The sequence below is a fragment of the Saliniramus fredricksonii genome (genome assembly GCF_900094735.1).
Taxonomy (GTDB): domain Bacteria; phylum Pseudomonadota; class Alphaproteobacteria; order Rhizobiales; family Beijerinckiaceae; genus Saliniramus; species Saliniramus fredricksonii.
In genome coordinates, this window is record NZ_FMBM01000001.1 from 1 (window position 1) to 57,671 (window position 57,671).

The window sequence follows — 57,671 nt, forward strand, 5'->3', positions numbered from 1 at the left end:
GCAGTGCCCAGAGCAGCATCGGCACGGTTTCGGCGCAGGGCAGCACGGTCTGCGTCTTGATCCGGCGGCGGAATTCCTCGTTGAGCCGCTCGATCGCGTTTGTCGTTCGTGCCGACTTCCACTGGGACGGATCGAGGCAGGTGAAGGCAAAGAGCCTATCCCCGGCTTCCTCGAGGCTGTCGGTGATCGCACGGCATTTCAGGCGCCATTTGCGCAGGAACGCCTTGCGCCGGATTTCGATCTCGGCAGCGGTGTCGGCGTAGATCATGTCGCGGTAGTCCTCGGTCAGCTCGTCGTGCATGCGCTTCGGGGCATGGCCGAGAAGGTTGCGGTGCTTGTGCACCGTGCACCGCTGGATCGGCAGCTCTTCGCCCCAGAGCGCAATGAGGGCGGCTTCCAGCCCGGGAGCGCCATCGACAATGACGAAGTCCGGTCGCTTCAGGCCACGCGCATCGAGATCGGCGAGGAACCCGCCCGAGGAACCCGCCTATGCCGCCTTGCTTTCGCCGCCCGTGTTCTTGATGGCGAGCAACACCTTCTGCCCGTCGCGGCGCACGCCGATTGCCGCAGCACCGAGATGTTCGTGGCCTTGCGGTCCAGACGGGTCTTGATGACGGTGCCGTCCAGGATCAGACGGACGATGTCCTCATCGGCGAGGCTGCGTGCGCACCACGCGTCCCAGTCGACCTTCACCTTGCGCCAGGCCCGGCTGACGACATCCTTGCCGACCGCCCCCTGAAACAGGCCGAACAGCGCGCGCTTGACCCGCCGCGTGTTCGTGCCGGCCAGATAGACCGAGGCGATCAGGGCCTCGGCCTTCTTCGTCAGACGCTGATAACGCGGCAGCGCCCGTGATCGCCATTCCGTGATCTTGCCCTCTTCGTTCTCGATCCGCGCGCGCGGCACGCTGACCGTTTCGGTTCCGAAGGTGCCGACGAGCTGGCGGTCGCGATGGCCGTGCCGATAGCCCTTCTTCAAGCCGCCGCCGCGGTCATAGCGGCAGCGCCCGATGACGGCCGCGAGCTCTTCCTCGAACAGCGCCTCGATCGTAGCGCGGATGTTCTGCCGAAGCCGATCCTCGATGGGATCGTAGCCGACGTCGCTGCACAGTAGCGCTGGCGTGGTCGTGTCTGTAGTCTGGTCCATGGCGTGATCTCCCTGGCGGTTGCCGCCGGTTGGGTGGGTTGAATCACCCGGAGATTACGCCGCCTTCAAATTTCCACCACCTTCGCGACACGACCAAACTCCTCGCGTTGATCCACAATCGAACACTCCTGAAACGGTGAGCGCGGAGCTATACGCGAATCTGGGTGACGCAGTTTGAGGAGGTGGCGTATCGTGGCGGGTGCTGAAGCCTGCCAGAACTTCCAAAAGGAACGATACGCCTATGAAAGATGATATCACGATTACCCCGCTGTACCAGCCCGGATCTGTTGCGGATCCTCTGACAGAAATTGCCCGTGACGGCGCCCGCAGGATGCTTGCGGCGGCACTTCGGGCCGAAGCCGATACCTTTGTGGAGCAATATGCCGAGGAGGCTTTGCCGGATGGCCGGCAACGGATCGTCCGGCATGGTTATGGGCCACAGCGCAGCATTCAGACCGGCATCGGTCCGCTCGACGTGCGCCGCCCGAAAGTCCGCGACCGGGCCACCGATATGCCCGCGGAGAAGAAGGTCCGCTTCACCTCAAGCATCCTGCCGAAATGGGCCCGGCGGTCGAAAAGCCTCGATGCCCTGCTGCCGGTGCTCTATCTGCGCGGGATCTCCACCGGCGATTTCCAGGAAGCGCTGTCAGCGTTGCTCGGGGTAGATGCACCGAACCTGTCGCCTGGTGTCATCTCCCGTCTGACGGGCGATTGGCAGCAGGAATACGATCGCTGGCAGGGCCGTGATCTCTCGGCCCGGCGGTATGTCTATATCTGGGCCGACGGTGTCTATCTGCAGGCCCGCATGGAACCGCAGGCCGAGTGCATACTGGTCATTCTCGGCGCCACGCCGGAGGGGAAGAAGGAGCTCGTCGGCTTCCAGGTCGGCATGCGCGAGAGCGCGCAGAGCTGGCGCGAACTGTTGGTCGACATCAAGGCCCGCGGCCTCAAGGTGCCGCCCGAGATCGCCGTGGGCGATGGCGGCATGGGGTTCTGGAAGGCCCTCGACGAGGTCTTCCCGGGAACGCATCATCAGCGCTGTTGATGGATTGGATGCCCCCTCCCAACGGCATCGCAATGTGCCAACGTGGTGATCTGCAGGTCATTCACGAGAGGAGGAAGCATCCATGGACAACATTAGCATCATCGGCCTTGACCTCGCAAAGCGGGTCTTCCAGGCGCACGGCGCGCGAGCGGACGGTAGCGTCGGCTTCCGCAAGAAGCTGGGTCGCTCGCAGGTTCTCGGCTTCTTTGCCAAGCAGCCGCGCTGCATCGTTGCTATGGAAGCGTGTGCGACGGCCCACGAGTGGGGCCGCGCGATCGCGAGCTCGGTCACGAGGTCCGCCTGATCCGCCGATCTAACGTCAAGCCGTTTCGTCAAGCGGCAGAAGAACGAACGCGGCCGACGCAGAGGCGATAGCCGAGGCGGCGGGTCGCCCGACCATGCGCTTCGTCGCGGTCAAATCCGAGGCGCAGCAGGCGAAGGCGATGGCTTTCCGGACGCGGGACCTCCTCGTCAAGCAGCGCACGCAGCTCATCAACGCACTGCGGGGCCACCTCGCCGAGCACGGCCTCAATAGCGCCGCAGGGGCCGGCTCATGTCAAGGTGCTGGCGGACGCGCTGGAGGCAGCCGGCTCGCGTCTCGAGACGCTCGTGATCGAGCTGGGGCGCCTCTATCTCGAGCAGATCGAACTGCTCTCCGGCAGGATCGCGGATCTCGACAAGGTGCTGAAGCGCGAAGCGGCGCGGGAAGAAGACACCGCACGACTGATGACCATGCCTGGCGTGGGCCCGCTGACTGCGATGGCGGTCCAGACCTTCGCCCGCCGATGGAGACGTTCAGGCGTGGACGCGACTTCGCAGCCTGGACGGGGCTCGTCCCTGTCCAGCGATCGACCGGTGGGAAGCAGATCCTCGGACGAACGTCCAAGATGGGGCAGCGCGACATACGGCGTCTCCTGATCATCGGCGCGATGTCGGTGGTCCGCTGGGCCGTCAGGAAGGGCGCGCCGGAAGGCAGTTGGCTCGCACGCATGCTGGCCCGCAAGCCACGCATGGTCGTCGCCATCGCGCTGGCCAATAAGATGGCGCGCGGGATCTGGGCGATGTCGACGCGGGGAGAGAACTTCAGGGGTCCGGTCGCCGCGGTCTGATGACGACATCAGCCGAGGCAGCCGGGCCGTTGGGCGTGTGAGGAAGTCGACAGCAAGGTAAGGGCAAACGATCGGTCAGATCGGGATCGAGAAAAGCATTTGAACCCAAAGAGCCTCGAGCTCGCGCTGTTGATGTGCACTCGATCCGCGTATCTCCATACTGGCCCGCGGTCCGTTCAGAGCCGCATCTCAAGGCCTGATACATGACCGCACCCGATCACGCGCTTGAGCCGAGCAGAAACCTCTTGCACGAACGGGGGCATCCATACATGGGTTCACAAGACGGCTAACGTCCTGAACAAGTTCCCGAAATCCATGCAGCCGGCGGTGAAGGCCGATCTGCGCGAGATCTGGCAGGCCGAAACCCGCGCCGCGGCGGAAACCGCCATCGACACCTTCGCCGAGAAATACGGCGCCAAATACGAGAAGGCCGTGACCTGTCTCACCAAAGACCGCGAAGCCTTGCTGGCATTCTACGGTTTCCCCGCCGATCACTGGGATCACCTGCGCACCGGCAATCCGATCGAGAGCGTGTTCGCCACCGTCAGGCATCGAACCGTGCGGACCAAGGGAGCATTGTCGCAGAAGACCGCGAAGCTCATGGTCTTCAAGCTCGTTCAGGCCGCCGCAAAGACATGGCGCCGCCTGAAGGGCGCGAAGCAGTTGCCAATGGTCATCGAAGGTGTCAGATTCACCAACGGTGTCGCCGTAAACGGTACCGAAAACCGCGCCGCCTGATCAGGCCGTATCACCCAAAATCCCGCATAGCTCTGGAAGACATGCAGGGGCGCGGTTGAGTGCGTGGAGAAATTGTTGACCGATGTTCAGCGCGAGAAGACATGCCGGGCCTCTATTGTGGACAGCCGGACCATGCGTGCCGCGCCCTGTCGAAGGCGCGGCAAGGGAATACGCGGGATGAAGTGAGTATCGTCAGGCAGCTACGGCGCCAGGCTCGCTGCCATGCGCAAAATCGAAGCCTTCATCCGTCCATCCGGTAACGCCACCGATCATTTCCTTGACCGGACGACCGAGTTGCGCCAGACGCACCGCTGCCTTGTTCGCGCCGTTGCAATGCGGCCCGGCACAATAGACGACGAAGAGAGTTTCGGGTGGCCAGATCGACAAACGCTCTTCCGTGATCTCTGCATGCGGCAGCGATACCGACCCCGGGACATGAGCCGTTTCGTAAGCGTTCCGGCCACGTACATCAAGCACGACGAAATCCGTCGCGCCGCGCGACAGCGCATCATGCACGTCCCAGCAATCCGTCTCCAGCGACAGGCGCTTCGAAAAATGAGCCTCGGCATCATGAGACGATGCGGCTGGAATCCGGGTAACATTGTTTGACATGTGACACCTCCTGTTCTGGAGCCACAGTGTCGCCGAGCCTTTAGGCAATAAAAAGTGGCGATATCGTCAATATACGTCAAGATGCTGCCACGCAGGAAACGAGGGATACGGGTCATGAATTTCCACGACAGGCCTGGGATTACGGGGGCGAACGCAGATACGTGCACGCACCTGTCCGACGCGGCGGAAAGCAGGGGCCATCCTGCCGCCGGGGGGCGGCGCCGTCCGTCTGCATTCTTGCTTATGACGGCCTGTGCACCTTCGAATTCGGCATCGCCGTCGAGGTCTTCGGCCTGCCGCGTCCCGAATTCGACAAATGGTACCGTTTCGCCGTCGTCGCCGGCGAACCGGGGCCTTTACAGGCAATGGGTGGCATCAGGGTCGATGCGCCCTACGACCCCGACAAAATCAAGACAGCAGACCTGATCGTCATTCCCGGCTGGCGAAGCGCTGATGCACCCGTGCCGCATGCCCTGTGCAGCGCCTTGCGGCATGCGCATTCCGCCGGCGCCCGGATCGCCACCATCTGCTCCGGTGTGTTTGTCGCCGCTGCCTGCGGGTTGCTCGACAACCGCTGCGTCACAACCCATTGGCGTTATTTGGATACATTGAGAACACTCTACCCGGGCATCAACGTTGATGGTGACGTGCTGTATATCGACGAAGGTGACGTTCTCACGTCGGCGGGTTCGGCGGCGGGGCTTGACCTGTGCCTGCACATCGTCCGCCGGGATTTCGGCGTCGAAGCCGCAAACAGTGTCGCTCGTCGTCTCGTTCTGCCGGCGCATCGGGAGGGTGGGCAGAAGCAATTCGTCCCCCGCCCCGTAGCACGCAATCGCGGCCACCGCCTCAACGCGGTGCTCGATCGTATTCGCACCCAGCTCGACGAAGCGTGGCCGGTTGCGCGGATGGCCGACGAGGCAGGCATGAGCACGCGCACATTAATGCGACGGATGAGGGAAGCAACCGGCCGGACGCCGCAGAACTGGCTCGCCGCAGAGCGCGTCGCCCACGCTGTCTCCCTGCTGGAAGGCGGAAATGCCGATCTGCAGGATGTCGCTGGCGCATGTGGCTTCAACAGCGTCGAAAGCCTGCGACACCATTTCCGCATCATCAAGGGGCGTCCGCCCACATGGTACAGAGCGCATTTCTCGTGCATGGAGAACAGGGGACCCTTCGAAACAAACCCGGTGTCGCGCGCCACTAGGCGTTGAAAGCCACGCGGCGTTTCCTTCGTTAACCCGGATCGTGACGCCCGAGATGCCGGGCGATCACGTCGACGGCGCGCCGGGCTGCGGGAACAGCCCCAAAATAGAGACAGAAGTCGTGTGGCAATCCCTTGTGCAAGAGCACGCTCTGCAAGATGTCGGCTGACTCACAACACGAAACCAGAGCGCGGCCCTCGTCATGAAGGATGTCGCACTCAGCTAGATGGATTGTACATGGCGGCAGGTTGCGGAGGCTGGCCGGGGCCAGTTTGCATGGAGAGCCACCTAGCGGAACAAATAGCGGCTCGATGAATCCGCCGAACCAGTTCATCGTGTCCTTGTCGAGGAAATGACCGGATGCGAATTGCTCGGGATAGGTCCTGCCCGCGTCTGCGACGGGGTAAATCAGGTGCATGGCGTCGAAACGACCACGCAACGGCCCGTGTGCCAGAATCATGGCGAGAAGCGCACCGACGCTGTCCCCGGCAATCATCATTGCACCATGTGACCCGGCCCACCCCAACTCCCGCAGAGCTACTTCGGCGGATGATGTCACGGAGGCCAGTATATCGTTCGCTGAATGCTCCGGCGCCTTGGGATAATCGAGGGCGAGGATCTCCATTCGCGACACGAGGGCCAGATCGGCGAGGAACGGGAGAAAAGTGCTGCTATCATAATAGACAAGCCCGCCCCCATGAATGTAGAGCAGACGCCCCCGGCTCTCACCGGGCGGAAGAATCCGGTGACCGCGAAATGTAGCGTTTATCTGCTCTACCCGAATACCCGCTGGAACGGGCGCGGCATTACGGGCGACCCATGCAGCGGCAGCGCGGCGTCCATAATCAGGGAGTTCTCGCGGGTTGCGACCAGCGAAGAGCCTGCGCATTGCCGCCAGCCGGGCAAAGCCCTTGTCGAGACCACCCGCGACCCGCACTTCACTCATCATCCACCTCCCCGCCGACCCGAAGAAGGCAAAAGCTGTGTGGCCGACACTCTCCGTCAACGTCCGGCTTGAGCGGCCCAAGCGCGGTTTCGATGGATTGACCTGTATCGAGCGGCATTGCCACAGCCATCTCGATCGCCGCCACGGTTTCCCAGAAATACGTTCCCGGGTCAGCACCGTGCCTTTGGCGATAGGCCCGAAGTATCTGCTCCGCGCGCGACCCTCTTGGCCGCGGGCGCAGCGCCGCAAGGTAAACCGGGGTGATTTCAATAGAAAGCCCGGCGAGAGCAAGATCATCTTCGAGAGATGGCGCATCCGCGTCATCGGTAAGCACGAGGGCCATGGCGCCCGCGCATGCACCGGCCAATGCCTTGGCAAATTCGATCGTCTCGGCATAACGCCCTGCGAAAACAATCGCCGGCTTGCCCGAGCATCCGGGCATCGCGTCGACCGCCCGCAACGCTCCGATGACACTATCACCATGCGCCGACCCATCCGAAGCATATCGGACGGGCACCAGTCCGCGCTCGGCCATCGTCCGTGCCAACCAGCGCGCATAGTCATCATCGTTGTCACAGATGCGGTATGTGCAGCGATACCGCGTCAATGCAGACATCGTCGCGGCAGGAAGCAACATGGGGATACCGGCCGCTTCGTAAACGGGTGCCGCCGCCGCAGCTGCAGCCGATGCGAAATGCCCGACGACGCAGTCCGTCCCTGATGCGACAATAACGTCCGCAATGGCACGGCCAGCGACGGGGTCCGCACCATCATCGTACAAGACAATTTTTACGCCGGTATTGGAAAGGAGGTCGCCGACAATGTCCACTGCGGCGATGAATGTCAATGTATGCACGCTCCGACCGGGATCAAGGCAGGCGACGCAGGCAATCGTCCGCGTCATCCGACACCCCCCGAAAGGCTTGCGGCGAAGCGGCGGGCCATGGCCGGGATGTACTTTGCTCCCCGCCCGGAAAAGCCAGTAAACAATCCTGCTCCGCCCTCTTCAGGAGGCAATCGGATGAGCGGCAGGAAATCGGACGTATAGGCGTCGTATCCGGGATGCGAAGCGATCGCGCTATTGGACCGCGTCCGAAGAATACGTCGGGAAAGAGCAAGATTTTGAGCATCTGCTGCCGCGTTGTCTACCTTGAGCTCCTCCGGAACAGTCGCATCCTTCTGAATGGCTCCACCGACGAAATAACTGCGCCTGCAGCCAGGGCGGATATACCCCTTCGATACCTCGTCGATGAGGCAGATTTCCGGCGCGCCCGCAATATCGTCGATGAAGGACGTCAAATTGATGGAACGCGCGAAGAGTCCCTCCGGCTGTTGCAGCCGCAGCGTGTCAGCCCCCGATGCGAGGATCACCCGGCGTGCAGTGATGCGCCCGGCACCGGTCGTCAGCACAACGTGATCACAAGCGGGATACAGGTCGACGACTGTACAACCTTCGACAAGCGATGCCCCGAGCCGGACCGCCTCATCAGCGAAGAACCGAGCGCCGGCACGCGGATCTACATAACCGGCAAGCGGCTCCCACAAGACGCTGCGGGCAGATCGCCGAAAATGATCGCCCAGCAGGCCACAGAGGCCGGATATCGTCGGGCCGTCAATGGTCTCGGCGGGGTAGGCCGCCCGACTTTCCATCCGGGCAAACTCTTCGATCCTAGAACGGTTGGACGGAGCGGGCGCATAGATCATTCCCGGCCTGCGGAATATGCCCGGGCGTGAGACTTCGACGTCAGCCCATAGGCCGATGCCATCGCGATTCAGCGCGACGAGGCGTGGCTCGTCATCGTAGAGGCGCACCATTCCGCGCGAATGCGCCGTGGCCCCGCCGCCGCCGATTGTCGTGCTTTCGAGGATGAGTGGCCTATGACCACGTTCTGCCAATGACCAGCCCAGAGAAGAGCCGGCCAGCCCGCCGCCTATGATGACGATGTCTTCCATCGACGCCCCGCCCCCCCGACATTCAACCTGCCGCAGTTTGCTCTTCCTGTCTCCGGTAGGCGTCAACATCCACGTGACTCCACCAGATCGTGTATAAATGGAAAGCATTCGGGCCGTCATTACGCACAAAATGGCTGAGACCTCGCGGAATCATGACGATATCGCCCTGAGCCACTGGATGGTCGATGCCGTCGATGACGACCACGGCGTCCCCCTGCACGGCAATGAACATCTCGTCTTCATCGTCGGGAATATTGACATGATTGAGCGTCGAAGTCCCCGGCCGGACGATACAGTATCCGCCCCCAAATGGTGGGACGATACCTTCCCAGGGAAACGTCCGGATTCCATCGAGGCCGTATTCATACTTCAGCTTCGATGTCTCAAATTTTTTCACGTATTCCATGACGTCAAACTCCCTTTTCTAATGACCTGGCAATGGCGGCGAGATCGCCGAGCGTGCGTGGCGGATCAAGACCCTCCAGTGCGGTTTCGAGATCCGCATCGTATCGTGCTGCGAGTTCGAACAGCAGATCGACGACGGCAAGAGAGTCCAGGCCGATGTCGTCAAGGCCGACTTCGCGCGCCAGACTCGTCACTTTATCCGCCAGATCGGGGCGGCGCTCGGCGATCAATCCACGAATCGTGTCGAGACTCGCAGCGTCAGACATGTTGAACCTCCGCAATCGGCACGACCTCGCCATCGCCTGTGATCGTGAAGCTGTATTCGCTGCTTTCGGCGGCAGCGGCGGCGACTTTGGAGAGGAGCAGCTTTTCGTCCGTCTTGCCCGTCGCGCTCAGGGCAACCTTGTCTGCGTGGACCCAAATCGCTGGGCGCATGTAGCCGGGAAGCTCACGGCTGAGATGGCATCGCGCGTGGTCGATGATGGTAGCGCTTTCGGATACGATGATAATCGCGATTTCGGGTCGATCGCCACGTTCAACCAGACCGATCGCAACGCGATCAACGCTCGGCAGAGACATCACGGTCTGCCGGACCTCGCCGAGATGCACCCGCTTGCCGGCAATCTTTACTTCGTCATCGCGTCGACCGACAAAGACCAACGCTCCGTCGCGCTCACGAAAACAGATATCGCCGGTCCGGTAGAAGCGTAAACCATTGCGTTCGAAGAGAACCTTGTCGTTTTCGACGGGCTGATCGAAATAGCCACGCATCACCTGAATGCCGCCGATGCACAATTCGCCCTGTACGCCATCAGCAACTTCACTTCCGTCCTCGGCAAGGATGGTCGCCTCGACCCCCTCAAGCGGTTTTCCGATCGGATAGGAACTGCTTCGGTCCTCATCGGGCTCATTGATCGTGTGGCAGAGGCAGACAATGGTCGTCTCCGTTGGTCCGTAGGCATTGATGACCCGGCACCCCGGCAATCGGCTCTTCCAGAGGTTGATGATTTTCGGATCACAGACTTCTGCGCCGGTCATGACCATGCCGAGCTCGGGAAGAGCATCCCGGTTTATCGACGAAGCGGGGTTGGAGATGAGCGTGAGCACGGTTGAAACCGCGATCATGTGGGTAATGCGTTCGCGCGTCAGGACGTTCCGAATGAGTGGACCGACCACGATCCCGCGATACTGGTAGACGAAAGCACCGAGCGAGAGAGGAAGCAGCGTGTCCTCTATCGAGACGTCGAAATGGAACGGCGTGAAGCTAATGACACGCGATTGGGGGCCGAAGCGCAACACTTCATTGTGAGCCTTAAAATAGGCGAGGAGGCTGCCGACTGTGATCTCGACTCCCTTGGGCTCTCCGGTGGAGCCCGAGGTGAAGACGATGTATGCGCTTGCATCCGTCGTCATGCCGACAGGCTCTGTACGCCGGACCGCGTGCGGGTCCGAAGCTATCTCCTTGAGCATCGCCCAGCTCAGGCCAGCATGACCCTCCGGCGGCGCAACATCACGGCATGAGAGGACAAGGCGCGGCCTGAGTCGGCTAAGCATGCGCTCGATACGTGCCGGAGGAGCTTCCGAATCGAGGGGAACATATACCGCACCGCAGATCCAGATGGCCACGGCAATCGCCGGCATGAGCGCGACCTTGTCAGCGAGAATGGCAACTCGGTCTCCGCAGACGACTCCCCGGGCCTCCAGCGCTGCAGCAAGGCGTTGCGAGATCTGCTCGAGTTCCCGGAATGTGTAGCGTGTCCGCCCGTCATCGACTGCGATCCGCTCGGGATGCAGCGCGGCACCGCAGGCAAAAAGCTGTCCTAGTTCAGCCGCATCCGCACGCCGCCCGGCCTCGCGCCCGATTGACCATGCCGGCGCTGCCTCCCGGCGCATTCGCTCTGAACCGGACATCAGTTACCTCCCCCGACTTCGTCGCCGGGAACATCGAGAAAAAAGCGCACTTTGGGGAGCTGTGACGCGCCGATCCGGCGATAGAAGCCAATACCAAGCGCGTTGTCGGGCGGCGTATGCCACTGGATCTGCGCGCAGCCGCGCCCTCGCGCGAACGCAGCGAGTTCCTGGACCAGAATCCGCCCCAGGCCGAGCCCACGATATCGCTCGCGCAGATACAGGCAATCCATGTAGATGAATGGCGATGCATTCCAGGTCGAGCAGTCAATCGTCGCGGTCATGTAGCCCGAAATCTTGTGGTCTACGACCGCGACCCAGCCGAAGATACGCGCCGGCTCCTCGAACATCATCGCCGCGAGTGAATCCCGGCGCCCATGCCCACTGAAGGGTAGCCCCTCATAAGCCGCGTGCTCTTCGAAAAGGTCGTATAAAGTATCCAGGTCACCCGGATCGGCCCTGCGTATAAGGCACTGTGCATCCATCATCTTATCCCGGCATCTGTTTCCGACCGGCGCTGCGACTCCCTGGTCGTCAGGCCGTTCCGCGCATTCCGGCTTCAAAATATCCGGCGAGGACATCGTTGGTCAGGGCAGGCGGGCACTGTTCCAGGACCTCGCGCACCCAAGCATCGCGCTCGAATTTGTAGATTTCAAGCTCCCATACACAGGCAATCACGTGAAGATGGGCGAGCGACTCAAGCTGCGGCTCGGGCACGCTCAGATCATCAACGCGAAAAGCGCTGAGGCGCAGCATATTCGCATCATACCATGTATTCACAAGCACATAGAGACCATCGCCGGCCCAGTGAAGGATCGCAAAACCCACCTTGTGATCGGCCTCCAGCGCCAGCTCCAGAATTCCCGCCTCCAGCATACGTTCAATGTTTTGCGCAGGCGGCAAGGGATCGTCTGCGAATTGTGGTGCTCGAAGTGAGTAGATTTTCAAACGGTGGTCGGATACTTCCATCACGCCATGGAAATCTACAGTACGTGCTTCGTAGTAGAGAGGATTCATGCACTCGGTTCTCCATTTAATGTCATGGCGAGGTTCGGGCAAATGGCAGCGGAGATACGGGTGAACTCGCGCCATCCTGCGAGGCGCTCGGCCCTCGGTGCAGCAGCGATCTCGTCAGCCAGGCCGATGATCGCTGCGGCCATGCCCGCGATCGAGAAATTGTCAAGGTCGGCATGGCGGTCCCAGGCCGCGATACTCGAACTGTTCCTCCAGTAATCGCCGGTATCGCTCCCGCGCGGCTTACTGGGAATTCCAGTCCGCGCGACATCCCGCACGCTCTGGGCAAGAGGGCGGTATACGCCTTCTACCCATTTCCTGAATTCCGACATTTCGAAGTTCCGGACCCCGGTTTCGGGAGCAAACCACGCCGCATACAGGCGGATCGCGTCGCTTGGATAGAGACCGGCGATATCCCGGATCCAGATAGCGTTGCCGCGGCTGGTCGAGAAATCATCGCCATCCAGCTTCAGGAACCGGTTGGTGAGGAACAGTCCTACCGGTGGTCCGGAGGGGTCGCAGACCTGCTGCACGCAATAGGCGACGGCATGACTGAAGGAGCAGTCATAACCAAGAAAATGCACCATGCGTGTGTCCGGCGCCCACCATTCCTTGAAAGTGCCGCGCTCCGGGTTTTCTTCCAGAAATGCGTCTACCGTTGCGCGGTACCCTGACAAGCCCATGAACCAGGTATGCAAGGGCTGTTCGTCGAGACTGTCGAGCTGCAAGCCAGCGTCGCCGGGTCGCGTGATGCTCCAGGTATCGGCCTCATCAGCAAGCACATCCGCGAGGAATTCGCGCAGGCATGAACGAATCGGTTGGTGGGCATGCGCCTGAGCAACCTTGTTATAATGCCGACCCAGATGCCAGACATACGTCTCGACCTCCGCCAATTCCATCGGTTTACCCGTGAATATCGAACGCATGTCCGACATTTTCTCCGGAACAGGCTTCCGGGCACATGCCTCGCATTGGCTCGCATCCGATGACGCCCCGCACCAATTGCAGCATCCGCGCCCGAAAGCCTCGTATCCGTAGAATCCTGTCGTCGAGCAGATATGGACGGGTGTCTTCCGGCGTTCGATATCCGGGGATACGATATCGAGATAGTGGCGGGCAGCGCGCTGGAATGCCGGGCTGTCGAATGCTCTCAGGAAATGGTCGAAGCGAATGTCGACCGATTCGAGGGATAGCATCATCGTACGCCGGACGAGTTCGCTGAACGGCACAGGGTCGCGCTCCAGCTCTGTTGCCTTGCGAAGGACGTAACTCTGGTAGTCATCTGCATAAGAGACGAAGAGCACGTCATGCCCGGCCTGACGCAGCACGCGCTGGCAGATCTCGGCGGCAAGGAACGGGCCCGAGAGATGCCCAAGATGAAGATCGCCATTCGGGGTCGGCGGTGTGCATGTGACAATGTATCGGGTCATGGTTGGGCAATATCCTCACTGGCATCTACGGGCCGAACGGCGCCGAGAGCGCCGAGGACGGCAGCCCGTACGCCGGAGTCCCGGTAGAACGAAAAGTGGTCGCCGGCCTCGGCAACCAGCATGCGTGCGCCGGGTATTTGCTCGGCAACGTCGTAGCTGCCTTTCGGATGCGCGGTTTGATCATTCGGGCTGGTTAGGACAAGGGTTGGACAGGTTATGGACGACATCCAGACTAGCGGGTTTTCTGATATGAATGCGCGTATCAGGCGCGCATAACGAAACACCGCCTCGGGATCATGCGTCAGCATCTGCACGAGGTGCTGCTGTGCCGGCTTCGTGACGCTCATCGCCTCCTCTGACTTGCGCACGATGTCGCGGGTGACCAGCTTCAGAAGGCTCCCCTTGTTTTCACTGAAAACCGACTTGTGGAGCAGTCCCGCGACCGATCGGCTGAGCGCGACTTTCGGCATGACGGATTTGAGGTTCTTCTGGAATGCGGTCAGTTCCGCCCCCTTGTGCATGAAGCTGCCATGCATGAGTACGAGGTTGCGTACCGCTTCGGGTTCGCTCGCGGCTATGCGGCTCGCCACGACCGCACCGGTTGACCAGCCTATGAGGTCCACGGGCCCTTGTGTCAGGCATGCGCGAATGAGTACCCAGTCGGCAAGATGACCCTCGATGGACAGATCGCCAGAGCTGACGTCGAAGCCGGTATCCGGCAAGCCCCGGCAATCCCACGATACGACACGGCGCCCATCGGCGAGCAGGCTATTTATCAGGGGATGCATCACATCGAGCGGCATCCCGTAGGCATTCACGATCACCGTGGTCGCACGCCCGATTTCACCGGGATGGCTGTCATAGGCGACGAGCGGCGATGCCGCCTTACGCGGCAGGTGTTGCAGCTGCATCAGGTCGGTCAGGCAGCCATGACGCACTTCGCGCAGTCCCGCCTCCACAAAGTTCAGCAGATCGATATCGTATAAGCGGGTCGCGTCATCGAGTTCCAGGCGCTCGAAAGACTTTCCGGTTGCGCGCTCGGCATAGGGCCGGAAGAATCCTAACCGGCGATTGATCAGCCGGTCCTCAGGCAGAACAGCTTCCGCATGGTCGACCCGCTTGATCGTTATGTCCAGACGATCAGCGATGGCAAGAAGGATCTTTCCCACCGCGATATCGGTGCCGGTCAAGGCCCGGACCGTCAGAGGCGCAGCCGGCTTGCCCGCCCCGGTCAACGCCATCATGGCCCTCACCACTTCGTCAATCGTTACGAGGTTCAACTGCCCGTCGCCACAATGCAGATATAGGACTGAGTCCGGACCGAGTTCGCGACGGCGAACCTCTTCGTTGAGCGCCCTCACCAAACCATAGAGGCCGCTCGCCGATCCTCCCGATGATTTGGTCACCGAATTGCCGACGACCACGGTGGGGCGTAGCAAGGTAAGACGAATATCGTCGCGCGACGCCGCCTTGCAAGCGGCATATTCGGCCTTCAACTTGCTGTCTTCGTAAAGATTATTTGGTTCGATCCCGACCGGAGGTGGCGCATCGGCGTCGATTATTCCGCTGCAGCGCCCGAAGACGTAAGCAGTCGAAACCATGACGACGTCCCGACATCCGATACGGTTCGCGAGCTGCATGACCTCCTCAGCAGCACGCGGATTCTGATCGCGCACCGCGTCGGACGCGTCGACCCTCAGATCAGCTGCAATATGCCAGATCTGCTCCACGCCGTATCTTTCGAGGCGCGCGATATCGACCGGCGAAAGGCCACAACACGGTGCAGACACATCACCGATCATGATGTCCACCCGATCCGCGAGCGCCTGCGGCAACACGGATTTATCGCGCCCGGCATGCAGGGCGCGCGCGAGGCCACGCGTGAGCCTGAAACGGGTATCGGGCCCGCGAGGCTGTTCGCGCATCAGCACAAAAACGCCGACATCAGGATTCGTACACATGAACCGTGCCAGAAAGGCAGAGCCGATGAATCCCGAGGCGCCCGTGACAAGAATTCCGCTCATGCCGGGATCTCGCCTGTATCAACCCTGGAGGCCGGATCTCCGGCTTCGGGCGCATGTGCTGCGTCACATCCCGGGCGTCGCTCCATGGTTGCACCGTCGACCGCTTCGCTCATCCAGTCGGCAATAGTCGCCGCCAGCAGATCGGGGTCAGCCTCTTCCGGTACATTGTGCCCGGTTTCCGGGAAGGTCACCAGATGGGCGGCGGAAATCTCACCAGCGAACCATTCACCGATTTCGACCGGGAGCCAGATGTCGCCCGCGCCCCACAGCACGAGAGCTGGCTGCCGGATGCAGCGGATGTATTCGTGTGAGTCGAAGCTGACTGCGCGCATGCGAGCAAGCAGGGCATCACGTGCACCCGCCCGCCGGATCATGGCGTAGTAGCGATCAACCAGCTCATCGGTGACGCGGTCATCGTCATAAAAGGTGTCACGCAGATTCATGCGCACCAGGAAACGGGGTGTGATGTGCCGCATAATCTCGCCCAGCAAGGGAACCCGAGCCAGTGTCCATGTCATGGGACTCGGATGAGGGTAGCCCGTTGATGCGACCAGTATCAGGCGCTCGACCGGGCTTTCGGGCGCGAGTGCCGCACGCCAGGCAATCTGGCCACCCGTGGAATGCCCGAGGACGGTAGCCCGCTCAATGCCCAGTTCGCGGAGAAAGGCTAATACAAACGCCATTCCGGAATCGGCGTCATATCGCCCCCGGGGATCGAAACCCGACAGACCGCTTCCAGGAAGATCGGTGGAGATCACACGATAGCCGTTCATCGAAAGCACCGCTGAAAGCGGCTGCCACACGCCGATTTCTGCACCCGATCCATGGATCAGGAGGATGACGGGGCCATCACCCTCATCAGTGAAGTGCACGCGTGTGCCTTCGACATCGGTAAATAGCGAATGTGGCATCGAGAATTGCCGCTCGATATCTTGAGGATCCAGATCCGCCCTGTACCCGGCAGCATAAGCCGCCACGAGCAAACCAACACAGACGAGAAAAACCTTCATTGGCTCAGATCGGCTCATGGGCGCGCAACTCATCCTTGCGGCGTGCATAGGTCACGTTCGATGTCAGGATGCGCAAGAGCATTGGAGGGGTTAGGAATGCCTTCCAGGAAATGACGCGACCGATGAACAGGTGCAGGCGGTGCGCAACCTTTGCATCGGCAACCGCAGCGCGGGAGATCAGCTTCTCGAGAAAACTCATCGGGCGACCGGTCGCATTATCCTTGATAAAGAACTCGTGGCCGGCCAACATCTTGCGATGCTTGCGCCGATAGGCCGAGAGGCTGGGCCGCAGATCGTCGCGACGTACGAGCGCATCACCGACGCATTCAGTCAGCCATTGCGCGGATTGAAGAGCGAAACCGCAGCCCACCCCCGACATCGGATCGCATGACATGCAGGCGTCGCCAATCAAGGCAAGATTTTGGTGAACAGCCGGGCGCTTGTAATCATCAAGCCGGCGCATACCGAGCATACGGGATGCACGCAAGGCCTGCGACTTGTCGGGGGCGCACGGCAGATCATCGAAAAATGATTCCAGCGCAGCAAACTTGTCCCCCCGCCAATTTTCGTACTGATCATGCGTTACGAAGCAGCACAGCATTGTCAGGTCGTCATCAAACGGGTAGGCGAAACCCATATCGCGATCACGCTGCCAGAATTGCGCTGTCTTTCCCGTCTTCAGCGGCATGTTCTTATAATAGGCAAAATAGACGAAGCGGTTGTTTTCCCGACGAACCGTCGGAACGCTCGCGAGGTCAGCGCCCCGGGAATTTCGCCCATCTGCAAGTATCACAAGTTGGGCATGGGATTCCCTGCGAATCCCGTCAGCGCCGAGATAACCGATGCCGACGATGTTCCCGTCTTCGCTCTCTACAAGAGAATCCAGCGTAGCTCCGAGCCTGATCGTCACATTCCCGACCTCTACAGCCTTTCGCCGCAGTAACGGGTCCAGTTTTTTCCGCTGCACCGAATAGCCATGGCCATAAGCCTTGTCCCGCTGCAATCGGTCGACGATCCAGCCAAACTCCGTCCAGAACAAGGCGCTATTGCGAACTGCGCCCTCCTTCTCAAGCTCCTCCTGAATTCCGAGTCCGCGAATAACAGGAAGGGCACTTGCCTGAATAAAGGTCGTACAATTGGCCTTGTACTCGTCAGAAGACAATTTTTTCTCGAGGACAAGAATTTTCAGCCCCAGGCGCCCCAGCAATATCGCTGCAGCACTGCCCGAAATGCCAGCGCCGACGATGACGACGTCATGCGTGTCATCCTCTTCGGACCGTCCATACTCTTCTTGAATATTCATGGCCATCAAACAACCACTCCAAGCATTATCGATATTAATCAGGCGAGGCTCCGTGACATGTTTCCGGAAGCGCAGTTTCCCGACATGCCCGCTGGATGGCTTCAGCAATATGCGCTGAGCGCGTTGAAAGCAGGCTGAAGGAGCCGGCGTCACCAAAGCCATGAGTTGCTTCACAAACGCCATTCAGAAAGATCTGCGGCATTGGGCCAGCATCAGAGGCATAACCGAGGCTGAAATCACGCTTTACGACAACGCCGCCATCGGCGCGAAACCGCATCACGGGCACGAGCGCTTTCAGCAGCGGGTGGTACGCTTCCCGCTTCTCACCGGAGCCGAAATTTTGGAATCCAGTCGCGAGAATTACCGCGTCGGCATATATGTCACACGTTGATCTGTCGCACCGATCAGTAAGACGAAGAAACAAATCACCAAATGGAAGCGAACTTACTGAATTTGTCGTCTGATTGGAGAGTATTTTTATCCGCTCATGACCAGATACCTTCTGCTCGTATAGGTGCATCTGGAGCGCTACAATTACATCATGATCTGCCGCTCCATAATTGCTGCGCCATAATTCCTGTGTCATTGCATGCTGTATATCTTCAGGCGCTTCAAAGAAGTAATCTACAAATTCTGGCATGTATATACGTTCCGTAAAAGGACTTACGTCCTTAAGTTTAAAGCCAAAATTCCTCGATATACTTGTAATTTCATAGTCAGGCGCCCGACCTGCAAGGTCCAGAACGATCTCCGCAGCACTCTGGCTTCCGCCGATGACAACGAAACGCTTTAGCCCCTCATCCTTCCAGCGCTCGATACTCCAGAGATAATCAGTCAGATGCACGACGCGCGGCCCAAGGTGAGGCGCAAAGACTTCTGGGATATGGGCCGAGCGCCCTGGCCCGAAACTTACCGTTCGGGCGAGGTAGCTTCCGGAGCGAGTGGATACCATCAGCAGGCGCCCGCGCTGTGGGTCTTCCACGACGTCGATGCCATCGACACGCGCGTTCAGGCGGACTGCATGCGCAAACTGTTCGGCTACCCATGCCACGTAACCGGCATATTCTATCCGCGGCGGAAACGGTGCATCGAGATTCAGAAATTCAAAGAGCCGATCCTTCGCTGCGAGGTACGAAAGAAAGCCGTAGGCGCTTCGGGGGTTGCGTGGGGTCACGAAGTCACGCAGCGGATTATGCTGAATATCGCTGCCTTCGAGCAACATGCCCGGTTGCCACGCGATGCAGTCTCGCGCCTCAAGAAACAGGCAGTTATCCAGGGCGCCGATTTCCTCAAGCGCGATCGCAAGTGCAATGTTCGAGGGGCCAAAACCTATCCCGATGCAGTCATAAACATGCATCAAAGAGGAGGCCGCTTCGGCAGTATCCGAGAAAGACAATTCGCGTCTCCAGATATCGGGATGGGGCTGATCCAGGCTCACTGAACGAACATTGAACCGTCCGTCGTAGCAGCCCGGGCGGCGACGGTTCCGGTCATATCTTCGTGAAAATATTCCTCGACGATGTCGAGGGCGGTCGTCAGTTCGACGGTATCGATCGTCAGCGGCGGCATGAACTTGAGCACCTCATCATGTGGCCCACAGGCTTCAAGCAACAGCCCGGCCTCGAAACAGCGTCGGCGAAGCAACCGGCAGGCCTCGGCGCTACCCATATCGATGCCCTGCATCAGCCCCTTGCCCTTGACCCGCAATTGGTATCGCTGCGCAATCGCGTTCAGGCGCCCATAAAGTATCGAGGCCAGATGATTGATCGAATTTGACAGTTTATCGTCCGACCAGTACTGGCCTATTGCCGCAGCGGCGGTTACAAAGGCATGGCAATTACCGCGAAATGTGCCATTATGCTCGCCTGGCTCCCAAATATCCAGCTCCGGTCTCAGCAAGAGCAAAGACATTGGCAATCCAAATCCCGAGATTGCCTTGGCAAGCACCACCATGTCGGGCACGATCCCGCTTTCCTCGAACGCGAAGAAACTCCCGGTACGTCCGCACCCTGCCTGAATCTCGTCAAGGATAAGCAGCGCCCCGTGACGACGGGCGAGCGCCTCGATCCGACATAGCCAGTCTGGACACGCGACATTGAGCCCCCCCTCACCCTGAACAGCCTCCAGAATGATCGCGGCTGGTGCGTCAATGCCGCTCGAAGGGTCGGCAAGCAGGTTTTCGATCATTGCACATGTGTCAATTTCTGGCCCGAAATAGCCGTCATACGGCATATGCGTCACGCCGGTAAGAAGCGGGGCGGACGAGCGGCGATGGTGGCTCGAGCCCGTCAGCGACAGCGCGCCGAGTGAGCACCCGTGGAAGCCGTTGGTAAACGAAATCACGTTGGTCCGCCCAGTCACCTTGCGGGCGAGCTTTATGGCTGCCTCAATCGCGTTTGTGCCCGTTGGTCCCGTAAAATGAATGCGATAATCGAGTCCCCGCCGCTCCAGTATTTTTTTTCTTAACGTCTGGAGAAATATTTTCTTGGCTGAACTATTCATATCAAGACTCAGAGCTATTCCATCGTACAAAATGTATTCAATTAATTTCTCTTTTATATATTTGTTATTATGCCCATAATTCAAAGAGCCGCACCCTGATACTAAATCAAAGTACTTTTTTCCATCAATATCTTCAATTATTGCGCCGCTAGCTTGAGTGAATTCAGCAGGAAATCCAATGCAATAACTCTTAACATTTGATTCGAGGTCGAATATATTGGAGGGTACGTATGTCATTGCCCCAACCTTTCGATGTTTCGCGCTCCGAGATGGGTCGATATTCCGATATTTCCACTAAAATACAATTTTAAGGATTGAAAGGCGCTGTCAAAAACCATGTTAAACAATCAAAAATTGTTGTCAAGCATCAAAAAGTACAATCAAAATCCGGATATCGGCTCCTTCACGATTTTTCATTTTTGCGCAGATGCGGCTGCGCTATCCCGACAGAGATTAAGCGCCCGCGAACCGCCCGCAGCGACGCCCGTTCACTCTGGACGGCAGAGGACGTTGCCCCATTTCGTATGCACTGCCCCCCCGGTGGTTGGGTTGGCGACCTGCCCCGGAGCATTCATCCATAAAACAACTGGATCCTTCGCCATTTCTGATACGCCAATCGGTGTTTGGTGAGCGACACGCCCGCAGCTGAGTTGTCCGGGATTGCGCAGCCGCGAACCTGTTGCGGTGAGACTGGTCGCGAACGCTGCCGGGATTATGTAGCCAAGGAAGGAATGGGACCTTACCTCATCGTACTCGGTCATCCATTCGGCGATGAGGCTGCGGGCGTTTAGCCCAGAAAATTCATGGTGGCCGGGCGGATGTAGCGCAAGCCGTTGAAATAGCGTAAGATTTGGGTGCTAACGCCGAATCTTGCAGTTTCACGGAGGCCACATCCGCCATGAATGATCCTACGCTGCCGCTGGAGGGTTTGTCACCCGTGAATGGCAAGGCCATCGTCGCCCGGTTTGACGGCGGCAGCCTGTCATCGGATAGCGGCCTGATCGCTCTGGCGGAGGTGGACAAGCGCTTGCGTGTTGCCGCGACGCTGGCTGCATGTATCGATGATCCGCGGCGCCCCGATATGATCTCCCACAGGCTCGACGAGATGATCGGCTTCCGGATGGGCATGATCGCCGCCGGCTATGAAGATGCCAATGACGCCTCCCGCCTGCGGACCGATCCCCTCTTCAAGATGGCCGGGGGCAGACTTCCCTGTGATGAGGATCTTGCTTCCCAATCAACAATCTGCCGCCTGGAGAACCGGCCCGACCGGCGCATGCTTCTGGCCATGGGTCATGCCATGATCGGCCTGTATTGCCGCTCGTTCCGGACAGTGCCGTCGCAGATCGTGCTCGATATCGACGACACCTTCGATACCGTTCACGGGGAGCAGCAATTGCGGCTGTTCAACGCGCATCACGATGCATACGGCTTCCAGCCGATCGTGGTGTTCGATGACGAGGGTCGTTTCGTCCGGTCAATCCGCCGGCACTGGCCCCATACCCGGATCCTGATCAGGGGTGACAGTCACTATTGATGGAGTGGATGCCCCCACCCGACGGCATCGCAATGTGCCAAAATGGTGATGCTGAAGTCATCACAGAAGGAGGAGGCATCCATGGGTGAGATTAGCATCGTTGGCGTCGACCTGGCAAAGCAGGTTCTCCAGGTTCATGGGGCAACGGGGTCGCGTCCGTCAAGCTGGTGTAATTTTCTGGATGGCCTGAGGTCATGATCAGGCGGCTTTTGTGGTTATGCTGAGGATGGGATCGATCTCCTCCTTGTCGATCTGTGCGAATGCCTCGACCATCATGTAGCGGCTTGATGTCTGCCATTCGTCATTCTGCTCGAAGAGCACGGCGCCGATCAAACGCATGATGGATGCTTCATTGGGGAAGATCCCGACGACGTCGGCGCGTCGCTTGACCTCCTTGTTCAGACGTTCAATTGGGTTCGTGCTGTGCAGTTTGGTGCGATGCTGGCGCGGGAATGACATGTAGGCCAGCACGTCGTGCTCGCTGGCATCCATGAGATCGGCCAGTTTTGGCCAGCGCGGGCGCAGTTGCTCTGCGACCTTGCGCCAGGTTTCGCCGGCATGGGTGCGGTCGGGTTGATCGAAGGCCTGTCGGATGGCAGCGGCGACGACAGTATGCTGACCACGCGAGACATGGGCCAGGGCGTTGCGCATCCAGTGGACGCGACAGCGTTGCCAGGTTGCTTCGAAGACCCGGGCGATGGCGGCTTTGAGGCCTGTATGCGCGTCGCTGATGACCAGTCTGACGCCCCCCAGGCCGCGAACGCGCAGGGATCGAAGGAACTCGGTCCAGAATGTCTCGGCCTCGGACGGGCCGATACCGAGGCCGATGATCTCACGGCGTCCCTCGGTGTTGGCGGCCACGGCGATTATTGCGGCGACTGGTACGATCCGTCCGCCCTGGCGCACCTTCAGATAGGTGGCGTCGAGCCAGAGATAGGGCCATTCGCCGGTGAGCGGGCGGTTCAGGAACTCGCCGACACGTTCGTCGATGTCCTTGCACAGCTTCGACACCGTGCTCTTCGAAATGCCGCTCAGCCCCATGGCCTGCACCAGCTCATCGACGCGACGGGTCGAGACACCACTGATCCACGCCTCCTGGATGACGGCCACCAGCGCCTGTTCCGAGGTCTTGCGCGCTTCGAGAAAGCCCGGGAAGTAACTGCCTTGACGCAGCTTGGGAACCCGCAGGTTCAGCGTGCCCAGACGGGTATCGAGAGCGCGCTCTCGATACCCGTTACGCCACGTTGTGCGTTCGCCGCTGCGCTCGTGCTTGCCAGCGCCGATCAGGCCTTCGACATCCGCCTCCATGATCAGCTGCAGGACGGCCTCGGCAACGCTGCGCAGAAAGTCTCCCTGATCGTGCTTGGCCAGAAGTTCGGACAGGTCCATGTTCGTCTTGGTCATCGGGGTCTCCATGTGGTCCGGGGTTGAAGTCAGCAAACTCCACCTCGACCATACACCTCGATGGCCACCCAGGATCACACCGTTGACGGCACTGAAATTACACCAGCTCCTTGGACGCTACCGGCAACGGCCGATGGACAGGTGCTGTTCCGCAAGAAGCTGTCACGGGCGCAGTTTGCGAAGTTCATGGCGTCGCTGCCGCCTTGTGTGGTGGCGATGGAGGCATGCGCAACGGCGCACTATTGGGGTCGTGAGCTCTCCCGTCTGGGTCATGAAGTGCGGCTGATCCCGCCCATTTACGTGAAGCCCTTCGTCAAGCGGCAAAAAAACGATGCCGCTGATGCTGAGGCCGTGGCGGAAGCAGCACAGCGTCCGACCATGCGTACCGTTGCGGTGAAGACCGCGGACCAACAAGCCCGGGCGATGCTGTTCCGCACCCGGGACCTGCTGGTCGGCCAGCGAACCCGTCTGGTGAATGCACTACGCGGGCATCTTGCTGAGCACGGCATCATCATCGGTCAAGGCGTTGGGAATATCGCTCGCTTTGCTGCCTGTCTCGATCAGGACACGCTTCCGGACCTGGTTCGCGATCTCGGGCGGCTTTACCTCGATCAGATTGCTCAGATCAGCGACGAGATCGGCAAGCTGGACAAGCGGATCACAACTGCAGCCAGGGAAAACAGCACAGCACGCCGGCTGCAGACCATGCCGGGAATCGGCCCGGTCTGCGCCATGGCGATTGCATCCTTTGCACCGGAGATGCGGGAATTCCGCCGTAGTCGCGATTTTGCAGCGTGGCTTGGCCTCGTTCCACGACAGCACTCCTCCGGTGGCAAGCAGAAGCTTGGCCGCACTTCCAAGATGGGTCAGCGCGATATTCGACGCCTGCTGATCATCGGCGCCATGTCTGTCGTGCATTGGAGGGGCCGGCACGGTGGCCGACCGGGATCGTGGTTATCGCGCATGCTCGCACGCAAACCACGCAAACTGGTCGCCATCGCACTGGCGAACAAAATGGCGCGTATGATCTGGGCCATGCTCGCCGGCGAGACTGATTACAGGGATCCGACCGGCGCGATCTGCTGAACGCGGCTGTCGGAGCCTCGGGGATGTGAGGAGGGCAATGACCTGAATGGGCAAATGATCGATCAGATCCGGGTCGGGTAAACCAGTGGAGTGCAACGAGCCTCGAGCTCGCCCTATTGATTTGGTACCTGATCCGCGTATCACCATCCCGGCCCGCGGCGTGCGAAAGCCGCACTTGTGAGGCCTGAAACATGACCGCACCCGATCACGCGCTCAGACAGGCAAAAAAATCCTTGCATCAAAGGGGGCATCCAAACATGCGCTCCCGAGGTGCTCGACTGGTGCCGGGCGAACGGCATCGCCTTCATCTTCGGGGTGGCGACAACCAGCACGCTGCGCAAACGCGTGGCAACCGTCGAGGCCAGCACGACCCGGCGCTTCGAGAGGGCGAAGACGAAGACCAAGGTCCGGCGCTTCAAGGAATTCCATATACCGCGTCTCGCCACGTAGCCACCGGGGACGTTGGCGCCCCTTTCGAAACCCCGCGACCGCAACCTGCAAACCCCGCCCTTCACACCATCTCCGCCGCCGCCGAAAAGCGGCGGGGCGGGTCACCCTGCGCCAGCTTCTGCAAAAACCCAACCGTCAGGCGAAACGGGCAATTGATCAGGCTGCGATGCATAAAGGCGGCTAGACGCCGCGGACGAAAAGTTACGTCGCTTGTATGCGATGGTCGAAAACGGAATCGCTGACCTCGACGATATCCTTCGTGACCGCATCAAAGCGTTGTAGAACGAACGCGATCTCGCAAAAGAAGCTCTGGCACGTGCACAGGCCACGGCATGTAGCGAGATTGTCATCACGCAGGATATGATCAAACGTTTCGCGGACGCGATGCGCATGCACATCCGTTCCGGGGAAATCCCGCTCCGCAAGGCCTATTTGAAAGCTGTGGTTGATCGCATTCAGGTTGATACCAACGTCATCCGCATTACGGGAATCAAGGATACCCTTGAACAGGCGGTTCAGAGTGACCCGGAAAACTTGCCCGCTGCGGTTCGCAGTTCTGTACCGAAATGGCGCGCCCGAAAGGATTCGAACCTCTGACCCCCAGATTCGTAGTCTGGTGCTCTATCCAGCTGAGCTACGGGCGCTTGCCACGTCGCGGGGTGACCGCGTCGGTGGGCGGTGGATAGAACCTTTCGGGGGGGGTTGGCAAGCCCCTTTTTGCGGATTTGGGGTGAAAGATTTTCGCGGCGGCCTGCCTGAACTCAGACCGGCTGGCGGAAGACGAGCACGAAACAGGTCCCCCTGGTGCCGGCATCGTCCGCCTCCCCTTCTGCGGCCTCTCCCGTGCCCTGTTCCGGCTCTTCGAGGCGGATGATGCCGCCATGAAGGCGCATGATCTCGGCGCAGATGGCGAGGCCGAGGCCGGTCCCGCCGGAGCGGGCGGAGCCCTCGAAGGGACGAAACAGGTTCTGGCGCGCGCGCGGCGGCAGGCCCGGGCCGGTATCGGCGAAGCGGATCTCGACCGCCGGCGCGCCCGCCTGCATCACGCGCCGGGCGCTCACGGTGAGACGCCGCGCTGGCGGTGGCGTCTTGCGCATGGCCTCGACGGCGTTGCGTGCGAGATTGACGAAGATCCTTGCCGTCTGCTCGCGATCGGCGACGAGCACCAGATCGGCGGGGATATCGACGGCGAGACGCACCGGCCCCTGCGCCTCGGCCCCACCCTGCGCATTGCCCGCCACGGCCTGATCCGGATCGTCCTCGGCAACGAGGCCCGGCAGATCGCCGAGTTCGCTGACGACCGGCGCGAGCGCGAAACGCACGGGGCGCGGCTCGGGCTCTTCCGCCTTGCCGAAGGCCATCGTCGCCTCGCTGAAATCGATGGCGCGCTGGAGCGTGTCGACGAGGCGCGGGGCGAATTTCTGCACCAGCGGATCGGAAGCGCTCGCCATCCGGTCGGAAAGGAGCTGCGCGGCAGTGAGCATGTTGCGCAGCTCGTGATTGATGCGCGAAACGCCGAGCCCGAGTTCGGCCAGACGCCGCTTGCGCGCCAGCGCCCGCTCCAGGGCCCGCTCCATCTGCTCGAGCGCCCGCTCGGCCACGCCGATCTCGTCAGCCCGCGACGAGGGTGCGATGATGCGCGCCCGGTCCTCCGGATCAGAGGCGAAACGGGTGAGATTGTCGGTGAGCCTGCGCACAGGCCGCACGATCACCCATTGCAGGGCCAGATAGACGAGCCCCGCCGTGATCACCGAGATGATCAGCGAGAGGATCAGGATATTGCGCGAGAAGCTCACCAGCGCCGCGCGCAGGGGCGCCTCGTCGATGACGATTTCGACGAAATCGACCGGGGCCACGGCCCGCATGCCCTCAGGCGCGTCCATCCCCGCCCCGACCACGCGCATCGGTTGCGCGTTTGGACGCATCAGCGTGGTGAAGGCAGCGCTGATGCCGGAGATCAGCCCCTGCTCGCGCAGATCGATCACCCGCCCTACCTCGCGCGGCATGTCGGCCACGGCGAGCAGGCGGCGCGTGCCGCCGCCGCGTACCGCGACCGTCATCGCCCCGACACCGCGCAGGAGATCGTCTTCGAGATCGCGCGAGAGCCCGTCGGCGGGGGCCGCGTCGAGAACGAGCGCGGCGATCTGTGCGGCGGTGAGCCGGTCGTTCAGCCAGTTACGCTGGAATTGTGCCACTGAGGGCACGTAGATCAGCACCTCGGCGAGCATGACGAAACCGATCGTCAGCCATAACAGCCGCGCCGAGAGGCCGAAGCGCGGCGGGTGCGGCGATCGCGATCCCGCATGCGCCCTGGTCGTCTCCTCCGGCGAGCCTGCATCCATGCGCTTATCCGAACACCCGCAGGAAGCGGATCAGCCGGCGTACGCTCGGCATCCGCGCTGACGGTTTGAGGAATTCCACCGCCGCACGTTTCGAGATCTCCGAGAGTGTCGGATAGGCCATGACCAAACCCGCGATATCCTGCACCTTCATTTTCTTCGTCACGGCAAGCGTCCACAATGCAATCAGTTCCCCGGCCTGAGGCGCGGCAATCGCTGCGCCGAGCACCAGCCCCTTGTGACTCGTGATCACCTTCACATGCCCCGCCTCGCGCCGCTCCGCCCGCGCGCGGTCGTTCTCGGCCACGGGAAAGCGCAACACGCGGATGCGCCCCTTGTGCAGCTTGCGCGCCTCTTCCTCGCCCAGACCCACGGCGGCGAGCTCCGGATCCGTATAGGTCACGCGCGGGATGATGGCGTTATCGAGCTTGACGCGCAAACGGAAAAGCGCCGAGCGGATGACAAGCCCGGCATGCTGGTTGGCCGCATGGGTGAAGCGATAGCCGCCGGTGGCACCACCGGCGCAATCCCCAATTGCGTAGACGCGCCGGTTCGACGTGCGCAGGCCCTGATCGACGGCAATGCCGGATGAATCATGCCGGATACCCGCCGCATCGAGGCCGAGACCGTCGAGAACGGGTTTGCGCCCGGTGGCGACGAGGAGATGGGTGCCTTCCAGCACGGTCTCGCCGGCGTCACCGCCCCCCGCGAGCGTGATGCGCACCGCGCCGTCCTCACCCGAGACGGCGGTGACCTTCGCGTTCGCATGGAAGGCGACGCCCTCGCGTCGCAATTGCGCTTCCACCACTTCCGCGAGTTCGCGCTCCTCGCGCGCGAGGATATCCTGCGCCTCGACCACGCTGACCCGCGCGCCCAGCCGGGCATGGGCCTGGGCGAGTTCGAGCCCGATCGGGCCGCCGCCGATCACGATGAGATGGCCGGGCCGCGCGGTGAGATCGAAGATCGTCTCGTTGGTATGATGGGGCGTCTCGGCAAGCCCTGGAATCGGCGGGATCGCGGGACGCGCCCCGGTGGCGATGACGAAGCGGCGTGCCCGGATCACGGCATCGCCGGCCTCCACCATGTCACGCCCGGTGAAACGGGCCGATTCGCGCAAGACCGTGACCCCCATCGCCTCGAAACGCTCCTGCGAATCGGTGGGCGCGATCCCGGCGATGACGTCGCGGATATGGTCGCGCAGGGCGGTGTAATCGACCTGCGGCTCCTGCGCCGTGATGCCGAAGGCGGCGGCCTCGCGCATGGCATGGGCGCGCTCGCCGGCCGCAATCAGCGATTTCGAGGGCACGCAACCGGCATTGAGGCAATCACCGCCCATCGCACCGCGCTCGACCAGCACCACCGGCACGCCGAAGGAAGCTGCGATCGCCGCGACGGAAAGCCCGCCGGAACCGGCGCCGATGACACACAGATCCGTCCGGATCTCGCGCTTCCTTCCCCCGGTCGCCGGAGCCGCCGCATCCCCGCCGGGCTGCATCGTCACTGCCTGCGGCCTGGTCGCCGTCTCCTTCGCCGTCGCCTGATCATCGGCCATGAATCACCTCACTGCATTGGAATAGGGCCGCAAAACTGCGGCAGCGACAAGGGTTTCGCTTAAACGGGCAGACTCGTTTCGTCGAGACACGCCATTGTGAGCGCGCGCTCACGACGGGATCGGAGAGCGGCAGAGCCAGGGTCACCTGCGGAACGCAAGCGCATAGCAAAAGCGTCCTGCCGCCTTTTTGGGCGGTTGAATGGAACTTGCCGTGCGCACGGGTTGCTTCTGCCCAAGTTATTATCACGAATCGCGGCATCGCGCTTGACCTGAGGACGATTTGGCTTTGCAATTGCGCTGCCTGCATCATGCTGCTCCGCCTGCACGATCCGCGGCTTTCCGCTAGGGAACTGCCCCCCTTCCCCAGCGGCATTCCGTGCGTAACGGCTTAGCGGCTGATCATCCGGCTGTCGCCGGAAAGGCAGGTGTGCAAGCACCGCGCAATATCCGCTTTGCCGTCATGTCCGAGCCGCAACCGTCGTCATCATCCGCCTGTCCCGATCACCGGATCGCGCATTGCGCGCCGCCGCGAACCGAAACCGAACCAGCCGTCACCGAACCAGCCATCGAGGAGACCGTCACGATGCCCCACCTGCCCGCACCTGCACTGCGTTCGCTCACACGCCGTTTGCTGCTCTCCACCTTCGCTGCCGGCCTGGCCGTGACGGCGGGGATCGGCGGGCTCGTGGCGGGCTCCACCGCCGCCGAGGCGCAGACGCCGATCCGCTTCACGCTGGACTGGCGCTTCGAGGGGCCCTCCGCACCCTTCCTCGCCGCGATCGAGAAGGGCTATTTCGCCGAGGAAGGCCTCGAGGTCACCATCGATTCCGGCGCCGGATCGCTGGAATCGATCCCGCGCGTCGCGACCGGCCCCTATGATATGGGTTTCGGCGACATCAACTCGCTGATCCGCTTCCGCGACCAGAATCCGGAAGTCGGCGTCAAGGCCGTGATGATGGTCTATAACCGCCCGCCCTTCGCCATTGTCGGGCGTGCCAGCCGCGGCATCAGCGAGGATATCGAGAGCCTGCGCGGCAAGCGCTTCGGCGCCCCGGCCCCCGATGCCGCCTTCGCGCAATGGCCGATCTTCAGCGACGTCAACGATATCGACGCGGAAGAATGGGAGATGACCTTCGAAAATGTCGGCTTCCCGGTGCGTGAGCCGATGCTCGCCCAGGGCGAGGTCGATGCGGTGTTCGGCTTCGCCATGTCCTCGGCCATCAACCTGGCCGCGCGCGGCGTGCCGATGGACGATATCGTGGTGCTCAACATGGGTGATTACGGCGTCGAACTCTACGGCAACGTGATCATGGCGAGCCCGGAGCTGATGGAGGAGAACCCGGAGGCGATCGAGGGTTTCCTGCGCGCCTTCATCAAGGGGCTGCGTGACGTCATCGACAACCCGGACGAGGGCGCCGGTTTCGTGGTGCAATACAACGACGTCGCCCGTCGCGATGTCGAGCGTGACCGCCTGGAAATGACGATCGAGAACAACATCATCACCGACGAGGTTCGCGAGAACGGCTTCGGCGGGGTCGATGCGGAGCGCTTTGCCGTGGCTCTGGACCAGATCGGTCTGACCTTCGAATTTACCGACAAGCCGGAGCTGGAAGACATCTTCACCGATGAGTTCCTGCCGCCGCTGGAAGAGCGCCGGTTCGACTGAAAACCGGCCCTGTCGGCCGCGCCGCAAGCGCCGCCGACCCAGCCCTCCCCTCCCCCGGGTATCTCTGCCCGGGGGCGCCTCCCGCCCGGAGCCCCACCTTGACCGCCTTCGTCGATATCCATGACGTCACCCATATCTATGCCGGGTCCGAGGACGGGCAGCCGGCCGTCGAGGGAATGACCATCAAGGTCCGCGAGGGCGAGTTCACCGCCATCGTCGGTCCCTCGGGCTGTGGCAAATCCACGGTGATGAAGCTCGCCACCGGCCTGCAGTTTCCGGCGAAGGGCACCATCATCGTCGATGGCAAGCAGGTGACCGCGCCGGTCAAGCTCGCCGGCATGGCCTTCCAGAATCCGGTGATGCTGCCCTGGCGCACCACCTTGAAGAACCTGCTCCTGCCACTCGAGATCGTGCAGCCGCATCGCGGACGCCTGCGCAGCCATCGCAAGGAATACGAGGCCCGCGCCGAGGCGCTGCTCGCCCAGGTCGGGCTCGCCGGGCAGGGCTCGAAATTCCCCTGGCAGCTTTCCGGCGGCATGCAGCAGCGCGCCTCGCTCTGCCGCGCGCTGATCCACGAGCCCAAGCTCTTGATGCTCGACGAGCCCTTCGGTGCGCTCGACGCCTTCACGCGCGAGGAACTCTGGGGCATCATCCGGGACCTGCACGCCGCCCAGCGCTTCACCGTGATTCTCGTCACCCATGATCTGCGCGAAGCGGTGTTCCTGGCCGATCGGGTCTTCTGCATGAGCGCCCGGCCCGGGCGGATCATCGCCGAGCGCGAGATCGACCTGCCGCGACCGCGCGACATCGAAATCACCTATACCCAGAAATTCATCGACATCGTCCACGAGCTGCGCAGTCATATCAAGACTGCGCGCGAGGCGGCCTGATCGGGAGAGCGCGGATCATGGCCGCCAGACGCACACGCACCACCCTCATCCTCGCCCCCTGGATCTTCACCCTCGGCTTCTTCGTCGTCTGGGAGTTCGTGGTGCGGGCCTTTGGCATATCGAGTTTCGTGCTGCCAGCGCCGACGCTGATCGCCGATTCGATCTATCAGTATCAGAGCCAGCTCCTGCATCATTCCTTCCACACCGCCTGGATGACGCTTGCCGGATTCGGGCTTGCGGTGGTGTTCGGCCTGTTGCTCGGCATGGCGCTCGGCGCCTCGCGGATCGTGCATGCGGGGACCTACCCGCTGCTGGTCGGCTTCAACGCCATTCCAAAGGTCGCCGTGGTGCCGATCCTGGTGATCTGGTTCGGTGTGGGCTGGCTGCCGCCGGTGCTCACCGCCTTTCTGATCTCCTTCTTTCCCATCGTGGTGAACGTCGCCACCGGCCTCGCCACGATCGAGCCGGAGACCGAGGACGTGCTGCGCGCGCTCGGCGCTTCCAAGCGCGACATCATCGTCAAGGTCGGGATTCCACGCGCGATGCCGTATTTCTTCGGCTCGCTCAAGGTCGCGATCACCCTCGCCTATGTCGGCTCGGTGATCGCCGAGTACAACGCTTCGAATGTCGGGGTCGGCAATCTGATGGCCCGCGCCAGCGCCGATTTCAACGTGCCGCTCCTGTGGGCCGCGCTGATCGCGCTCGCCGTGCTCGGCGTGATCATGTATGCCGCCACCGCCCTCGTCGAGAAGCGCATGACCGGCTGGGCCCAGCGCTCGCAATTCGCGGCGCAGTAAAGCGGTTCAGCACGCTTTCGCGATCTGCGCCTCGGCTTCGGCAATCGCATCAGGCGTGCCGACATGCAGCCATGTGCCGTCGAGGCGCAGGCCGTAGAGGCGACCGGCGGCAATGGCGCGGTCGAAGAGCAGGTTGAGCGAGAAGGCGCCGTCGGGCGTATCGGCGAAGAGCCCGGCATGGAAAATCCCCGCGCCGGCATAGACGAAGGGCGCCTGCGGCTCGTCCCCACGGCGCGCCAGGCGTCCTGTCTCATCCATCATGAAATCCCCGCGCCCGTCATAGCCCACAGCCGCGTCGATTGGCGCGAGCAAGAGCAGCATGTCCATGCGCGCCGGATCATGCGCCGCGATCAGCCGGCCCAGATTGGACTGCGCCCCCTCGATCCACAGCGTATCGGCATTCATCGCCAGAAACGGTGCCTCGCCCAGAAGCGGCAGGGCGCGGCGGATGCCGCCGCCGGTTTCCAGCAACGCATCGCGCTCATCCGACAAGGTGATGGCGGGCGCGCCGTTGCGGGCCGCGAGATGCGCCGCGATCCGGTCGGCGAGGTGATGCATGTTGACGACGGCGCGCGTGATGCCCACCTGCGCCAGGCGATCGAGGGCATGGTCGAGCATGGTCCGCCCGCCGACGCGTATGAGAGGCTTGGGGAGGGTGTCGGTGATGGGACGCATGCGCGTGCCGAGCCCGGCGGCCAGCACCATGCCGGTTTCGATCGCCGCCGGCGCCGCTTCGTCTGCTGCCGTCATCCCCTCACCATCTTGCACGGATCAACCCCGGATCCGTGATAACCGGCGCCGCGCGCCCTGTCATCCCCGGTCGGGCCGGAGATGCAGCGGCGCGCGGGAATCGCATCACGCGACGTCGCGGATCAGGCGACCCAGCTTGTCGATGATCTCGTCGATATGCTTGTCCTCGGCGATCAGCGGGGGCGCCACGGCGATCGTATCCATGGCCGTTCGCAGCATCAGCCCGTAATCGTGGAAGCCCTTCTCGATCGCCGCATAGCCGCGCTTGCCCGGCCCATGCTCATTCGGCGCGAGATCGACGGCACCGACCAGGCCGAGCGTGCGGATATCGACCACGTTGGGCAGGCCCTTGAGCGACATCATCGCATCCGCCCAGCGCGCCTCGATCGCACGCGTGCGCTCGAACAGGTTTTCGCGCTGGTAGATATCCAGCGTCGCGATCGTCGCGGCGCAGGCCAGCGGGTGCCCGGAATAGGTATAGCCGTGGAACAGCTCGACGACATTGTCCGGGCCGCTCATGAAGGCGTCGTAGATGTGCTTGCGGCAGATCACCCCGCCCATTGGCACGGTGCCGGAATTCACCGCCTTGGCGAAGGTGATCATGTCGGGCACGACGCCGTAACGCTCGGCGGCGAAGGCGTAGCCGAGGCGTCCGAAGCCGGTGATCACCTCGTCGAAGACGAGCAGGATATCGTGCTTGTCGCAAATTTCGCGCAGGCGCTTGAGATAGCCCTTGGGCGGGGGCAGCGCCCCGGTCGAGCCGGCCATCGGCTCGACGATCACGGCAGCGATGGTCGAGGCATCGTGCAGGGCGACGATGCGCTCCAGATCATCCGCGAGATGCGCGCCCCATTCGGGCTCGCCCTTCGAGTAGGCCTGGTGCTCACGGTTATAGGTATGGGGCAGGTGATCGGCACCGGCGAGCAGCGAGCCGAAGAATTTGCGGTTGTTGACGATGCCGCCCACGGTGATGCCGCCGAAGCCCACCCCGTGATAACCGCGTTCGCGCCCGATCAGCCGCGTCTTCTGCCCCTGCCCCTTCACGTTCCAGTAGGCCAGTGCGATCTTCAGCGCCGTGTCGGCAGCCTCCGAGCCAGAATTGCAGAAGAAGACGTGATCGAGATCCGCCGGGGCGAGTTGTGCGATGCGCGAGGCCGCCGTGAAGGCGAGCGGATGGCCGTACTGGAAACCCGGGGCGAAGTCGAGCTCCTGGGCCTGTGTCTGTATGGCGGAGACGATCTCATCGCGATTATGGCCGGCATTGCAGCACCACAGGCCGGAAGTGCCGTCGATCACCGGCTTGCCCTCGGGCGTGTAGTAATACATGTCCTTGGCGCGCGAGACCATGCGCGGATTGGTCTTGAAGGACTTGTTCGCCGTGAAGGGCAACCACCACGAATCGAGATCGTTGGGCTGCTGGATATCGTTTGCGGCACGCAATGCGCTGGAACCTGCCATCTCTCGTCCTCCGGATACGGGGCTGCGCCGGCACCGCCACAAGGCGCCGGCGGGAAGGACCCTGCGCGCGCTCATCGACGACACCCATTCTGGTATCCAGTCTAGCAGGCGGGCCGGAAACGGCCAAAGGCGGAAAGCCGCAGATGACTTTGCGCGGAGTGCTGCGCAATCACGGTGGGCGGCACTGGATCACGCCACAGATTTCGTACGCGCCCCGATGGCAGAACAGCGGCCAGGGCGTTGCATTGCAATGATCTCGTGCATCCGGACCGACTGCGCTGCCAGCTCGCGGCGCGCGCACATTCAGCGAAATCAGCCGTACCTTGTAACGCAGATAAACCTGTATTGATAGGCTAGCATTCGATTATTTTGCCGCTAGGCTGCAATTGTCGCGGATGTGCTATGCAGCGCGATGTGATTTCACTCCTTCTTCTGGGAGTGCACCTCCGTGTGCGCCGTACCGGCGCTGCTCGCCTGATTGCCGATATGGGTAGCGAGCGCGGGGGGTTCAGCGATTCGTGCGGGCGCCGCCCGCGATCCGGATTTCGCGTCGCCTCCCTCAAGAGGGAGCAGTGGCGCGCCTTTTCGTCAGACGCTGCATGCGCGCTCATGGCGCGGTGCCGTGGTCAAAACGAGGAACAGAGAATGACCAGCAACGCCAGCCCTCAGGGCAATGCCGATCTCACCGCCAGGGAGCAGGAATACGGCACGGACCCGTTGAAGGTGCGCGAGACCGGGCAATATCGGTCTGAATACGTGAAGACATTTGCCGAGAAGTGGGACGAACTGATCGACTGGGATGCCCGCGCCGCGAGCGAGGGCGATTTCTTCATCGACATCCTGCGTGCACGCGGCAAGCACAAGGTGCTCGACGTGGCCGCGGGAACCGGTTTCCACTCGGTTCGCCTGATCCAGGCCGGGTTCGACGTGACCACCGTCGACGGCAGCGCCGCGATGCTCGCCAAGGCCTTCGAGAACGGCAAGGAGCGCCAGATCATCCTGAAGACCGTCCAGGCCGACTGGCGCTGGCTCAACCGGGACATCCAGGGCAAGTACGACGCCATCATCTGCCTCGGCAATTCCTTCACGCACCTGCACGAGGAAGCCGATCGTCGCCGTACGCTGGCCGAATTCTATGCCGCGCTCAAGCATGACGGCATCCTGATCATCGACCAGCGCAATTACGACGCCATGCTCGATCACGGCTTCTCGACGAAGCACAAATATTATTATTGTGGCGATCAGGTCACCGCCGAGCCGGCCCATCTCGATGATGGCCTCGCCCGGTTCAAGTACACCTTCCCGGACAAGAGCGAATACACGCTCAACATGTTCCCGGTTCGCAAGGCCTACATGAAGAAGCTTCTCAACGAAGCCGGTTTCCAGCGCATCCGGACCTATGGGGACTTTCAGGAAAGCTACGCCGAAGGCGAACCGGATTTCCTCGTCCATGTCGTCGAGAAATCCTATCTCCAGCGCGCCGCCGAGGGTGCCGACGGAGAGCCCGAGAGCGATGTCGAACTGATCACCGAACAGTATTACGACAGCGCCGATGCGGATAACTTCTACTATAATATCTGGGGTGGCGAAGACATCCATATCGGCCTCTATGAAGAGACCCCGGTGATCAAGGAGGCCTCGGCGCGCACCGTGCGCAAGATGGCCGGCATGCTGAAGAATCTCTCGGCCGATACGCATATCATCGATCTCGGCGCAGGCTATGGCGGCTCCGCACGCCATCTGGCGAGCGAATATGGCTGTTCGGTCGATTGCCTCAACATCTCCGAGGCGCAGAACGACACCAACCGCTTCCTCAATCGCCGCCAGGCGCTCGCCGAGCAGATCAAGGTGGCGCATGGCTCGTTCGACAAGATCCCCGCACCCAACGAGACCTATCACGTCGTCTGGTCACAGGATTCGATCCTGCATGCGAAGGATCGCGAACAGGTCTTCGCCGAGGCGCATCGCGTGCTCAAGCCCGGTGGCGAGATGATCATCACGGATCCGATGCAGGCGGACGACGTGCCCGAGGGCGTGCTGCAGCCGGTCTATGACCGCATCCATCTCGAGAGTCTCGGTTCACCCGGCTATTACCGGGAGATCGCGGAGAAGCTCGGCTTCGAACTGGTCGAATTCGCTGACCTGACGCCGAACCTGCGCACGCATTATGCCCGTGTGGGCGAGGATCTGCGGGCCAATTACGACCATGTCGCGTCGGTCTCCTCCAAGGCCTTCCTCGACCGGATGCTGCAGGGCCTCGACAACTGGGTGAAGGCCGCCGATAGCGGTTACATGGCCTGGGGCATTCTGCATTTCCGCAAGCGCTGAGATGGCGCGCGCTCACGCGCGCAAGGCATGACGGATGAAGGGGCGCGGTGTGAAGCCACCGCGCCCCTTTCGTTTCCCGTTACGGATCTCTTCAGACTGATTTCCGCGCGACCCCCGGCATGCGCAACATGCCGAGCGCAAGAGCAAGGGCAAGTGTCGCAAGCGCCGCGAGCACAGGCAGGAGCAAGGCGGTGCCGCCCATGCTGATCAGCAGACCGCCGATCGCCGGGAAGCCGAACAAGCCGAGAAAATAGGTGATGGTGAAGACCTGCGAGGCCACAGCCGGCGCCGCGCCGCCCGCCTCCGCGCGGTTCACCGCGAGGGCGTTGAGCGTGGAATAGCTCAGCCCGTAGCCGGCCGCGAACAGGGCCGATGCCAGCAGATAGACCGGCACGCTGCCGCGATCGAGCCAGAACAGCGCCAACGCCACCACCACGAGGGCGAGCAGGAACACGGCGAGCCGCTCTGCCGGCAGGCGTGTGAGATGCGCCGCGAGGCCAAAGCGCAGGGCAACGGTGACCAGGGTGAAGACCAGAAAGAACTGTCCGAAGGCGAGCCCGCGCTCCGCCGCATAGAGCGATTGGAACGTCGCGAGCCCGGCGAATGTGCAGGAAGCGAGACCGATCAGCACAATCGGAACCCGCGCCGTTGTCGCGAGCACCGCACCCACGCGCGCAAGATCGAGAATGCTGCCATCGTCAGGGCCCTGCCCGGCATGCGCAGGGCTTGCACGCCCGTCCGTGCGCCGCGCCCCGATGGCCAGCAGCAGCATCGCCGCGCCCGATGCGAGCAGCGCGAAGCCGATATAGACAAAGGCGAGCGGCAAGCCCTGCGCTGCGACCGACCCGCCCAGGGGTGCTGCCAGACCCAGACCGGCCATCTGGGCGCCCGAGAGATAGGTGAGATCACGGATCCGCTGCCCTGCCGCCACACGGGCGATGATCGGCAGCGGGGCGAGAATGTAGAACAGCGACCAGGCGATCCCGAGCAGCGCACCGCCCACGAGATGACTGCCCGCCACACGCCCGGTCAGCGCGAAGGCCAGCATCGCCAGCGCCATGACCAGACCGGCCAGGGCAAGGCAGCGCAGCGTGCCGATGCGGGCCGCAAGCCGGCCCGCGACGAGGGCGACGGCGATGGTGAAGACCGTTCCCGTCGTCACCGCGATCCCCGCCAGTGCGGGATCGCGCCCCTGGTCGCGCAGATGCTCCGCGAGCAGGAAAGTGGCACCGTAGCAGGCGGCGAGGCTGATCCCGGAGACGAGGAGCGCGAGCAGCAGCGCGCCGGGCATGCGGGTCTCTGGGTTCGGCGTCTCGCCAGGCATGGTCATGACCGTCTCCGGCTGAGTCATGGTGTGAGCGCGTCGAGGGCCGCCCGGGTCAGGGGCGGGCCATCGCGACGCGGGAGGGCTGCGGGAACCGGCCTTGCCGGGCGGGCGAAGTCGGCACATTGCGGCGCGCCGTCCAGACCGGCTGCCCGCCACAGTTCCTGCGCGAGGCGCGGCATGACGGGGCTTGCGAGGATGGCGAAGCCGCGCATCCAGGCCTGCGCCTGTGCCGGTGTCGTAATCGCCTCACCAAGGGCCAGCGCGGCATCGAGGGTCGCGGCGAACCGGCGCAGGCGCAGACCGTCGCCGCCGAGGCATTCATGCTGGGTTTGCAGCAGATCGCGCATCGGCGCCCCGATCCCGGGATCGGGATCCGGCGCGGTTTGCGCCTCTGCCGCGAGGATCGCGGCCAGCGCCTGCAGCCGGCGATCGAGCGTCGCACGCACCCGCTCATGGAAGGCGGCGCATTCCGCGCGCACGAAATTGCCCGCAGCGTCTTCCGGCGCGATACTGCACAGATACCAGCGCAGGATATCGGTATCGAGCCCGGGGACGCCTTCAAGATCGTGCGACCAGATCACATGCCCCCGGCTCGTCGAGAATTTCTCGCCGTCGAGATGCAGGAAATGGTTGAAATAGATCCGGTCGAAGCCGCGATAGCGCGTCTGCGCCAGGGCGCAGCCGGTCACGCCGGCGAGCATCGGAACGGTGTTGTCGATCGCCGTGGCGCCGATGAGCAGGGCGGGATGGCCGGCCTCGAACGGGTTTGCGCCGCCCTCATCCGCAAGGAATTCACCGAGCAGGATGTGGTGGGCATAGAGCAGCGATGAATAGCTGAACAGGATCTGGCTGTCGCGAAAGCGGCGATCATCCCAGGCGAGCCCGTGCAGGCCCGGAACCGTGAGGCGGATTTCCGGCCGGGAATTGTCGAGAAAGCGTTGTGCCACCTCCCGGAAAGGCGCCTCGATCCGCATCCGCGCCCAGCTCTGTGCAAGCGCCTTCACCGGGCGGAGATCGAGATAGAGGCAGGCGCTCTCGGCAAAACCGGTGATATTGCCGCGTCGCGAGCGCGGCTGCGGCGCCTCGGCGGGCGAATAATGCGCACCACAGGCCTCGCAGAAGAAACTGCCCGAGGGCGCGCCACAGGCGGGGCAGTTGCAGGCAAACCAGCCACCGATGCAGAAACGCTCCTCGATCGGCGCAGTGCCCGCTTCGAAACCCGCCACCGGAGCATCGTCGACCGGCAGGCTTTCGCGGCGCAAAACGACCTTGCCGCCGGCATCGAGCGCCCCGGCCAAAGCCCCCGCCACGTCGCGAAAGCGTGCCAGCACCGCCGGATCACCGGTATCGGGAAACGTGTCGAAGGTGATGTCGAGGGCGGCGAGCCCTTTGGCAATCAGACGGTCGTTTTCACGCGCGAAGGCCGCAGGATCACGCCCCATGGCCCGCGCCTTGACGACGACATGGTTCTCGAAATGATCGTTGCTCAGGACCTGTCGCACCCGATGCCCGGCACGTCGGCAGGCTCTTGCGAGCACGTCCATGCGCAGAAACGGGCCGCCGACGTGACCCAGATGAGCAGGGCCGTTGGCCGTGAGATTGACCGGCGAGATGACGATCTCGGCGGGTTTGGCGAGACGCTCACCGAGCGCGGGAAACGGGACGGGCATCGGCAATGTCCTTGTGCATGACCGGGAATCGCCTGATGGCCACCCCGTCACACGCCCATGATACAATTTTTGATATATAATGCAAATTTAAGCATCCTTTAGATGTCTTAACGTCACAAAACAACTGAAGAACCGGAAGAGCAATACCTAACTGAACTCGAGCCGAAGCAAGAAATGCGCGTTCAGGGACAGACAAATAGCAGCCGCTTCGCAGGCCGTTTCTTGAAAGATGCCTGCGGATTTTCCAGGGATATGCGCATTCTGCGGCGGATATAAACGGTTTCTTGATGACTTTGGCACACGTTAGTCGAGCGTAATGCTCAATCATTACCCTCGGGGTTGCGAGGCATGGATTTCAAAACGGGTCAGAACGACTGCTTTGACGAAACGGAAACCGCCCGGCTGCACGCGCTGCATGCCTGCGGCATCCTGGATACCCCGCCCGAGCCCGAATTCGACGATATCGCGCGGCTCGCAGCCGAGATCTGCGCCGCGCCGATCGCCGTGGTGAACTTCGTCGATGCCGAGCGGCAATGGTTCAAGGCCACTTTCGGGCTCGATACGCGCGAAATGGCACGGGATGTCTCGATCTGCACGCATGCACTTCTCGAGACGGGGCTGTATGTCGTTCCCGATACGCTGGATTCGCCCATGTTTCGCGACAACCCCTTCGTGCGCGGCGAACCCTATCTGCGCTTTTATGCCGGCGCGGTGTTGCGCACCGATGCCGGGCTGCCGCTGGGAACCTTGTGCGTCCTCGATTACGAATCCCGCCCGCAGGGCCTGACGCCCACGCAGGAACGGACCCTGCGCGCACTTGCCCAATCGGTCATGCGCCTCATCGATCTGCGCCGCAAGCACGCCCAGGCACAGATCCGCGAGGAGCGTTTCCGCAATCTTGCGGATCGGATTCCCCAGATGCTCTGGTCTGCCGATGCGAAGGGTCGGCTCGATTACGCCAATCGCCGCGTTTTCGAGGCCTTCGGCCTCGATTCGGGGCGCATGACGGGCGCAGCATGGCGCGCTGCCCTGCATCCGGAAGACCGCCCGCTTACCGATGCGGCCTGGGCGCAGAGCATCGCATCGGGCAGACCCTACAGCGTGGAGCATCGTATCCATCACCGTGACGGCGGGTATCGCTGGGTGCTCAGCCGAGCCCTACCCGAGCGTGACGAGACCGGACAGATCCGCGCCTGGTTCGGCAGCTCCACCGATATCGATGACGGCAAACGTGCCGAGCTGGCGCTCGCCGAGAGCGAGGCGCGCTACAAGGCCCTCACCGAGGCCGGTGCCGCAATCGTCTGGCGCGCGACGCCGGATGGCAGCATTCACCACAGCATCGGCTGGGACGCACTGACCGGCCAGAGCCCGCAGGAGTATCGCGACGAAGGCTGGCTCGATGCCGTTCATCCCGATGATCGCGCCCGGGTACGCGCGAATATCGCGCAGACCTCCGGGTACCCCGCCCCGCGCACCAACGAGTACCGCCTGCGCCACCATGACGGCAGCTATCGCTGGATGTTCGCGCGCGCCATACCGCTGCTCGACGAGGCGGGCGCCGTGCGCGAATGGGTCGGAACGGTCACCGATATCCACGATCGCCGCCTCGCTGGCCAGCGCCTGCGCGAGAGCGAGGAACGCTATCGCGCGCTCATCGAGGCCAGCACCGCCATGGTCTGGGCCGCCGGACCGAACGGGGAATTTCCACAGATCGCCTATTCCAGCGGCATCGCCGAATACGCTTTCGATCCGCAGGGCTGGAAGACCAACATCCATCCCGACGATCTCGCGACCTCCTGCGCCGCCTGGGATGCCGCGCTGGCCAGTGGAACGCCGCTCGACGTGATCGAGCGCAAGCTGACGAAGACCGGCGATTACCGCTGGACGCATGTGCGGGCCAATCCCGTACACAATGATGACGGTACGATCCGCGAATGGATCGGCGCCGTCACGGATATCCACGAACAGGTGATGTCGCGCAAGGCGCTGGCCGCCAGCGAGGAGCGCTATCGGCTGGCCGCCAGCGCAACGACCGATGCGATCTGGGATCTCGATCTCGCAACCGACGAGATCATCTGGGGAGAAGCGATCGAAACCCTGTTCGGCCATGCTCCGCGGGAGATGCGCTCTTCACTGAGCTGGTGGCGCGCGAAAATTCACGCCGCCGACCAGGATCGCATTGCCGACCAGTTTGCATGTTTCATCGCCGGTGATGCGTCGCGCTGGGAATGCGAATATCGTGTGATCCGGGCCGATGGCAGCGTCGCCACGGTCTTCGACCGGTTTTTCGCGCTGCGCGACGAGAATGGCCATGCCGTCCGGCTCGTCGGCGCGATTCAGGATATCAGCGAGCGCCAGCGCGCCCAGGCTGCACTGAGCGCGAGCGAGACCCGCCTGCGGCTCGCCCTGCAGGCCGGACGCATGGTGGCCTGGGAACGTGATCTCGACGACAATTTCGTCACCCGTTCCGCGAATGCGCAGGATCTGCTCGGTGTCGGATCAAGCGATACGGATGACTTCCGGCGCCGCGTCCACCCCGATGACCGGGCCAAGGTCGTGGATCTGCTCGAAGGTTTCGAGACCGGTCAGTCGGAAACCATAGAGGTGCGCTACACCACCCCGGATGATCGCCGGATCTGGCTCGGAATCCGGGCGGTAAAGATCAGCCCGAACCGTGCCATCGGCATCACCTTCGACATTACCGACCGCAAGCTCGCCGAGGAGGAGATCTGGCAGACCGCCAACCATGATGCGCTGACCGGGCTGCCCAACCGCACCCTGTTCCATGCCCGTTTCGAGAATATCCTCTCCCGGGCCCGGCGGGAGGAAACCCGCGTGGCGCTGATCCTGGTCGATCTGGACGAATTCAAGGATGTCAACGACACGCTCGGCCATGATGCCGGTGACGAGTTGCTCTGCGAGGCGGCGCGGCGTCTGCTGGCGATTGCCGGCGACCAGGCCGAAATCGCGCGGATCGGCGGCGACGAATTCGCCGTGATCCTCACCGCAATCGAAGACGAGAATGCCCTTGAGGCCTTTGCCCGCAGCCTCGTTCACGCGATGCGCGCGCCGTTCCAGTGCGCCTCGCGGATTCTCTCCACCCGCGCGAGCGCCGGCCTGGCCCTGTTTCCCGATCATCATCAGGAGGCAGCGGAGCTGATGAAGGATGCCGATATGGCGCTTTATCAGGCCAAGGCCGAAGGGCGCGGGCGTTTCAGTCTGTACAACCCCGCGATTCGCACCCGCATGGAAGAGCGCATCCGCATCACCCGGGAAGTCGGCGATGCGATCGCTGCGGAACAGTTCGTTCCCTTCTATCAGCCCAAGATCTGTTTCCGCTCAGGCAGGATCATCGGTTTCGAAGCGCTGGCGCGCTGGATTCATCCCGAACGCGGGGTTCTCACGCCAGGCTATTTCGGAGCGGTTTTCGATGATCCCGAGAGCGCCATCGCCATCGGCAAGGCCATTCGCAAGCATATTGCCGCCGACATGGCCGCCTGGCAGGACGAAGCGCTCGGCTTCGGGCGCGTGGCAATCAATCTCTCAAGCGCCGAATTCACCGCACCGCAACTCGCTGCGAACCTGACCGCCATGTTCCGCGACCACGGCATCACCCCGAACCGGCTCGAGATCGAAGTCACCGAAACCGTCTTGCTCGGACGCAGCGCCGAACTTGTCGCCGAGACGCTGCGCGGTTTCGACGATGCCGGCATCACCATCGCCCTTGATGATTTCGGGACCGGTTTCGCCTCCTTGACCCATCTGAAACAATTCCCCGTGCACCACATCAAGATCGATCGCAGCTTCGTGCGCGATCTGGTCACGGATGCCGATGACGCGGCCATCGTGGCGGCGGTGATCGGCCTGGGCCGCAGTCTCGGCATGATCGTCACGGCAGAAGGTGTCGAAACCGGAGACCAGGTCCAGCGACTGCGCCTGATGGGCTGCGATCGGGCACAGGGCTTCTACTTCGCCAAGCCGATGGCAGGCTCGCGGATCCCGTGGCTTTTGCGCAACTGGGATCCGGACCGGATGCTTGCGGCGGAGACGGAACACCTCGCCCCCGCCGCGATTCCGGCATCCTATTGACGCCACTGCGCCTCAGGCGGCTTGGCGCATGATCCGCCTCAGGCGGCTTGGCGCATGATCCGCCTCAGGCGGCTTGGCGCATGATCCGCCTCAGGCGGCTTGGCGATTGACGTCGCGCGTGGCGATCTCGCTAAGATGCTTGTCGCCGTCGCGGGTACGCGACAGGCAGGCTTCGAGCGTGGCCGCATCGTCTTCGTATCCGAGGCGCTGGGCGAAGGCGACGAGGCTGCCATAGACCGCGATCGCGTAATGCGTCATGCGCTGGTATTGCGCGATGATCATCGCGTCGCGCACTCCCGCATCAGAGATATCGGAATCGACGGCATGGTGCTGCGCCTCGCGTACGAGACCCGCCATCGCCTCGCAATGGCCCTTGCGCGGCGCCGCATCATGGCGCGCGAGAATGCTCGCGACGGCCTCCATGCCGCGTTCGATGCCTTCGACACCGGCATGCAGGGCGGAATCGAGATGCGGGTTTTCCGCCGCCTCGGCGAGTTTCACGGTCACGGCGCGCGCCTGGCTGTCGGCGCTGTGGATATCCTGAAGCTGGTCGATATAAAGGTCGCGCAAAGTGGCGATGGTCATCGGCACCTCCTGTGGTTCGGGTTGCCATTCCCCTCACCAATGCCCCACCCCCGTCCTGCGTTCCCGAATTCTTGTCCCGCACGACGCGACGCTTTGACGCCGTCCCGGCCCGGCGGATCTGCGACTCACTCGCCCGCCGGTTGCGGCAAGGGCGTGAGGGCCGGTGCGGCTGCGCGAATCCGGGCACTGCGATCAGCCACGGTGGCGATGCGCATGGCCCGCGCGACCACCGGCGGCGCGATGATATCCTCCGGGATCGCGGCAAAGCGCCGGCGCGCCATCATCCGCCCCAGCGCCGGATTCGTGCCGAAGCGGCAGAAGAGGATCGCCGAAAGCGGCCCGATCGCGACGGGGATGATCCAGGGCAGCATCTGGGGTGCGTGCAGCCAGAAGCCGGTAAGCGCAAGCGCCGCGATCGCGGTCTGCGGCCAGAAACGCGCGATCGACTCGCGCCAGGTCACCGCGAAACCATGCCGGCGCTGGACCTTCCAGGTCAGCCCCTTCCCGCGCGCGAGGCCCAGGATGAACAGCGCCTCGGCGATCGCCATGATCGGGGCGAGCAGCATGCCGTGCAGGAATTCGGCGATGCCGCTGCTCAGGAGCCGAAAGCCGCCGCCATAACTGCGCCGGCGGCGGGAATCGGCGAGCGCGTCGATCAGGCCGGCGAGCTTGGGCGCGAAGACCATGACGATCATCCCGGCGAGCAGCCAGAGCCCGAGACCCGACGGCGCCGCCCCCCAGGGATTATCGGCGATCGCGCCGCCGCTGACGCCCAGCGCACCCTGCATGAAGCCCAGCCCCATGAAGAGGAGCCAGGCCGGGCCGGACAGATACATCAGAATGGCCAGCGCGAGTTGCAGCCGCGCCATGGGCGGCCAGCCGGGTTTCGTCACCAGCTTGAGATATTGCAGATTGCCCTGGCACCAGCGCAGGGAGCGGCGCACGAATTCCGGCAGGCAGGGCGGATTGATCTCGTAGCTGCCGTACTCGTCGGGCAGAACCCGCACATCGTAACCGCCGCGCACCATCTGCGCCGCTTCGAGCTGGTCATGGCTGAGCACGAGCCCGGAGAGCGGGCCGCGCCCGGGCAGCGTCGGCAGGCGGCAATGGCGCATGAAGGCGTCAATGCGGATAATGGCGTTGTGCCCCCAATAGGGTCCGGCCGGCCCCTGCCACCAGGCCGCGCCGAGCGCATAGGCGCGCATGCCGTGGCGCATGCCGAACTGGAACATGCGGGTGAAGGCGACCCGGCTCGGCAGGCCGGCGATCAGGGTCTGGCAGATTCCGAGATTCGGATTGCAATCCATCACCCGCACCAGCCGGCGGATGGCACCGCCGCTCATCAGGCTGTCGGCATCGAGCACGATCATGTAATCGAAATCCGCCCCGCGCCGCTCCAGCCATTCCCAGAGATTGCCGGTCTTGTGGCCCGCATTGTCGCTGCGGCGGCGATAGTGGAAACGGTCGGCAAAGCCGATGCGGTTGCAAAAGCCCTGGACGGCGCGCATTTCCTCTGCGGCGCGGAAGCTGTCCTGTGTGTCGGAGAGCAGGAATATCTCGAAATTGTCGAGCCCGCCGGCATCCTCCAGATCGTCGATGGTGGCCTCGATATGACCGAGCACCATCTGCGGATCCTCGTCATAGGCCGGTACCACGATGGCCGTGTGCCCGATCAGCCGGCGCTCATGCGCATCGCGCCCGGCCAGCGGCGCAACCGCGTCGAGGGGCTCGCGCCGCCCGAGGGCGATGATGAGCCCGAACACGGCGTTCCAGAAGCCGATCACGGTCCAGGGCAGGGTGACAGCGAAGACGGCGAGCATGGCGAGATCGATGGCCGAGAGACCCTGCTGGCCGAGCACGAGGGCAAGCGCCGCCAGGGCCGCAAGAGCGGTCAGTGCCACGAGCGAGAAGAACAGGGCGCGGCGACGCGCAAGCCGCCGGTTTTCGTGGTGCGGCTGCGGCAAACCATCACGCCCGCAAAACGCATTCACGCCGCCACGGGAAAGATCCTGCGCCCGTGCCTTGTTCGCTTTGGGGATGAAATCCAAGAACGCCTCCCACAGAACCGGTTCGTCAGCCGGGATTGAATGCCAGACGAAATACACAGCCATGCCGACGCACCGGGATACGCGGCAGCAGCCCGTTTGGTTCAAAGGCAGGGTTTTTTCATGGCAAGCCGGAAAACGATGCTCGGCAGAATTGGCAGGGTTTTCGTCGCATTCGCGTATTGCCGGCAAACCATCACGTTGTCGTGATCATGCTGCGTGATCAGCAACCGCAAGCGCCCGGTTTTCCGCCCGGATGCGGATCGCGAGCAGAATCGCGTTGGCAACCGTGAAGCCGAGCGCATAGAGCGGCAGCCCGAAGGCGAGCGGCAGGATGGCGATTTCGCCGATGACGATCCAGTAATTCGGATGGGTAAGATAGCGATACGGGCCGGTGCGGATCGGCGCCGCGCCGGGCAGGATGATGATCCGCGTGGTCCAGCGCGCACCGAGGCTCGCGATCGTCCAGACGCGTCCCGCCTGCAGGATCGCGAAGACCGCGATCAGCGGCCAGGATACGGTGGCATCGTGCGCGAGCACCCACAGACCGATGAGCCAGAGCCCGTGCATCACGACGATCGCCGGGTAATGGCCCGGCGCATGCTCGACGGCCCCACGCGCCATCAGCGCCGCCGTATTGCGCTTCGCGATGACGAGTTCGGCAAGACGCTGCAAGGTCACGAGAGCAAGAATCAGGGCAGCGATGCTCATCAGGCGGGCTCCAGCACGACGCAGTTCAGGGTAAAGCCCGGACCGAGCGCGGCCAGCAGCGTGGGCCCGCGCAGGCCCGTGCGCAGGGCCCGCTCCAGCACGAACAGCACCGTCGGCGCGCTCATATTGCCGAAATCACGCAGGATATCGCGTTCACGCTGCAGCTGCCCGCTTGCAAGTCCCAGCGTTTCCTCCAGCGCAACGATCACCTTGGCGCCGCCGGGGTGGAGCACATGATCGGCGAAGCCGGCATTGCGCATTCCCCAGCGCGCGAAGATTCCCGCGAAAGCCGCGGCGAGATGGGCTCTGGCGAAAGCGGGAATGGACTGGGCGAAGATCACGCCGAGCCCCTCCTCGCCGATATCCCAGCCCATGATGTCGAGCGTGTCGGGCCAGATATGTTCGGCGCTCGCCGCGACCCGCGCCATGGCATTGCCGCCCGGGCCGGCACGCAGGATGCAGGCTGCCGCGCCGTCTCCGAACAGGGCGGAGGCGACGATATCGGCCTTGTTCGGCGCCTGCGCGCGGAAGGCCAGCGTGCAGGTCTCGACGACAACGAGCAGCACATTCTCCCCCGGCGCTGCCTGCGCGAGGCGCGCGGCGAGGGCGAGCCCGCCCGCGCCACCGGCGCAGCCAAGGCCGAAGACCGGCACCCGCCGCACATCCGCGCGAAATCCCATGGCCGCGAGAGCCCGCGCCTCGAGGCCCGGCGTGGCGATGCCCGTGGAGGAGACGGTGACGATGGAGTCGACCGCCTGCGCGGCAAGGCCCGCATCGCGCAGGGCATCGCTTGCGGCATCGACGAACAGGGCCGTCGCGCTCTTCAGATAGGCCCGGCTGCGATCGGCCCAGCCGCGCGGTGCACGATACCAGTCGATCGGCATCACCGCGTAGCGATTGTCGATGGCGGCATTGGTGAACACGGATTCGAGCCGCGCGAAACCGGGATAGCGGGGCGCAAGCACGTCTCGGGCGATGGCCACCGCATCGTCCTGGCTGAGGCGGTGCCGCGGCACCGTCGTGGCGAGGCCGAGGATCGCGGCATTTGCGGGACACATCAGGCTCCTGTGCGGCGGGTGATCGACGCCACTTGCGCTGATTGATACGCGCCAACCCGTGAAGGCGATCACCGGCACCGACTGATGCGGTTTTTTGCAAGACAATACGCGATCAGCGCGCCACTGCTTGCGCAAACGCCATCGGCGCGCCATTTACGTTATGTGAGGCAATCAGAGGGTATCAAAGCTGTATCATGATCCGCTACGCCCTCGTCTGTGATCAGGCGCATGATTTCGAGAGCTGGTTTCCCTCGGGCGATGCCTTTGAGGAACAGCGTGCGCGCGGCCTCGTCGAATGCCCCGTCTGTGGTTCGGCCAAGGTCGAGAAACGCCTCATGGCGCCCGCGATCGCCCGGCACGACCGTGCGGCGCAGACCCTGCCCGCCCCCGCTGCCGAAACGGGGCAACAGGCTCCTGCCCCCGCCGAATCCGCAACACCGGCCGAGGGCATGGCGCTTCTGGGCGAGCGCGAGCAGGCCCTGCGTGCCATGATCCGCGAAATTCATGCGCATGTGACGCGGAATGCGGAAAATGTCGGCGGAAGCTTCGTCACGGAAGCGCGGCGGATGCATTACGGCGAGGTGCAGGAGCGCCCGATCTATGGCGAGGCGAGCCCCGACGAGGCGCGCGAACTCATCGAGGAAGGCGTGCCCGTCCAGCCGCTGCCCGGCCTCCCCGACGATCGCAACTGAGCGCGTTCAGGGCGCGGCGGCCAGATCGCGCGGCGTAGCGGGAATGCGCCCGGCCAGAATATCGAGAAAGAGAGCGCGGATCCCGGTCGGATCGATGACGATATCCGGCACATCGAGCGCGCCGGCCTCCCACCAGCGCACATCGAGAACCGGATCGCCCTCCGTCTCCTGCAGGCGCGACGTATCAATCCGGTCATGCGGGGCGCGCACAAGAAAATAGGTCTCGCGCACGAAGCACTTGCGGGCAAACAGCGTCTGCGGACAGGCGCGCCGGGCGACCACGGGGCCGAGCGTCAGACCGGAAAGCCCGGTCTCCTCGGCGAGTTCGCGCAGGCAGGTCTGCTGCGGTGTCTCCCCCGGCTCGCGACCGCCGCCGGGCGTATACCAGAAATCCCGCTTGCCGGGGCGGGCCGGATCGACATCGCGCGATGCTTCATAACAGATCAGTAAAAGCCGGTCGGCGGGATCGATCAGGATGGCGCGGGCCGTCTCGCGCGCGGGGAGATCCGTCGGATTGATCCCCGGTGCACTCACAGCAGATCATCCAGGGCGCGCAGATCGACATTGGCACCGCAGACCAGCACGCCGACGCGCTCACCCGGTTGCGGACGATAGGCGCCGCTGATCAGCGCGGCGAGGGCCGCCGCGCCGCCCGGCTCGGTGGCGATGCGCCAGTCGCGCCAGAGCCGACGCTGCGCCTCGGTGATGGCCTCATCGGTGACGAGTGCCACATGATCGATCGCTGCGCGGCAGATTTCATGAACGAGGGCGCCGGTATTGCGCGCGCCCAGCGAATCGGCCGCGACCGAATGCACCTCGACATCCACCGGCCCGCCGGCTTCAAGGGCGGCATGCAGCGCGCATGAGCCCGCGGGCTCCACCGCGACCACCTTCACCCGCCCGCGCCAATAGGCGCCGATCCCGGAGACCAGCCCCCCGCCACCGGCCGCGACGAGCACCGTATCGAGATCGGGCTGATCTTCCTCCCATTCGATGGCGACGGTGCCCTGCCCGGCAATCGTCTCGAATGCATCATAGGCATGGATCGAGAGCGCCCCGGTCTCGGCCATGTATTCCGCGCAGGCAATGGCGGCATCGGCGTAACGCGGGCCGCCGATCACCACCTCGGCGCCATGGCGGCGAATGGCATCGACCTTGGGCTTGCTCGCGATCTCGGGCACGAAGACGCGCGCGGGCACACCGAGGCTGTGGGCCGCATAGGCCACCGCCGCACCGTGATTGCCGCCCGAAGCCGCCGCTACGCCGGCAGCGGGGATGTCCCTGCTCAAAAGTGTGTTGAAGGCGCCGCGCGGTTTGAAGGAGCCGGCATGCTGGAGGAATTCGAGCTTCAGCGAGACCGGTCCGTCATGACCGAAATCCCCCCTGGGCAGGTTCACCACCGGCGTGCGGCGGATATGATCGCGGATACGCGCATGGGCGGCGCGGACATCATCGGGGCTGACGGGCAGGGTCATGGCTGAGAATCCGGATCTTTGCGGCGTGGTTGGAGACTATGCCTTCGTCTCTACCATGACAGGCCGTGCGCACCACCGGCATTCCCTCACCCCGCGCGTGCCGCAATGCCCGCCCCGGCCCCCTCATCCGCAAGCATCGCCCTGCGAATCGCATTCTCGTCGACATCCTCGACCGGCGCCTGAATCTTGAGCGCACGGGTGCGCCTGCCCGGCTCCATGATCAGGATCACCGTCTCCTGGCCTGGGCAGGCGGGATCGGTGCAGTTGATCTCGTTGACCCTGATCACGGTATCCGGCGCCGGTGCGAGGATCGCGAAGGCGAGCGCACGCAAGCGCTCGATCTCGCCCCGGTCGATTCCGCCGGAGGGTATGACATTGCGCAACAATCCGGCGAAAACGCCTTTCAGCATCGATGCGATCTCCTCCTGCGCCGGCGAACCATGCGATCCGCCAGCGCCGTCCGATCATGCAGGCAAGATACCGGCGCGGCAAGGGAGAGGGCAAGCTGCCGGGTCAGTCCTGGCCATGCCCGTGGCCGCCCGGCGCGCGCGGCGAGCCCATCGGCGCAACAGCATAGGTGATTTCCACCTCACCGGCATTGTCGAAGACGAGCGTCCCGCTGACGGGCTCGTCCATGGTGACGGGGGTGGCGAGATTCATGAACATCACATGGTAGCTGCCGGGCTCCAGCGCGACGCTCTCGCCGGGCGGGATTTCGAGACCGCCCTCGACCTCGGCCATGCGGGCGACCCCGTCGACCATCTCCATGGAATGCACCTCGAAACGCGGGGCGATCTCGCTGGCACCGCCGATCAGACGATCGGGCTCGGTGCCGTTATTGGTGATGACCATGTAACCGCCGGCCACCCGCGCGCCGGCGGGCGTCACCCGCGTCCAGGGGGTCTCGATGGTGATGTCACCGATGCTGAAAGTCTCCGCCTGCGCCGCCGTGGTCGCGAGCGTGAAGCCGAGCGTGGCGGAGAGAGCGATGGCGGCGATGGCCGCGTTACGGATGTGGAACGTCATGGTTGGACCTTCTTCGTCTTCAAGCCGGCGGCTCGCATTCTCGCAAGCAATACGCCGGTGCCGGTTTCGGATATCGGGATCAGCTTGTTCAGACGAGGAAGGAAGGCGGGCCGCGCGGCCCGTGGTCGCGAATCAGGGGCGCAGAGGGCAGATCAACCCCTTCACGCAGGCCCGACGGCGCGATGCGCGCCATGGCGCGCTTGTCAAAGCCCAGAAGCTGTGCATCCGGCGCGTCAGGCAGGGGCGGCGCCGGCGGAACCGGGCAGCCGGCGAGGCATTCCGCCTTGTGGCGCGCGGCGCCATGGGGATCATGATGATGCCCCGCCTCGAGCAGGCAATGAAGGCCCGGCTCACCCAGCGCCTGCGCCTGCTGCGCCGCGAGCAGTGTTCCCGCGAGCAGGCCGGAGAGCACGAAGGCATAGAGCAGGAACACGACGCCGATGCAGCGCGCGACACCGCGCCATCCGGGGGTGGATGACGCGCGTCTCGTGCGATTGATGATGCCGGCGCGGTTCATGGCATTCTCTTAGCGCAGGAACCACGCCGGCGGCAATGCGGCTTTTCAGGCCCGCAACGCCTGCGCCACCGCCTCGGCATAGACCTGCGCGCCGAGGATGATATCCTCTTCCGCCGTATCCTCGGTCCAGTGATGGCTGATCCCGCCGATCGAGGGCACGAACAGCATCGCGGCGGGCATGATGCGGGCGAGATATTGCGCATCGTGACCCGCGCCGCTGGGCATGCGCAGGGATTTGCCGGGGGCGTGAATCGCCGCTGCCGCGTCGATCATGTCCTGCAAGCCGGCATCCATGCGCGCGGGCTTGCTCTGGCCCAAAACCTCGAGGGAGGCGCCGCAGACGCCCTCCGCATCGATCTCGGCAACGATGGCGCGCAATTCCGTGTCGAGCCGGTCGAGCACCGCCTCATCCGCGTCGCGGAACTGGAAGAGGACCTCCGCGCGGCCCGGAATGATGCTCGGCGCGCCCGGCTCCAGGGTGACGCGACCCGCCGTCCAGACGGTGCGCTCGCCGCAGAGCTGGGGAAAGCGCTCGTCGATCTTCGCAAGCGCGCGCATGGCGGCGCGCCCGGCATCGCGGCGGCGCTTCATGCTGGTGGTGCCGGCATGGTTCTGCGCGCCGGTGAAGACCAGCTTGTATTGCCAGATCGCGACGATGGCGGTGACGTTGCCGATCTTCAGATCCGAGGAGATCAGCGTGTCGCCCTGCTCGATATGCGCCTCGAAGAAACCCTTGTAGCGCCCTTCCTCGTAGCGCACGCGCGATTCACCTGCGAGCCCGACCTCCTGCAACGCCTGGCGCAAAGGCTTGCCATCATAGCGGTTGGTGGCGGCGTCGATCTCGCTCTCTTCAAGGATGCCGAGGAAGGATTTCGAGCCAAGGAACGAGCCGAAATGCCCCTCCTCGTCGCACAGGGCGATCACGTCCACGCCGCAATCGGCGAATCCGCCATCATCGGCAATGGCGCGGGCGGCTTCCAGCCCGTAGATCACGCCGAGTGCCCCGTCGAGCCAGCCGGCATGGTTCTGGCTCTCCAGATGTGACCCGGTCAGGATTTTCGGCCCCGGCGCCTCGCGCCGTCCGAGAACCGAGCCGATCCCGTCGATCCGGGCATCGAGCCCGGCCTCGCGCATGCGCCCGGCGAGCCAGTGGCGCGCTTCCATGTCCTGGGCTGAGAAGGTGGGCCGGTGCACGCCGGTTTTATAAGTGCCGATACCGCGCAAATGCTTGAGATCGCCCATCAGGCGTTCGGGATTGATCTTGACCATTTCTGTCTCCTGATTTGCCGCGAGGGAACAGCCCTGCGCGCGTCATGGCAAGAGGCGAATCCTCACGATGCGCTGGCAGGCTGCGCACCGATCGCGGAAGTCTTGCGACGCGTCGAAATGCGTAGGACTTTCGGTCGGGTTGCCTGTAGCCCGCCTTCTCCCGTAAGTTTGCCGCAACAGACGCGCGGATTCGCAAACCGCGCGATTGCGAAAACGGATTGATCGCCAATGATCGCCTTTGGGAGGGAAAAATGTCCGAAAAAGTCTATCCCGTGTCGAAGGAATGGGCAGAGCGCGCACATATCGACAAAGCGCTCTACGAGAAGATGTACCAGGCCAGCATTGACGATCCGGAGAGCTTCTGGGGCGAGCACGGCAAGCGCATCGACTGGTTCACGCCTTATACCAAGGTGAAGAACACGCTCTACGGCAAGGACGAGGTCTCGATCCGCTGGTTCGAGGACGGCACCACCAATGCCGCACATAACTGCATCGACCGCCATCTCGAGACGCGCGGCGACCAGGTGGCGATCATCTGGGAGGGTGACGATCCTTCCGAATCGCAGAAAATCACCTATCGCGAGCTGCATGATCACGTCTGCCGCTGGGCCAATGTCCTGCGCAACCGCAATGTCGAAAAGGGCGACCGGGTCACGATCTACCTGCCGATGATCCCGGAAGCCGCCTATGCGATGCTCGCCTGCGCGCGGCTGGGCGCGATCCATTCCGTGGTCTTCGGCGGCTTCTCGCCGGATTCGCTCGCCGGACGCATCGAGGGTTGTGGCTCGAAGACCGTGATCACTGCGGATGAAGGCCTGCGTGGCGGGCGCAAGGTACCGCTCAAGGCCAATGTCGATGCCGCGATCGCGCGCCTGCCGGAAGGCGCCGTGGATCATGTCGTCGTGGTGAAGCGCACTGGCGGCGACGTCGCCATGGAGCCCGGGCGCGACGTCTATTACAACGAAGCGGCGGAGATGGTCACGGCGGATTGCCCCTGCGAGGAGATGAATGCGGAGGATCCGCTGTTCATCCTCTACACCTCCGGCTCCACCGGCAGCCCCAAAGGCGTGTTGCACTCGACAGGCGGCTATCTGGTCTATGCCGCGATGACGCATCAATACGTCTTCGATTATCATGAGGGCGACATCTACTGGTGCACGGCGGATGTGGGCTGGGTCACCGGCCACAGCTACATCCTCTACGGCCCGCTCGCCAACGGCGCGACCACGCTGATGTTCGAGGGCGTGCCGACCTATCCCTCGATCTCGCGTTTCTGGGACGTGGTCGACAAGCACCAGGTCAACATCTTCTACACCGCCCCCACCGCCATCCGCTCGCTGATGGGCGCGGGCGAGGAGCCGGTGAAGAAGACCTCGCGCAAGAGCCTGCGCCTGCTCGGCTCCGTCGGCGAGCCGATCAATCCGGAAGCCTGGGAATGGTATTACAAGGTCGTGGGCGACGAGCGTTGCCCGATCGTCGATACCTGGTGGCAGACGGAGACCGGCGGCATCCTGATCACGCCGCTTCCCGGCGCCATCGCCCAGAAGCCCGGCTCGGCCACACTGCCCTTCTTCGGCGTGAAGCCTGTCATCGTCGATGCCGAGGGCAAGGAGCTTGCCGGTGCCTGCGAGGGCAATCTGTGTATCGCCGACAGCTGGCCGGGCCAGATGCGTACCGTGTTCGGCGATCACGAGCGCTTCATCCAGACCTATTTCTCGACCTATCCGGGCAAGTACTTCACCGGCGATGGCTGCCGTCGCGACGCAGACGGCTATTACTGGATCACGGGCCGCGTCGATGACGTGATCAACGTGTCGGGCCACCGTATGGGCACGGCGGAAGTCGAGAGCGCGCTGGTGGCGCATCCCAAGGTCTCCGAGGCCGCCGTGGTCGGCTATCCGCACGACATCAAGGGTCAGGGGATCTATGCCTATGTCACGCTGATGGCGGGCGAGGAACCCTCCGAAGCGCTGCGCAAGGAGCTCGTCACCTGGGTGCGCAAGGAGATCGGGCCGATCGCCTCGCCGGACCTGATCCAGTTCGCCCCCGGCCTGCCCAAGACCCGCTCGGGCAAGATCATGCGCCGCATCCTGCGCAAGATCGCCGAAGATGAATTCGGCGCGCTGGGCGATACCTCGACGCTGGCCGAACCCGCCGTGGTCGACGATCTGATCGAGAATCGACAGAACCGTCACGACTGAACAATCGTCATCGGCCATGTTCTCGAGTGACATGGCCGATTTGCCGTTCTTTGCGCCATCCGCCGCGATCTCCGGATCCGGCGGGTGCGCGTTCCGACGAAGCCGGCCCGGGCACGGCGCAGGGATCCGGATCAATCATCGCAGGAGCCCGCCGATGCAGCGTGCCGATTCGTTCCGCAGGCGCCTTCGCAGCGCACCGGCCTATGAGCGCCGCTACGGCTATTCGCGCGGCATCGCGGAAGATCCGTTCATCTTCATTTCCGGCACAACCGCCCTCGATCCGGTGACCTTCTCCGTTGCAGGCGACACGACAAGGCAGGCGCAGCGCGCCTGGGACAGCATCACCGCCGCTCTCGGGCAGGTGGAAAGCGGTCCGGCAGAGATCGTGCGCGTCAGCTGCATGGTGATCGATCCGGCGGATGCACCGACTGTCCTCGCCCTCTCGCGCGAGGCGCTCATGCGCGGGCGCGATCCGGAATCGGCTCCTGCGGAACTTCCGGCGGTGACGCTCTTCGGCGTCACGCAGCTCTTCAATCCCCGGATGCGTGTCGCCATAGAAGTGACGGCGCTCTGGCGCGGTTATACGCTGAGAAGACAATAAGCGCATAATGGGTTTGCACTATGCACTCCCGAACTGCAGATCTCTTCTGAACCAACACAAGCATTCTTGTTTCCGTTGCGCTATGATGGCTGCTCTCAGCAGAGGAGACGCCACCGTCGATGCGCCGTTTCATTACAACCACGCAATCCCCCGAGGCGGAATTCGGCTTCGCCCGTGCGGTCATCCAGGACCCTTTCGTGTTTCTCTCCTGCGTCTACGGCTACGACCCGGAAAGCATGACGATGCCCGAGGATGTGACGCAACAGACGTGCAATTGCTGGGATTCGATCGCCGCGACCCTGCAGGGCGCCGAAAGTGCTCTGGAGGAGATCGTCAAGGCCCGCATCTGCGTCACCGATCCCGCCTATGGCGAACCCGTTCTCGATGCCTGTGCGCGGCGAATGGCCGAGATCCTGCCGGCTTCGACGCTGATGGTGGTCTCGGGACTGATGCGCCCCGAAATGAAGGTCGGGATCGAGGTCACGGCCATGTGGTCACTCGCCCGCGAATGGTAGCGCATCGTCGCCCCTCCCCGCTCCCGCTGATTGCGTGCGGGCCAAAGGCGGTATAGGTGAAGAGCGCGTCAGGGCCGGAATGCGGCGCGCAGGGTCGACGGCATTTCCGGGCAGCGGATCAGGATCGGGACGAGAGCATGAGCGGCAGAAATGGTGGCGCAGGGGCGGGACGCGGCAAGCGCCCGACCGGGCGCGGCACGGCGAAGCAGCCGCAGGACAAGACACGCGCGCGGCAAGGCGCCGGACCGGACACGAAGCCAGGCGGGAAGCAGGCGCGCAATCCCGTAGCGAAGGCCGAGCAGCCCGCCGCAAGACCGGCCAGCCCGAAAACCGCAAGTCCCCGCCCGGGTGCCCGCAAGGCCGAGAAGGCGGCAGCCCAGACCGTTCTGCAGACCGGCATCCAGATGCTGCACGTCACCGGGGACGAGGCCGACATGCGCCTCGACCGGTTCCTGACAGCGCGCTTCCCGCAGGTCGCCTTCACCCATCTCCAGCGCATCGTGCGCACGGGGCAATTGCGCGTGGACGGCAAGCGCATGAAGCCCAATGACCGCCTCCAGGCCGGCCAGAACGTGCGTATCCCGCCGCTCAAGCAGCAGGAGACCGTGCCGCGAAGCGCGGCGCGCAATACCGATGACCGCGCCTTCCTCGAGAGCATCACGCTCTATGAGGACAAGGATGTGCTCGTCATCAACAAGCCCGCCGGCCTCGCCGTGCAGGGCGGCTCGGGGACGACGCGCCATGTGGACGGGCTGCTCGATTGCATGCGCGACAAGGCGGGCCAGAAGCCGCGCCTCGTGCATCGGCTCGACAAGGAGACCGCCGGCTGCCTCGTCATCGCCAAGACGCGCTTTGCCGCCTCGGTGATGGCGAAATCCTTCCGCTCGCGCACGACCCGCAAGGTCTATTGGGCGATCTGCGCCGGCGTGCCGCGTGTGCGCCAGGGGCGGATCTCGACCTATCTGGCCAGGATGGCGGATGCGGACGGCGAATCGCGCATGGTGGTGGCCGAGCATGGCGACAAGGGCGCCGATCATGCGCTGACCTATTATGCCGTGGTCGATCAATCGGCGCAGAAGCTCTCCTGGCTGTCGCTCAAGCCGGTCACCGGGCGGACGCACCAGTTGCGTGTGCACACGGCCGATATCGGCCATCCGATCATCGGCGACGACAAGTATTTCAACATCGAGAACTGGGATCTTCCCGGCGGCATCCAGAACCGGCTGCATCTGCTGGCCCGGCGTATCGTCATCGCGCATCCGCGCACCGGGCGCCCGCTCGAC

The 57,671-nt window shown here is 63.2% G+C and carries 47 protein-coding genes, 1 tRNA gene and 5 pseudogenes (1 of these 53 running past the window's edge); 18 read left to right on the top strand and 35 right to left on the bottom strand.

Features of this window, described 5'->3' with window-relative positions; all coding sequences use genetic code 11:
• Positions 1–1,146: pseudogene (locus tag GA0071312_RS19050) on the bottom strand (IS256 family transposase); the annotation flags it as partial.
• 241 nt (positions 1,147–1,387) lie between these two features.
• Here GA0071312_RS19050 and GA0071312_RS00015 point away from each other — a divergent pair.
• The 3 pseudogenes from GA0071312_RS00015 to GA0071312_RS00025 form a co-directional block, all read left to right on the top strand.
• Positions 1,388–2,188: pseudogene (locus GA0071312_RS00015) on the top strand (IS256 family transposase); the annotation flags it as partial.
• Positions 2,189–2,273: 85 nt separating this feature from the next.
• A pseudogene (locus GA0071312_RS00020) lies at positions 2,274–3,300 on the top strand (IS110 family RNA-guided transposase).
• 270 nt (positions 3,301–3,570) lie between these two features.
• Positions 3,571–4,038: pseudogene (locus GA0071312_RS00025) on the top strand (transposase); the annotation flags it as partial.
• Positions 4,039–4,230: 192 nt separating this feature from the next.
• On the opposite strand, the gene GA0071312_RS00030 reads toward GA0071312_RS00025, so the two are convergent.
• Positions 4,231–4,650: a rhodanese-like domain-containing protein gene (locus tag GA0071312_RS00030; protein WP_074443108.1), complete on the bottom strand. Its 420-nt coding sequence runs from the start codon at positions 4,648–4,650 to the stop codon at positions 4,231–4,233.
• Between the two features lie 161 nt (positions 4,651–4,811).
• Here GA0071312_RS00030 and ftrA point away from each other — a divergent pair, with 161 nt between their 5' ends.
• The gene (gene ftrA, locus GA0071312_RS00035) at positions 4,812–5,864 is read left to right on the top strand and encodes a transcriptional regulator FtrA (RefSeq protein WP_074443109.1); all 1,053 of its coding nucleotides are present in this window, start codon (positions 4,812–4,814) and stop codon (positions 5,862–5,864) included.
• A gap of 22 nt (positions 5,865–5,886) precedes the next feature.
• On the opposite strand, the gene GA0071312_RS19820 is transcribed toward ftrA, so the two are convergent.
• Genes GA0071312_RS19820 through ectB form a run of 14 tightly spaced genes read right to left on the bottom strand, consistent with a single transcriptional unit; the run spans position 5,887 to position 20,587 of the window.
• Positions 5,887–6,801, bottom strand: coding sequence for an alpha/beta hydrolase fold domain-containing protein (locus GA0071312_RS19820; RefSeq protein WP_165603921.1), 915 nt, complete (start codon positions 6,799–6,801; stop codon positions 5,887–5,889).
• Positions 6,794–7,648: a type 1 periplasmic-binding domain-containing protein gene (locus tag GA0071312_RS19290; protein WP_165603922.1), complete on the bottom strand. Its 855-nt coding sequence runs from the start codon at positions 7,646–7,648 to the stop codon at positions 6,794–6,796. The genes GA0071312_RS19820 and GA0071312_RS19290 overlap by 8 nt, the downstream gene beginning before the upstream one ends.
• A gap of 53 nt (positions 7,649–7,701) precedes the next feature.
• Complete coding sequence (locus GA0071312_RS00050; protein WP_074443112.1) at positions 7,702–8,754, bottom strand: NAD(P)/FAD-dependent oxidoreductase; 1,053 nt, start codon at positions 8,752–8,754, stop codon at positions 7,702–7,704.
• Between the two features lie 22 nt (positions 8,755–8,776).
• Positions 8,777–9,160 carry a cupin domain-containing protein gene (locus tag GA0071312_RS00055; RefSeq protein WP_074443113.1) on the bottom strand — a complete coding sequence of 128 codons (384 nt, stop codon included), beginning with the start codon at positions 9,158–9,160 and terminating at the stop codon, positions 8,777–8,779.
• 4 nt (positions 9,161–9,164) lie between these two features.
• Positions 9,165–9,425 (bottom strand): hypothetical protein, encoded by a 261-nt coding sequence (locus tag GA0071312_RS00060; RefSeq protein WP_131817657.1) that lies wholly within the window; start codon positions 9,423–9,425, stop codon positions 9,165–9,167.
• A complete protein-coding gene (locus GA0071312_RS00065; RefSeq protein ID WP_074443115.1) occupies positions 9,418–11,070 on the bottom strand; it encodes an amino acid adenylation domain-containing protein in 1,653 nt (550 codons plus the stop codon). Before GA0071312_RS00065 ends, GA0071312_RS00060 begins: the two co-directional genes overlap by 8 nt.
• Positions 11,070–11,555: a GNAT family N-acetyltransferase gene (locus GA0071312_RS00070; RefSeq protein WP_238947036.1), complete on the bottom strand. Its 486-nt coding sequence runs from the start codon at positions 11,553–11,555 to the stop codon at positions 11,070–11,072. The genes GA0071312_RS00065 and GA0071312_RS00070 overlap by 1 nt, the downstream gene beginning before the upstream one ends.
• Positions 11,556–11,601: 46 nt before the next feature.
• Entirely contained in the window at positions 11,602–12,084 is a 483-nt protein-coding gene (locus tag GA0071312_RS00075; RefSeq protein ID WP_131817658.1) for a hypothetical protein, read from the bottom strand.
• Entirely contained in the window at positions 12,081–13,511 is a 1,431-nt protein-coding gene (locus GA0071312_RS00080; protein WP_074443117.1) for a methionine--tRNA ligase, read from the bottom strand. Before GA0071312_RS00080 ends, GA0071312_RS00075 begins: the two co-directional genes overlap by 4 nt.
• Positions 13,508–15,535, bottom strand: coding sequence for an alpha/beta fold hydrolase (locus tag GA0071312_RS00085; protein WP_074443118.1), 2,028 nt, complete (start codon positions 15,533–15,535; stop codon positions 13,508–13,510). Before GA0071312_RS00085 ends, GA0071312_RS00080 begins: the two co-directional genes overlap by 4 nt.
• A complete protein-coding gene (locus GA0071312_RS00090; protein ID WP_074443119.1) occupies positions 15,532–16,545 on the bottom strand; it encodes an alpha/beta fold hydrolase in 1,014 nt (337 codons plus the stop codon). The genes GA0071312_RS00085 and GA0071312_RS00090 overlap by 4 nt, the downstream gene beginning before the upstream one ends.
• A 4-nt stretch (positions 16,546–16,549) precedes the next feature.
• Positions 16,550–17,854: an NAD(P)/FAD-dependent oxidoreductase gene (locus tag GA0071312_RS00095; protein ID WP_074443120.1), complete on the bottom strand. Its 1,305-nt coding sequence runs from the start codon at positions 17,852–17,854 to the stop codon at positions 16,550–16,552.
• A 28-nt stretch (positions 17,855–17,882) separates the two neighbouring features.
• Complete coding sequence (locus GA0071312_RS00100; protein ID WP_131817659.1) at positions 17,883–19,286, bottom strand: SidA/IucD/PvdA family monooxygenase; 1,404 nt, start codon at positions 19,284–19,286, stop codon at positions 17,883–17,885.
• Complete coding sequence (ectB, locus tag GA0071312_RS00105) at positions 19,283–20,587, bottom strand: diaminobutyrate--2-oxoglutarate transaminase (RefSeq protein ID WP_074443122.1); 1,305 nt, start codon at positions 20,585–20,587, stop codon at positions 19,283–19,285. Before ectB ends, GA0071312_RS00100 begins: the two co-directional genes overlap by 4 nt.
• Before the next feature lie 661 nt (positions 20,588–21,248).
• Between ectB and GA0071312_RS00110 the strand changes: the two are divergent.
• Positions 21,249–21,884: pseudogene (locus GA0071312_RS00110) on the top strand (transposase); the annotation flags it as partial.
• A gap of 201 nt (positions 21,885–22,085) precedes the next feature.
• Here GA0071312_RS00110 and GA0071312_RS00115 read toward each other — a convergent pair.
• Positions 22,086–23,291 carry an IS256 family transposase gene (locus tag GA0071312_RS00115; protein ID WP_074444054.1) on the bottom strand — a complete coding sequence of 402 codons (1,206 nt, stop codon included), beginning with the start codon at positions 23,289–23,291 and terminating at the stop codon, positions 22,086–22,088.
• Positions 23,292–23,351: 60 nt separating this feature from the next.
• Here GA0071312_RS00115 and GA0071312_RS00120 point away from each other — a divergent pair, with 60 nt between their 5' ends.
• The 3 genes from GA0071312_RS00120 to GA0071312_RS00130 all read left to right on the top strand — a co-directional run bounded on the left by GA0071312_RS00120 (position 23,352) and on the right by GA0071312_RS00130 (position 25,424).
• A complete protein-coding gene (locus GA0071312_RS00120) occupies positions 23,352–24,377 on the top strand; it encodes an IS110 family RNA-guided transposase (protein WP_074443124.1) in 1,026 nt (341 codons plus the stop codon).
• A gap of 270 nt (positions 24,378–24,647) precedes the next feature.
• Complete coding sequence (locus tag GA0071312_RS00125; RefSeq protein ID WP_074443125.1) at positions 24,648–24,827, top strand: hypothetical protein; 180 nt, start codon at positions 24,648–24,650, stop codon at positions 24,825–24,827.
• A gap of 360 nt (positions 24,828–25,187) precedes the next feature.
• Entirely contained in the window at positions 25,188–25,424 is a 237-nt protein-coding gene (locus GA0071312_RS00130) for a hypothetical protein (protein ID WP_074443126.1), read from the top strand.
• Here GA0071312_RS00130 and GA0071312_RS00135 read toward each other — a convergent pair.
• From GA0071312_RS00135 to GA0071312_RS20420, 4 genes are all read right to left on the bottom strand, one after another.
• Positions 25,395–25,471 (bottom strand) — tRNA-Arg (locus tag GA0071312_RS00135). The two genes, GA0071312_RS00130 and GA0071312_RS00135, sit on opposite strands and share 30 nt — an antisense overlap.
• A gap of 117 nt (positions 25,472–25,588) precedes the next feature.
• Positions 25,589–27,169 carry a sensor histidine kinase gene (locus tag GA0071312_RS00140; RefSeq protein ID WP_083204157.1) on the bottom strand — a complete coding sequence of 527 codons (1,581 nt, stop codon included), beginning with the start codon at positions 27,167–27,169 and terminating at the stop codon, positions 25,589–25,591.
• Between the two features lie 4 nt (positions 27,170–27,173).
• Entirely contained in the window at positions 27,174–28,718 is a 1,545-nt protein-coding gene (locus GA0071312_RS00145) for a dihydrolipoyl dehydrogenase family protein (protein WP_238947037.1), read from the bottom strand.
• Positions 28,719–29,202: 484 nt separating this feature from the next.
• The gene (locus GA0071312_RS20420; protein ID WP_165603923.1) at positions 29,203–29,310 is read right to left on the bottom strand and encodes an adenosylcobinamide-GDP ribazoletransferase; all 108 of its coding nucleotides are present in this window, start codon (positions 29,308–29,310) and stop codon (positions 29,203–29,205) included.
• On the opposite strand from GA0071312_RS20420, the gene GA0071312_RS00150 reads away from it, so the two are divergent.
• The 3 genes from GA0071312_RS00150 (at position 29,302) to GA0071312_RS00160 (ending at position 32,071) form a co-directional block, all read left to right on the top strand.
• Positions 29,302–30,384, top strand: coding sequence for an ABC transporter substrate-binding protein (locus GA0071312_RS00150; RefSeq protein WP_074444057.1), 1,083 nt, complete (start codon positions 29,302–29,304; stop codon positions 30,382–30,384). The genes GA0071312_RS20420 and GA0071312_RS00150 overlap by 9 nt on opposite strands.
• A gap of 98 nt (positions 30,385–30,482) precedes the next feature.
• Entirely contained in the window at positions 30,483–31,274 is a 792-nt protein-coding gene (locus GA0071312_RS00155) for an ABC transporter ATP-binding protein (protein WP_074443127.1), read from the top strand.
• 17 nt (positions 31,275–31,291) lie between these two features.
• Positions 31,292–32,071, top strand: coding sequence for an ABC transporter permease (locus GA0071312_RS00160; protein ID WP_074443128.1), 780 nt, complete (start codon positions 31,292–31,294; stop codon positions 32,069–32,071).
• 6 nt (positions 32,072–32,077) lie between these two features.
• Here GA0071312_RS00160 and GA0071312_RS00165 read toward each other — a convergent pair whose 3' ends face one another.
• Both GA0071312_RS00165 and aptA read right to left on the bottom strand, forming a co-directional pair.
• On the bottom strand, positions 32,078–32,821 hold the full coding sequence (locus tag GA0071312_RS00165; protein WP_074443129.1) for a nucleotidyltransferase family protein: 744 nt from the start codon (positions 32,819–32,821) through the stop codon (positions 32,078–32,080).
• 105 nt (positions 32,822–32,926) lie between these two features.
• Positions 32,927–34,279, bottom strand: a complete 1,353-nt coding sequence (gene aptA, locus GA0071312_RS00170) for an omega-aminotransferase AptA (RefSeq protein WP_074443130.1) — start codon at positions 34,277–34,279, stop codon at positions 32,927–32,929.
• A gap of 645 nt (positions 34,280–34,924) precedes the next feature.
• Here aptA and GA0071312_RS00175 point away from each other — a divergent pair.
• Positions 34,925–36,607: a glycine/sarcosine N-methyltransferase gene (locus tag GA0071312_RS00175; protein WP_074443131.1), complete on the top strand. Its 1,683-nt coding sequence runs from the start codon at positions 34,925–34,927 to the stop codon at positions 36,605–36,607.
• 91 nt (positions 36,608–36,698) lie between these two features.
• Here GA0071312_RS00175 and GA0071312_RS00180 read toward each other — a convergent pair whose 3' ends face one another.
• Both GA0071312_RS00180 and GA0071312_RS00185 read right to left on the bottom strand, forming a co-directional pair.
• The gene (locus GA0071312_RS00180) at positions 36,699–37,937 is read right to left on the bottom strand and encodes an MFS transporter (protein WP_165603924.1); all 1,239 of its coding nucleotides are present in this window, start codon (positions 37,935–37,937) and stop codon (positions 36,699–36,701) included.
• 17 nt (positions 37,938–37,954) lie between these two features.
• Positions 37,955–39,604, bottom strand: coding sequence for a class I tRNA ligase family protein (locus GA0071312_RS00185; protein WP_074443132.1), 1,650 nt, complete (start codon positions 39,602–39,604; stop codon positions 37,955–37,957).
• 348 nt (positions 39,605–39,952) lie between these two features.
• On the opposite strand from GA0071312_RS00185, the gene GA0071312_RS00190 reads away from it, so the two are divergent.
• Positions 39,953–43,693 carry a bifunctional diguanylate cyclase/phosphodiesterase gene (locus GA0071312_RS00190; RefSeq protein ID WP_074443133.1) on the top strand — a complete coding sequence of 1,247 codons (3,741 nt, stop codon included), beginning with the start codon at positions 39,953–39,955 and terminating at the stop codon, positions 43,691–43,693.
• Between the two features lie 90 nt (positions 43,694–43,783).
• On the opposite strand, the gene GA0071312_RS00195 is transcribed toward GA0071312_RS00190, so the two are convergent.
• From GA0071312_RS00195 to GA0071312_RS00210, 4 genes are all read right to left on the bottom strand, one after another.
• Positions 43,784–44,278 carry a DUF892 family protein gene (locus GA0071312_RS00195; RefSeq protein WP_074444059.1) on the bottom strand — a complete coding sequence of 165 codons (495 nt, stop codon included), beginning with the start codon at positions 44,276–44,278 and terminating at the stop codon, positions 43,784–43,786.
• Positions 44,279–44,403: 125 nt separating this feature from the next.
• The gene (mdoH, locus tag GA0071312_RS00200) at positions 44,404–46,326 is read right to left on the bottom strand and encodes a glucans biosynthesis glucosyltransferase MdoH (protein ID WP_165603925.1); all 1,923 of its coding nucleotides are present in this window, start codon (positions 46,324–46,326) and stop codon (positions 44,404–44,406) included.
• 207 nt (positions 46,327–46,533) lie between these two features.
• Complete coding sequence (locus GA0071312_RS00205; RefSeq protein WP_420819953.1) at positions 46,534–47,037, bottom strand: isoprenylcysteine carboxyl methyltransferase family protein; 504 nt, start codon at positions 47,035–47,037, stop codon at positions 46,534–46,536.
• Entirely contained in the window at positions 47,034–48,092 is a 1,059-nt protein-coding gene (locus GA0071312_RS00210; RefSeq protein WP_074443136.1) for a type III polyketide synthase, read from the bottom strand. The genes GA0071312_RS00205 and GA0071312_RS00210 overlap by 4 nt, the downstream gene beginning before the upstream one ends.
• Before the next feature lie 194 nt (positions 48,093–48,286).
• Between GA0071312_RS00210 and GA0071312_RS00215 the strand changes: the two genes are divergently transcribed.
• Positions 48,287–48,784 (top strand): DUF1178 family protein, encoded by a 498-nt coding sequence (locus tag GA0071312_RS00215; protein WP_074443137.1) that lies wholly within the window; start codon positions 48,287–48,289, stop codon positions 48,782–48,784.
• A gap of 6 nt (positions 48,785–48,790) precedes the next feature.
• Here the strand turns inward: GA0071312_RS00215 and GA0071312_RS00220 are convergent, their stop codons facing one another.
• From GA0071312_RS00220 to GA0071312_RS00245, 6 genes are all read right to left on the bottom strand, one after another.
• The gene (locus GA0071312_RS00220; RefSeq protein ID WP_238947038.1) at positions 48,791–49,318 is read right to left on the bottom strand and encodes an NUDIX hydrolase; all 528 of its coding nucleotides are present in this window, start codon (positions 49,316–49,318) and stop codon (positions 48,791–48,793) included.
• Entirely contained in the window at positions 49,315–50,259 is a 945-nt protein-coding gene (locus GA0071312_RS00225; protein ID WP_108721774.1) for a threonine/serine dehydratase, read from the bottom strand. Before GA0071312_RS00225 ends, GA0071312_RS00220 begins: the two co-directional genes overlap by 4 nt.
• Before the next feature lie 86 nt (positions 50,260–50,345).
• Complete coding sequence (locus GA0071312_RS00230; RefSeq protein ID WP_074443138.1) at positions 50,346–50,669, bottom strand: hypothetical protein; 324 nt, start codon at positions 50,667–50,669, stop codon at positions 50,346–50,348.
• A 103-nt stretch (positions 50,670–50,772) separates the two neighbouring features.
• Complete coding sequence (locus GA0071312_RS00235) at positions 50,773–51,285, bottom strand: copper chaperone PCu(A)C (RefSeq protein ID WP_074443139.1); 513 nt, start codon at positions 51,283–51,285, stop codon at positions 50,773–50,775.
• A gap of 88 nt (positions 51,286–51,373) precedes the next feature.
• Complete coding sequence (locus GA0071312_RS00240) at positions 51,374–51,802, bottom strand: hypothetical protein (RefSeq protein ID WP_074443140.1); 429 nt, start codon at positions 51,800–51,802, stop codon at positions 51,374–51,376.
• A 45-nt stretch (positions 51,803–51,847) separates the two neighbouring features.
• Entirely contained in the window at positions 51,848–53,071 is a 1,224-nt protein-coding gene (locus GA0071312_RS00245) for a Zn-dependent hydrolase (RefSeq protein WP_074443141.1), read from the bottom strand.
• A 251-nt stretch (positions 53,072–53,322) separates the two neighbouring features.
• Here GA0071312_RS00245 and acs point away from each other — a divergent pair, with 251 nt between their 5' ends.
• The 4 genes from acs to GA0071312_RS00265 all read left to right on the top strand — a co-directional run.
• Positions 53,323–55,272 carry an acetate--CoA ligase gene (gene acs, locus GA0071312_RS00250; protein ID WP_074444062.1) on the top strand — a complete coding sequence of 650 codons (1,950 nt, stop codon included), beginning with the start codon at positions 53,323–53,325 and terminating at the stop codon, positions 55,270–55,272.
• A gap of 154 nt (positions 55,273–55,426) precedes the next feature.
• On the top strand, positions 55,427–55,873 hold the full coding sequence (locus GA0071312_RS00255) for a Rid family hydrolase (protein WP_074443142.1): 447 nt from the start codon (positions 55,427–55,429) through the stop codon (positions 55,871–55,873).
• Positions 55,874–55,992: 119 nt separating this feature from the next.
• A complete protein-coding gene (locus tag GA0071312_RS00260; RefSeq protein ID WP_074443143.1) occupies positions 55,993–56,388 on the top strand; it encodes a Rid family hydrolase in 396 nt (131 codons plus the stop codon).
• A 137-nt stretch (positions 56,389–56,525) separates the two neighbouring features.
• Positions 56,526–57,671, top strand: the 5' portion of a protein-coding gene (locus GA0071312_RS00265; protein WP_083204162.1) for an RluA family pseudouridine synthase. It continues 99 nt past the right edge of the window; the window shows 1,146 of its 1,245 coding nt (coding positions 1–1,146); its start codon is at positions 56,526–56,528; the stop codon falls past the right edge of the window.

Coding starts and splice junctions, on each gene's coding strand:
- GA0071312_RS00030 (WP_074443108.1), bottom strand. CDS start 4,650: ATGTCAAACAATGTTACCCGGATTCCAGCCGCATCGTCTCATGATGCC.
- GA0071312_RS19820 (WP_165603921.1), bottom strand. CDS start 6,801: ATGAGTGAAGTGCGGGTCGCGGGTGGTCTCGACAAGGGCTTTGCCCGG.
- GA0071312_RS00050 (WP_074443112.1), bottom strand. CDS start 8,754: ATGGAAGACATCGTCATCATAGGCGGCGGGCTGGCCGGCTCTTCTCTG.
- GA0071312_RS00055 (WP_074443113.1), bottom strand. CDS start 9,160: ATGGAATACGTGAAAAAATTTGAGACATCGAAGCTGAAGTATGAATAC.
- GA0071312_RS00060 (WP_131817657.1), bottom strand. CDS start 9,425: ATGTCTGACGCTGCGAGTCTCGACACGATTCGTGGATTGATCGCCGAG.
- GA0071312_RS00065 (WP_074443115.1), bottom strand. CDS start 11,070: ATGTCCGGTTCAGAGCGAATGCGCCGGGAGGCAGCGCCGGCATGGTCA.
- GA0071312_RS00070 (WP_238947036.1), bottom strand. CDS start 11,555: ATGATGGATGCACAGTGCCTTATACGCAGGGCCGATCCGGGTGACCTG.
- GA0071312_RS00075 (WP_131817658.1), bottom strand. CDS start 12,084: ATGAATCCTCTCTACTACGAAGCACGTACTGTAGATTTCCATGGCGTG.
- GA0071312_RS00080 (WP_074443117.1), bottom strand. CDS start 13,511: ATGACCCGATACATTGTCACATGCACACCGCCGACCCCGAATGGCGAT.
- GA0071312_RS00085 (WP_074443118.1), bottom strand. CDS start 15,535: ATGAGCGGAATTCTTGTCACGGGCGCCTCGGGATTCATCGGCTCTGCC.
- GA0071312_RS00090 (WP_074443119.1), bottom strand. CDS start 16,545: ATGAAGGTTTTTCTCGTCTGTGTTGGTTTGCTCGTGGCGGCTTATGCT.
- GA0071312_RS00095 (WP_074443120.1), bottom strand. CDS start 17,854: ATGGCCATGAATATTCAAGAAGAGTATGGACGGTCCGAAGAGGATGAC.
- ectB (WP_074443122.1), bottom strand. CDS start 20,587: ATGACATACGTACCCTCCAATATATTCGACCTCGAATCAAATGTTAAG.
- GA0071312_RS00115 (WP_074444054.1), bottom strand. CDS start 23,291: ATGACCAAGACGAACATGGACCTGTCCGAACTTCTGGCCAAGCACGAT.
- GA0071312_RS00120 (WP_074443124.1), top strand. CDS start 23,352: ATGGCCACCCAGGATCACACCGTTGACGGCACTGAAATTACACCAGCT.
- GA0071312_RS00130 (WP_074443126.1), top strand. CDS start 25,188: ATGATCAAACGTTTCGCGGACGCGATGCGCATGCACATCCGTTCCGGG.
- GA0071312_RS00140 (WP_083204157.1), bottom strand. CDS start 27,169: ATGGATGCAGGCTCGCCGGAGGAGACGACCAGGGCGCATGCGGGATCG.
- GA0071312_RS00145 (WP_238947037.1), bottom strand. CDS start 28,718: ATGGCCGATGATCAGGCGACGGCGAAGGAGACGGCGACCAGGCCGCAG.
- GA0071312_RS00150 (WP_074444057.1), top strand. CDS start 29,302: ATGCCCCACCTGCCCGCACCTGCACTGCGTTCGCTCACACGCCGTTTG.
- GA0071312_RS00160 (WP_074443128.1), top strand. CDS start 31,292: ATGGCCGCCAGACGCACACGCACCACCCTCATCCTCGCCCCCTGGATC.
- GA0071312_RS00165 (WP_074443129.1), bottom strand. CDS start 32,821: ATGACGGCAGCAGACGAAGCGGCGCCGGCGGCGATCGAAACCGGCATG.
- aptA (WP_074443130.1), bottom strand. CDS start 34,279: ATGGCAGGTTCCAGCGCATTGCGTGCCGCAAACGATATCCAGCAGCCC.
- GA0071312_RS00175 (WP_074443131.1), top strand. CDS start 34,925: ATGACCAGCAACGCCAGCCCTCAGGGCAATGCCGATCTCACCGCCAGG.
- GA0071312_RS00180 (WP_165603924.1), bottom strand. CDS start 37,937: ATGACCATGCCTGGCGAGACGCCGAACCCAGAGACCCGCATGCCCGGC.
- GA0071312_RS00185 (WP_074443132.1), bottom strand. CDS start 39,604: ATGCCCGTCCCGTTTCCCGCGCTCGGTGAGCGTCTCGCCAAACCCGCC.
- GA0071312_RS00190 (WP_074443133.1), top strand. CDS start 39,953: ATGGATTTCAAAACGGGTCAGAACGACTGCTTTGACGAAACGGAAACC.
- GA0071312_RS00195 (WP_074444059.1), bottom strand. CDS start 44,278: ATGACCATCGCCACTTTGCGCGACCTTTATATCGACCAGCTTCAGGAT.
- GA0071312_RS00210 (WP_074443136.1), bottom strand. CDS start 48,092: ATGTGTCCCGCAAATGCCGCGATCCTCGGCCTCGCCACGACGGTGCCG.
- GA0071312_RS00215 (WP_074443137.1), top strand. CDS start 48,287: ATGATCCGCTACGCCCTCGTCTGTGATCAGGCGCATGATTTCGAGAGC.
- GA0071312_RS00225 (WP_108721774.1), bottom strand. CDS start 50,259: ATGACCCTGCCCGTCAGCCCCGATGATGTCCGCGCCGCCCATGCGCGT.
- GA0071312_RS00230 (WP_074443138.1), bottom strand. CDS start 50,669: ATGCTGAAAGGCGTTTTCGCCGGATTGTTGCGCAATGTCATACCCTCC.
- GA0071312_RS00235 (WP_074443139.1), bottom strand. CDS start 51,285: ATGACGTTCCACATCCGTAACGCGGCCATCGCCGCCATCGCTCTCTCC.
- GA0071312_RS00240 (WP_074443140.1), bottom strand. CDS start 51,802: ATGAACCGCGCCGGCATCATCAATCGCACGAGACGCGCGTCATCCACC.
- GA0071312_RS00245 (WP_074443141.1), bottom strand. CDS start 53,071: ATGGTCAAGATCAATCCCGAACGCCTGATGGGCGATCTCAAGCATTTG.
- acs (WP_074444062.1), top strand. CDS start 53,323: ATGTCCGAAAAAGTCTATCCCGTGTCGAAGGAATGGGCAGAGCGCGCA.
- GA0071312_RS00255 (WP_074443142.1), top strand. CDS start 55,427: ATGCAGCGTGCCGATTCGTTCCGCAGGCGCCTTCGCAGCGCACCGGCC.
- GA0071312_RS00260 (WP_074443143.1), top strand. CDS start 55,993: ATGCGCCGTTTCATTACAACCACGCAATCCCCCGAGGCGGAATTCGGC.